The sequence below is a fragment of the Paraburkholderia sp. Ac-20342 genome, assembly GCF_017104985.1.
Lineage (GTDB): Bacteria > Pseudomonadota > Gammaproteobacteria > Burkholderiales > Burkholderiaceae > Paraburkholderia.
Map to the genome: position 1 here is coordinate 57,672 of NZ_JAAGPQ010000014.1, position 57,671 is coordinate 115,342.

The 57,671-nt window shown below is 60.7% G+C and carries 41 protein-coding genes and 4 pseudogenes (2 of these 45 cut by a window edge); 14 read left to right on the forward strand and 31 right to left on the reverse strand.

Annotated features, from left to right (window positions below):
• From G3N58_RS34090 to G3N58_RS08110, 4 genes and pseudogenes are all read right to left on the reverse strand, one after another.
• Window positions 1-59: pseudogene (locus G3N58_RS34090) on the reverse strand (hypothetical protein) (its annotated part extends 448 nt beyond the left edge of the window); the annotation flags it as partial.
• A complete protein-coding gene (locus G3N58_RS08100; protein ID WP_167037749.1) occupies window positions 52-744 on the reverse strand; it encodes a P-loop NTPase in 693 nt (230 codons plus the stop codon). The pseudogene G3N58_RS34090 and the gene G3N58_RS08100, both read right to left, overlap by 8 nt.
• Window positions 745-753: 9 nt before the next feature.
• Window positions 754-1,218, reverse strand: coding sequence for a hypothetical protein (locus G3N58_RS08105; RefSeq protein ID WP_167037746.1), 465 nt, complete (start codon window positions 1,216-1,218; stop codon window positions 754-756).
• Window positions 1,219-2,278: 1,060 nt separating this feature from the next.
• A complete protein-coding gene (locus G3N58_RS08110) occupies window positions 2,279-2,956 on the reverse strand; it encodes a type 1 glutamine amidotransferase domain-containing protein (protein ID WP_167281460.1) in 678 nt (225 codons plus the stop codon).
• Window positions 2,957-3,495: 539 nt separating this feature from the next.
• On the opposite strand from G3N58_RS08110, the gene G3N58_RS08115 reads away from it, so the two are divergent.
• From G3N58_RS08115 to G3N58_RS08130, 4 genes are all read left to right on the forward strand, one after another.
• Window positions 3,496-3,912: a DUF3331 domain-containing protein gene (locus G3N58_RS08115; RefSeq protein WP_167037740.1), complete on the forward strand. Its 417-nt coding sequence runs from the start codon at window positions 3,496-3,498 to the stop codon at window positions 3,910-3,912.
• A 126-nt stretch (window positions 3,913-4,038) separates the two neighbouring features.
• Window positions 4,039-4,401 (forward strand): response regulator, encoded by a 363-nt coding sequence (locus tag G3N58_RS08120; RefSeq protein WP_167037737.1) that lies wholly within the window; start codon window positions 4,039-4,041, stop codon window positions 4,399-4,401.
• 248 nt (window positions 4,402-4,649) lie between these two features.
• Window positions 4,650-5,360, forward strand: a complete 711-nt coding sequence (locus G3N58_RS08125; protein WP_167037733.1) for an SDR family oxidoreductase — start codon at window positions 4,650-4,652, stop codon at window positions 5,358-5,360.
• Window positions 5,361-5,438: 78 nt separating this feature from the next.
• Window positions 5,439-5,675: a 4-oxalocrotonate tautomerase family protein gene (locus G3N58_RS08130; protein WP_167037730.1), complete on the forward strand. Its 237-nt coding sequence runs from the start codon at window positions 5,439-5,441 to the stop codon at window positions 5,673-5,675.
• Window positions 5,676-5,727: 52 nt separating this feature from the next.
• On the opposite strand, the gene G3N58_RS08135 is transcribed toward G3N58_RS08130, so the two are convergent.
• Together G3N58_RS08135 and G3N58_RS08140 are read right to left on the reverse strand one after the other, a co-directional pair.
• The gene (locus G3N58_RS08135; protein WP_167037727.1) at window positions 5,728-7,965 is read right to left on the reverse strand and encodes a PAS domain S-box protein; all 2,238 of its coding nucleotides are present in this window, start codon (window positions 7,963-7,965) and stop codon (window positions 5,728-5,730) included.
• 101 nt (window positions 7,966-8,066) lie between these two features.
• Window positions 8,067-8,735 (reverse strand): response regulator, encoded by a 669-nt coding sequence (locus tag G3N58_RS08140; RefSeq protein ID WP_167038019.1) that lies wholly within the window; start codon window positions 8,733-8,735, stop codon window positions 8,067-8,069.
• A 636-nt stretch (window positions 8,736-9,371) separates the two neighbouring features.
• Between G3N58_RS08140 and G3N58_RS08145 the strand changes: the two genes are divergently transcribed.
• Complete coding sequence (locus G3N58_RS08145; RefSeq protein WP_167037724.1) at window positions 9,372-10,334, forward strand: enoyl-CoA hydratase/isomerase family protein; 963 nt, start codon at window positions 9,372-9,374, stop codon at window positions 10,332-10,334.
• Window positions 10,335-10,443: 109 nt separating this feature from the next.
• Here G3N58_RS08145 and G3N58_RS08150 read toward each other — a convergent pair whose 3' ends face one another.
• The 9 genes from G3N58_RS08150 to G3N58_RS08190 form a co-directional block, all read right to left on the reverse strand.
• On the reverse strand, window positions 10,444-10,890 hold the full coding sequence (locus G3N58_RS08150; RefSeq protein ID WP_167037717.1) for a VOC family protein: 447 nt from the start codon (window positions 10,888-10,890) through the stop codon (window positions 10,444-10,446).
• A 35-nt stretch (window positions 10,891-10,925) separates the two neighbouring features.
• Window positions 10,926-11,765: an oxidoreductase gene (locus G3N58_RS08155; protein WP_167037714.1), complete on the reverse strand. Its 840-nt coding sequence runs from the start codon at window positions 11,763-11,765 to the stop codon at window positions 10,926-10,928.
• Window positions 11,766-12,039: 274 nt separating this feature from the next.
• A complete protein-coding gene (locus tag G3N58_RS08160) occupies window positions 12,040-13,551 on the reverse strand; it encodes a CoA-acylating methylmalonate-semialdehyde dehydrogenase (protein WP_167037711.1) in 1,512 nt (503 codons plus the stop codon).
• A gap of 155 nt (window positions 13,552-13,706) precedes the next feature.
• Complete coding sequence (locus G3N58_RS08165; protein WP_346778247.1) at window positions 13,707-14,639, reverse strand: nitronate monooxygenase; 933 nt, start codon at window positions 14,637-14,639, stop codon at window positions 13,707-13,709.
• A gap of 4 nt (window positions 14,640-14,643) precedes the next feature.
• Entirely contained in the window at window positions 14,644-15,198 is a 555-nt protein-coding gene (locus G3N58_RS08170; RefSeq protein ID WP_167037708.1) for a cytochrome b/b6 domain-containing protein, read from the reverse strand.
• 353 nt (window positions 15,199-15,551) lie between these two features.
• Window positions 15,552-16,517, reverse strand: a complete 966-nt coding sequence (locus tag G3N58_RS08175) for a LysR family transcriptional regulator (RefSeq protein WP_167037705.1) — start codon at window positions 16,515-16,517, stop codon at window positions 15,552-15,554.
• A gap of 329 nt (window positions 16,518-16,846) precedes the next feature.
• Window positions 16,847-18,088, reverse strand: coding sequence for an HlyD family efflux transporter periplasmic adaptor subunit (locus G3N58_RS08180; RefSeq protein WP_205998902.1), 1,242 nt, complete (start codon window positions 18,086-18,088; stop codon window positions 16,847-16,849).
• Between the two features lie 34 nt (window positions 18,089-18,122).
• A complete protein-coding gene (locus G3N58_RS08185) occupies window positions 18,123-19,637 on the reverse strand; it encodes an efflux transporter outer membrane subunit (RefSeq protein ID WP_205998903.1) in 1,515 nt (504 codons plus the stop codon).
• A gap of 17 nt (window positions 19,638-19,654) precedes the next feature.
• Window positions 19,655-21,217 (reverse strand): DHA2 family efflux MFS transporter permease subunit, encoded by a 1,563-nt coding sequence (locus G3N58_RS08190; protein ID WP_205998904.1) that lies wholly within the window; start codon window positions 21,215-21,217, stop codon window positions 19,655-19,657.
• 490 nt (window positions 21,218-21,707) lie between these two features.
• On the opposite strand from G3N58_RS08190, the pseudogene G3N58_RS08195 reads away from it, so the two are divergent.
• Window positions 21,708-22,130: pseudogene (locus tag G3N58_RS08195) on the forward strand (organic hydroperoxide resistance protein); the annotation flags it as partial.
• Window positions 22,131-22,277: 147 nt separating this feature from the next.
• On the opposite strand, the gene G3N58_RS08200 reads toward G3N58_RS08195, so the two are convergent.
• The 4 genes and pseudogenes from G3N58_RS08200 to G3N58_RS08210 form a co-directional block, all read right to left on the reverse strand.
• On the reverse strand, window positions 22,278-23,390 hold the full coding sequence (locus G3N58_RS08200) for a nitronate monooxygenase (protein ID WP_167037692.1): 1,113 nt from the start codon (window positions 23,388-23,390) through the stop codon (window positions 22,278-22,280).
• Window positions 23,391-23,562: 172 nt separating this feature from the next.
• Window positions 23,563-24,324 (reverse strand): LysR substrate-binding domain-containing protein, encoded by a 762-nt coding sequence (locus G3N58_RS08205; RefSeq protein WP_240158721.1) that lies wholly within the window; start codon window positions 24,322-24,324, stop codon window positions 23,563-23,565.
• 48 nt (window positions 24,325-24,372) lie between these two features.
• A pseudogene (locus tag G3N58_RS34095) lies at window positions 24,373-24,549 on the reverse strand (LysR family transcriptional regulator); the annotation flags it as partial.
• Between the two features lie 220 nt (window positions 24,550-24,769).
• On the reverse strand, window positions 24,770-25,147 hold the full coding sequence (locus G3N58_RS08210) for a response regulator (protein WP_167037686.1): 378 nt from the start codon (window positions 25,145-25,147) through the stop codon (window positions 24,770-24,772).
• Window positions 25,148-25,622: 475 nt separating this feature from the next.
• Here G3N58_RS08210 and G3N58_RS08215 point away from each other — a divergent pair, with 475 nt between their 5' ends.
• Both G3N58_RS08215 and G3N58_RS08220 read left to right on the forward strand, forming a co-directional pair.
• A complete protein-coding gene (locus G3N58_RS08215; RefSeq protein ID WP_346778248.1) occupies window positions 25,623-26,234 on the forward strand; it encodes a response regulator in 612 nt (203 codons plus the stop codon).
• A gap of 104 nt (window positions 26,235-26,338) precedes the next feature.
• Complete coding sequence (locus G3N58_RS08220; RefSeq protein ID WP_345891000.1) at window positions 26,339-31,855, forward strand: AAA family ATPase; 5,517 nt, start codon at window positions 26,339-26,341, stop codon at window positions 31,853-31,855.
• A 98-nt stretch (window positions 31,856-31,953) separates the two neighbouring features.
• Here the strand turns inward: G3N58_RS08220 and G3N58_RS08225 are convergent, their stop codons facing one another.
• The gene (locus G3N58_RS08225; protein ID WP_167037679.1) at window positions 31,954-32,919 is read right to left on the reverse strand and encodes an AraC family transcriptional regulator; all 966 of its coding nucleotides are present in this window, start codon (window positions 32,917-32,919) and stop codon (window positions 31,954-31,956) included.
• Window positions 32,920-33,020: 101 nt separating this feature from the next.
• Between G3N58_RS08225 and G3N58_RS08230 the strand changes: the two genes are divergently transcribed.
• The gene (locus tag G3N58_RS08230; RefSeq protein WP_167037676.1) at window positions 33,021-33,998 is read left to right on the forward strand and encodes an oxidoreductase; all 978 of its coding nucleotides are present in this window, start codon (window positions 33,021-33,023) and stop codon (window positions 33,996-33,998) included.
• A gap of 30 nt (window positions 33,999-34,028) precedes the next feature.
• Here the strand turns inward: G3N58_RS08230 and G3N58_RS08235 are convergent, their stop codons facing one another.
• On the reverse strand, window positions 34,029-34,424 hold the full coding sequence (locus G3N58_RS08235; RefSeq protein ID WP_205998905.1) for a nuclear transport factor 2 family protein: 396 nt from the start codon (window positions 34,422-34,424) through the stop codon (window positions 34,029-34,031).
• Between the two features lie 56 nt (window positions 34,425-34,480).
• Complete coding sequence (wrbA, locus tag G3N58_RS08240) at window positions 34,481-35,095, reverse strand: NAD(P)H:quinone oxidoreductase (protein ID WP_167037672.1); 615 nt, start codon at window positions 35,093-35,095, stop codon at window positions 34,481-34,483.
• Between the two features lie 363 nt (window positions 35,096-35,458).
• On the opposite strand from wrbA, the gene G3N58_RS08245 reads away from it, so the two are divergent.
• Window positions 35,459-40,933, forward strand: coding sequence for an AAA family ATPase (locus G3N58_RS08245; protein WP_346778250.1), 5,475 nt, complete (start codon window positions 35,459-35,461; stop codon window positions 40,931-40,933).
• 451 nt (window positions 40,934-41,384) lie between these two features.
• Here G3N58_RS08245 and G3N58_RS08250 read toward each other — a convergent pair whose 3' ends face one another.
• Together G3N58_RS08250 and G3N58_RS08255 are read right to left on the reverse strand one after the other, a co-directional pair.
• Window positions 41,385-42,683, reverse strand: a complete 1,299-nt coding sequence (locus G3N58_RS08250) for a site-specific integrase (RefSeq protein ID WP_167037667.1) — start codon at window positions 42,681-42,683, stop codon at window positions 41,385-41,387.
• A 932-nt stretch (window positions 42,684-43,615) separates the two neighbouring features.
• A complete protein-coding gene (locus tag G3N58_RS08255; protein ID WP_167037664.1) occupies window positions 43,616-43,735 on the reverse strand; it encodes an integrase core domain-containing protein in 120 nt (39 codons plus the stop codon).
• Here G3N58_RS08255 and G3N58_RS08260 point away from each other — a divergent pair.
• A pseudogene (locus G3N58_RS08260) lies at window positions 43,724-44,093 on the forward strand (transposase); the annotation flags it as partial. The gene G3N58_RS08255 and the pseudogene G3N58_RS08260 overlap by 12 nt on opposite strands.
• Window positions 44,094-44,154: 61 nt before the next feature.
• Here the strand turns inward: G3N58_RS08260 and G3N58_RS08265 are convergent.
• The 3 genes from G3N58_RS08265 to G3N58_RS08275 all read right to left on the reverse strand — a co-directional run bounded on the left by G3N58_RS08265 (window position 44,155) and on the right by G3N58_RS08275 (window position 47,922).
• On the reverse strand, window positions 44,155-44,961 hold the full coding sequence (locus G3N58_RS08265; protein ID WP_346778249.1) for a porin: 807 nt from the start codon (window positions 44,959-44,961) through the stop codon (window positions 44,155-44,157).
• Between the two features lie 512 nt (window positions 44,962-45,473).
• Window positions 45,474-45,926 (reverse strand): Fur family transcriptional regulator, encoded by a 453-nt coding sequence (locus G3N58_RS08270; RefSeq protein WP_167037661.1) that lies wholly within the window; start codon window positions 45,924-45,926, stop codon window positions 45,474-45,476.
• 547 nt (window positions 45,927-46,473) lie between these two features.
• On the reverse strand, window positions 46,474-47,922 hold the full coding sequence (locus G3N58_RS08275; RefSeq protein WP_167037659.1) for a basic amino acid/polyamine antiporter: 1,449 nt from the start codon (window positions 47,920-47,922) through the stop codon (window positions 46,474-46,476).
• Window positions 47,923-48,603: 681 nt separating this feature from the next.
• Between G3N58_RS08275 and G3N58_RS08280 the strand changes: the two genes are divergently transcribed.
• Window positions 48,604-48,885, forward strand: a complete 282-nt coding sequence (locus G3N58_RS08280; RefSeq protein ID WP_345889822.1) for a hypothetical protein — start codon at window positions 48,604-48,606, stop codon at window positions 48,883-48,885.
• 290 nt (window positions 48,886-49,175) lie between these two features.
• Here the strand turns inward: G3N58_RS08280 and G3N58_RS08285 are convergent, their stop codons facing one another.
• Entirely contained in the window at window positions 49,176-50,243 is a 1,068-nt protein-coding gene (locus G3N58_RS08285; RefSeq protein WP_167037657.1) for an SDR family oxidoreductase, read from the reverse strand.
• 95 nt (window positions 50,244-50,338) lie between these two features.
• On the opposite strand from G3N58_RS08285, the gene G3N58_RS08290 reads away from it, so the two are divergent.
• Window positions 50,339-51,253 carry a LysR family transcriptional regulator gene (locus tag G3N58_RS08290; protein WP_167037654.1) on the forward strand — a complete coding sequence of 305 codons (915 nt, stop codon included), beginning with the start codon at window positions 50,339-50,341 and terminating at the stop codon, window positions 51,251-51,253.
• Between the two features lie 173 nt (window positions 51,254-51,426).
• On the opposite strand, the gene G3N58_RS08295 is transcribed toward G3N58_RS08290, so the two are convergent.
• The 3 genes from G3N58_RS08295 to G3N58_RS08305 form a co-directional block, all read right to left on the reverse strand.
• Window positions 51,427-51,780: a hypothetical protein gene (locus G3N58_RS08295; protein WP_167037651.1), complete on the reverse strand. Its 354-nt coding sequence runs from the start codon at window positions 51,778-51,780 to the stop codon at window positions 51,427-51,429.
• Between the two features lie 2,375 nt (window positions 51,781-54,155).
• Complete coding sequence (locus G3N58_RS08300) at window positions 54,156-55,130, reverse strand: ParB/RepB/Spo0J family partition protein (protein WP_167037646.1); 975 nt, start codon at window positions 55,128-55,130, stop codon at window positions 54,156-54,158.
• Window positions 55,127-56,338 (reverse strand): AAA family ATPase, encoded by a 1,212-nt coding sequence (locus G3N58_RS08305; RefSeq protein ID WP_167037642.1) that lies wholly within the window; start codon window positions 56,336-56,338, stop codon window positions 55,127-55,129. Before G3N58_RS08305 ends, G3N58_RS08300 begins: the two co-directional genes overlap by 4 nt.
• A gap of 1,040 nt (window positions 56,339-57,378) precedes the next feature.
• Between G3N58_RS08305 and G3N58_RS08310 the strand changes: the two genes are divergently transcribed.
• Window positions 57,379-57,671, forward strand: the 5' end (the start) of a protein-coding gene (locus G3N58_RS08310; protein ID WP_167038007.1) for a replication initiation protein. The gene runs 1,114 nt beyond the window's last position; 293 of the gene's 1,407 nt are visible here — the first part of the coding sequence; it begins with the start codon at window positions 57,379-57,381; its stop codon lies beyond the right edge, outside the window.

A 57,671-nucleotide genomic window follows, 5' to 3' on the forward strand; every position in this document is an offset into this window, starting at 1 on the left:
GTGACATCGAGAAACAGACGGGCGAGCGCATCCGGCGGCTTCGCCCGCCTGTTACGCATTCACCGTCACCTTCTCGAACATCGCATCGCATAGTGCCCGCCAGCGCAGCAGTTCCGCCCGCTCGCCAATATGCATCGTTTCCGCCGCCTCACTGATCGACAGGCGTTGACTGCGAAGCTCATCGGCGACCCGATCCGCCAGATCGGGAAAATCCAGCGAATGGCCCCGCGCTTCGATGATTTTACGGAGCTGGGATACCTGATAGAGCGAGAACTGCTCCGGCGCACCAAAATACCCATTGCGCACAACGTGCGTGATCGCGTCAGGAAATGTCCGCCTGAAGGCATTCAGCAGTTCGAGACTGTCGCGCTGCCGGTTGATCACCCACAGCACAACCAGTTCGCGCTGCAACTCACGCAACGTTCCGGCCAGCGTCGCGCCGAACTGTGCGACGCCCGTCTGACTGCGCGCGGCCGTATTGACCACGATGACCGCGTCGCGATTCTCGTCGCAGAAATTGACCAGGCCAATCCAGCCGTTTGCATCGTCCAGGCTATAGGCAATACAACGCATCCTGTCCTGAACAGCTTTCATCACATCCGGATTGGAGGTATCGGTTTCGACGAGCGCTGCATGGATTTCATGCCGTTGCAGATAGTCGGCCAAGGCAAGTGCGACAAAACTCTTTCCTACACCGCCCTTGCTGCCACCGACCAGATAGATAGGGTAAGTCGTCGTGTCCATCTGAATCCTCTATAGGTTCTCGGTATCGGGCTCGATCTCGAATGAGAACGCATCCCGCATCACCATGGTTCCCGGCCTGTTGCCGACTTTTTCCCCATCCTGCTTCGGATTCGCGCGGGTGTTGTCTGCGCGTGGCGCGTCGTCCTGACTGATCTTTATCGAGCGATGTATTGGCCCGGCATTGCTCCGTGCGACTTTGCTGGCTGACTGCCGGGATGGCCTGTTCTTTTTTGGAGGATATAACGCGTACCTGACAGAACCTACGCTGAACTCAACGCCCTTTCCCTTTGCATGTTCAACGATGTCTTCCAGCGTATAACCCTTCTTTCTGACGGCGCCGATCAACGCCCGCATCTCTTTCATTGCATCGGTAATAGCAACGCGCTGCTCGGCCTCCGGCTTGACTGGAAGTGACTCGAGAGAATGGATCAGTTCATCCCACTGTGCCCGCGTATAGCTCTTCGCAACCGGCATGACTCGCTCCAGATCACTCCCGTCATTTCATCCTGCTCACATGGGAAAGACCCGTCAATACCCCTTGCCTGAGCGAAGCCGCTTCACTGGAACGCTACGGAATCCAGCGGATCGAACCAGAACAAGAGGAATATTTTTAAGCTGTCGTGCATGAGCAACGCCCCCGGATGGACGTCCCTCAGACAGCCAACGAACAGACGCAGACGGTCACCGCGGCCACACCGACACGGGTCGTATCAGAAATCGCCATCCGGGCCAACCGGATGTACGTGATGCCCTCACGGAATATCTTTCGCATCCAGCAGACTAGCAAGTGGTCGCCCGCACCTCGCCAGAGCGACGGCACCGACTCCAGAAAAATAAAGGTCCGATGGAATAGCTCCCATCTCACGGACTCAGGACATGAAATTGACGAACAGCATCGGCCAGCCTCGCAGACTCGCGACAGTCAGCCGTCCGCCACTACTGAGCTATCGCACAGAATCGTTCCGTACCGCGTGCAGACCCGATCCATTTATCTCACAGACTATGTGGCGTTGCTCACGAACACCTGGACTCTACGGCGCAGACATATCCGGCTGACCTCACCGAAAGCGTTTACGCAAGGACATCAAAAACAATATAAAAACAAGGGATCGCAGGATAGGCTTGCGCCGGTTTCAGGCACCATCACGATACTCCAGTGCAAAGCTCGGCATATCCACAATCGATACTTAACACAAGCCATGAACCTGGTACGTGGCGCAGTTTCCTCTCCTCCATCGACATATGACGAGCGATCGATTTGGGCTTTACTTCCTCGTTTCCTCGTACGGGAAGGATCAAATCTCGTACAGATAGTCACTACACTGTCAAATGCAGCCAAATTTATATGATGTAGCGGATTCGCAAATGGGTCGGATATCCGGCACCATTCTTCGCTCGCTTATCTTTTCTACCAGACGGTCCGTCTCCACTGCATCCCGGGTCCTGCAGGAATGCTGCAGATTGCCATTCCAGCAGCAACTCTGCTTGTCATCGGACCATCATCCATTCACCAATCTCATGCACCGCCTCACCGCTACAACTGCAAGAGTTTCAGCAGAGCCTTTGCCGCGGAACCCGACGACGCAGGGTTCTGACCCGTAATCAACCGGCCGTCGGTCACGACGAAATCATTCCAGTCGCCGCTCTTCTCGTAGAGACCGCCGAGCCGCTTCAGTTCGTCCTCCACAAGGAACGGCACAACTTGAGTTAATTGCACAGCCTCTTCCTCCGAATTGGTGAAACCCGTCACGCGCTTTCCCTTGACGAGCGGCTGCCCCTGGAAAGTCGTCTTTTTCAGCACGGCGGGGGCATGACAGACGGCCGCCACCGGCTTGCCGGCGTTGTAAATGCGTTCGATCAACCGGATCGAATTGGCGTCGTTGACCAGGTCCCACATCGGACCATGTCCCCCCGGATAGAAAACCGTATCGTAGTCGTCCGCATTGATGTCGGCGAGCTTTACCGTACTGGCAAGCACCTTTTGCGCGGCAGGGTCTTTCTTGAAACGTTCCATTGACACGGTCTGGTTGCCCGGTTCATCGCTTTTCGGGTCGATCGGCGGCTGACCGCCCTTGGGCGACGCCAACGTGATGTCGACTCCTGCATCCTTGAACACGTAATACGGGGCCGCGAATTCCTCCAGCCAGAAGCCGGTTTTCTTTCCGGTATTGCCAAGCTGGTCATGCGAAGTCAAAACCATCAGGATCTTCATTGGCTATCTCCACGAGTGAGGTAAACGTCTCTTGCACGCTGCCGGCCCAAAAACGCGTTCGACATCCGCCAATCGTTCGAAGCCTATCGATTGCCTCATACGAGCCGGCCTCGATACCGGGCGAATCTCAACGGCGGGACGTTTCGTGACCATTCGCCGCAGCACGAACTGCCATGACTTTAGCGTACCCGTTCGAGGTAGCAAAGGAAAGTACTACCAAGGTATGAGATCGGATACCGAAGGTGTCGGCCAGCCCTATCGATCCGCGGCATGTCCCGCGGCAACGTCTACCCACGCGCCGATATCGCCGTACCGGGTTTCCCCTATACCAATACGAAGGTATGTTGCTTCACCCACACGCGATCACTAGGATCGACCTTGTCGAATCGACTGACACTTCAACACGGCTTCCTGCAAGTTTCCACCCTGCACCTAATCGACCTGAGGAGACTGAGATGGTCAACGATAGATCTGCCGGCGGAAGTAGCCTGGCACAGCCAACAGATATGAACGGGCTCGAGTACCCAGACGATAGCGATATGGCTACGTCACAGGAAGCCCAAAGTTCCCGGTGGCGACATGTCATCCTCATGCTGAATGTCGACTGGAATTCGCGAGGAAATGCGTTGTCCGTGACCACAAGCCGGCGATTTCCCGCGGCGCGCAACGAGATAAGCCACGCCACCATCCGGATTCTCGATCGCCCCTCTCCCACGTCCGCTGTCATATCGTGGCGCGATCCAACGGGAAGCAGCTATGGATATCAGATATGGAAAATGCGCCTCGCCCACGAAGAAGGGCTATGCGCAATCTCCGGCATTCCGATAAACAAGGGTGACGTCATATTTCGCCCCGTCGATCGAGGGCGGTATCCCGGGAATGCGTCGGCAATGATTCTCGCCACGTATATCGAGGAGCCGAACTGCTGGCTGAATGCGCTTTTGCGAGAAACGTGAACTCTTCGCCTGTTCTTCCAGCCGTGCCTATTTTCGTCGATATGGATGATGTGGCTCATCCGGCCGAATGCGAGACCGAGCAGCTTGAATACGGGTTAACCGTCTCGACGAACCCGAGGTTGGGCCATGACGTTAGTCACGTTGATCGATGATGACGAAGCTGTACTCGAATCGCTTCCGGATCTGGTGAAGGAGTTCGGCTACCCTGTTGTCGCATTCGCTTCGGCGGAGACATTTCTCCTTTCGGATGCAGTCGATCGAACCGCTTGCCTGATTCTCGATGTCACGATGCCCGGCATGGCCGGCCTCGAGCTTTGGCAAAAATTGAAGCGCCGCGACGAAGCGATACCCGTGATCTTCATTACCGCGTGCAGGGACGAGGCGCTTCGTGCCCATCTGCTCAGGCAGGGCGCATGCGATTGTCTCTTCAAGCCATTCAGCGACAACGCACTTCTCTCGGCAATCAAAATCGCACTGGGCGAGGCGTGACCCACGACGAAGAGTGAGCGCAACCGCGCGTTCCAGTCGCTCCATTTCTCATGGCCTCTGCAGCATCTCCGCGTCGCCACGCTGCCGGCGTACCCGTTCTCCGCGAACCCGATCTGTTACTGCCACGCAAAAGTGTTTGGTCACGCAGGGTATTCGAGCTTGATGGAGAGAGCAGTAAATTGCCTACTCATCGGGAGCGCCAATCCAGCAGGCGGACGACCCGAAATACATCATCAGGAGAGTTCATCATGAGCGAATCGCAGAAAGTCGTCGTCATTACCGGTGCATCGCAAGGCATCGGTGCCGAACTGGTCAAGGCCTTCCGTCAGCGCGGTCACCGAGTGGTCGCGACCGCGCGCACCATCAAGCCGTCCGATGATCCCGACGTCGTTACGGTCGCCGGCGACATTGCCGATCCGGCCACCGCGCGCCGCGTGATTTCCGAAGCCGTTGCGCGTTTTGGCCGTGTCGACACGCTCGTGAACAACGCGGGCGTCTTCATCGCCAAGCCGTTCACGAGCTATACCGCCGAAGACTACGCGGTTAAAACCGGCGTCAACCTTGCCGGTTTCTTCAACATCACGCAGCTTGCCGTCGCCGAAATGGAAAAGCACTTGAGCGGCCATGTGGTCAGCATCACCACGACGCTCGTCGAGCATGCAGTCAGCGGCGTACCATCGGTGTTGGCGTCGCTCACCAAGGGCGGCATTTCCGCCGCCACCAAATCGCTCGCGATCGAATACGCGAAACGCGGCATCCGCGCAAACGCCGTCTCGCCGGGCATTATCAAGTCGCCGATGCACGCGCCGGAAACGCACGCTGCACTTGACGCGCTGCATCCCATCGGCCACATGGGTGAAATGAGCGACATCGTCAATGCGGTGCTGTACCTCGATTCCGCGCCGTTCGTGACCGGTGAGATCCTGCACGTCGACGGTGGCCAGAGCGCGGGGCACTAAACATCACCATGCATTATTGAACATATGAGGCGCCGGCTGCCCGGCACCTCTACTTCACTCACAGCCAAGGAGAGCAGCATGCCCATCGTCACGATTCAGGTCACCCGCGAAGGCACGAAGCCTGGCGCCACGTCGGTCACGGCGGAAGAGAAAGCCCAGTTGATCGAGGGTGCGAGTCAGTTGCTGCTCGACGTGCTGAACAAGCCCTTTGAGGCAACGTTTGTGGTTATCGAAGAAGTGGATACCGATAACTGGGGCTGGGGTGGTCTGCCTGCTCTCGAATATCGCCGTCAGCGGGCGAAAAAACCGGGTTGATCCGCCTTCCGATCCCGCGTTGGTCCTGTGCGATGCCGGGAATAGCCGGCATTCAGAACTCACCGTAGGCGGGAATGGAAAATGCGAAGCTGGCTCCTGGCCCATCCTTCGGCAGGGTTGCCCAAAGGCGACCACGGTGGCTCTCGATGATGGAGCGGCTGATCGCAAGACCAATCCCCATGCCATCGTTCCGGGTTGTATAAAAAGTGTCGAAGAGCCGTTCCGCGTCCCGAGGGTCGAATCCGACACCTGAGTCCCGTACGGTCAGACGGACCGCTGCATCCGATTCGGATTCGGTCCTGATCAGCACGCATCGCGGCCGGTCATCCACGCTGCTCATCGCATCCGCGGCATTGCGCAACAGGTTCATGATCACTTGCTGTACCTGCACGCGGTCGCCGCCGATGCAAGGAAGCGAGCCCGCAAACTCGGTGCGCAAAATCACGCGCGCGCGGTCGAGATCGCTCTGCAACAGAGCAATCACTTCGCGGGCGGCATCGTTCAGGTCGACGGCCTCGATCGTCGCGCTGCGCTTGCTGAAAAGCGTACGCAACCGGCCGATAACATCGGCCGCGCGATTACCGTCACGAATGGTCCGCCGAGCTGTTTCGCGCGCACCCTCCATGTTCGGCGGCTCGGTGCCGAGCATGCGCAGGCAGGTGCTGGCGTTGGTGACGATACCCGACAACGGCTGATTGACCTCGTGTGCTATCGACGCAGTCAGCGCCCCCAGGCTCATGATCCGCGCGACGCGCACAAGCTCCGAGCGCGCCTTGTCGAACGCCTCCCCGGCGAGCCGGCGCTGGGTGATATCGAGCGCCGCGCCGATGTACTCCAGATTGTCCGGATGATCAGTAGACCGATGTGCAATCATATGCACGTACTTCACTGACTGGTCGGGCATCATGAGTCGATGCTGGCACTCGAGGTCGCGCTCGCCCCGCCTCGCCCGTTCGATGATGTCCAGCACCGCGCCTCGATCGTCCGGATGGATGCGCGAAGCCACGAACCCGGACCTCACGCGCCGCCCCGATTCGAGTTCGAACATCCGGTAAATCTGCTCTGACCAGACGATGTTCCCGGTCGCGACGCGCCATGAGAAGTTGCCCATCTTCGTCAAACGCTGGCCCTCGGCGAGAAATGCTTCGCTGCGCTGCAGCTCCTCCTCCGCTCGCTTACGGTCGTCGATATCGGTGTTGATGCCGTACCATTTGACGATGTTTCCGTTGCCGTCCCGCATTGGGCTGACCCGAAACAGAAACCATCTGTACTGCCCGTCGTGACGCCTCAGCCGCGCCTGCGCCTCGCCCTGCGAACCACGGGCCAGTACCGACTGCCATGTCCCGGAGAGATCATGGAGATCGTCCGGGTGAACCGCCGCCGTCCAGCCCCAATCCCGTGTTTCGGAGACCTCGCAGCCCACATAATCAAGGTAATACTGATTGAAGTACTCGGCGGAACCGTCGAGCCGAGCCGACCAGACTTGCGCCGGAATCGCGTTGATGATCTCGTTCAGATTGCGTTCGCTGACCCGAAGGACCTCCTCGGCCCGTTTCTTCTCGTCAATATCGATCAACAGATGAAACCAGCGAAGAATACCGCCTTGCCGGTCACGCAACGGAAAACCCCGGACGTTGTACCAGCGGTAAACACCGTCCGCTCGCCGGTGCCGGCTCTCGACGTTATACGCCACGCCTTTTACGTGCGCGTCGGTCTGCGCGGCAATCGTTGCCGCCAAGTCCTCCGGATGAACGACTTCATCGCTCTTCCAGTCTTTGAGTACTTCCAATGACTTTCCGAAATAATCGAGCGTAAGCTGGTTGAGCCCTTCGACTTCGCCAGTCGGTGTCGTCACCGCGACAGGAACGGAAATGCTGTCGACAATCAACTGGAAGTCGAGCGCGCGACGCTTCAGCGCTTGCCTGGCACACTGGAGTTCTTCGATATCGTTGGCGACGGCGCACCAACGGACAATCTCTCCGTCAGGATCGCGTATCGGATTGGCTCGAATGACAAACAGGCGGCACCGGCCATCGAAGCGGCGTACACGCACCATCATGTCGCCGGGCTTTCCGGTGACCAGAATCGCGGCCCAACGTTCGAGCCATGCCGACAGATCGTCGGCACTTACCGCGTCCTTCCAGTGCCAACCCTGTGGCTGATTCCAGTCATGGCCGGTATATTCCAGCCAGCTTCGATTCACGAAGTCGATACGGCCGTCGGGCAGCGCAGTCCAGACCATCGCGGATAGCGCGTCCAGCACCACGCCGAGGTCGATCGCCAATCCCATCGTTCTTCTGGTATTCGGGAGCATATGGCATGCCTTTGCAAAAGACTGTCTTCGCGATATCGTCACGCCCGGCACAATGTGAGGCAACGGTTCGGACAGGACTAGTGCCTACGCGCTCGCCGAGTCTTCAGGCATAGCTTCGTCGCCATATTGACCAGCTCCGGCAGTGAGTCCGCGTCCATCTTTTGCATCACTTTGCCGCGGTGGATCTTCACGGTGATCTCGCTAATGCCGAGTTCTCCGCCTATCTGTTTGTTCAGAAGACCGGAAACCACCAGCATCATCACTTCCCGCTCGCGGCGTGTGAGCGTCGAGTAGGCGGCCTGGAGCGCACGCAGTTCGATCTGGCTGTCGATTGCGGCCCGGCTGCGCTCAACGGCGTCTTCAATGGCTTGCAACAGCAAGCCGTCGTCGAATGGTTTGGTCAGGAACTCGACGGCTCCCGCCTTCATGGCCTGCACTGTCATCGGCACGTCTGCCTGGCCCGTGATGAAAATGATCGGCATGTCCGCCCGGTCCAATGCCATCTGCTTCTGCAGATCCAACCCGTTTACGCCGGGAAGAGACACGTCGAGTATCAGGCAGGTGGGCGCAACGACATACGGGTACGCCAGAAATTGCTCCGCGGAAGCGAAAATCTGCGCTCGCAAGCCCGCACTGCGCAGCAGCAATTCCAGAGAATCCCGAACGGAGATATCGTCGTCCACGACGAAAACAATCGGTGCGGCCTGCGAACCATTCGACGACACGGTATCCAGACCTCCTCTCATTCCGGTCACGTCACCTCTCCATGTACGCCGAGGCATCAATGCATCGTCATATGCGATGCACCAACATCAAGCCAAGGAACGGCATTCATCGTAATTCAAATCGCAAGGGGTTTCTATTGGACTGGGCAAGCATTCGACACGGCGATATCCGCCCTGATGACTCAAGGTAAAAAAACTGAATCCTTATCGCCGGTCATTCGATTCTCCTCATCCCGCCCCACGAAGCGGACTGGAATGTGAATTTCAAATTCGAAATAGTGCGCGATGCAACGTCCCATGCCGTCGGCCGCGAAGAAACGAGCACGCGATATTTGACTCGCTTGTCGACAATACAGACAGATAGTTAACCTGTTCAAATCCGGATCGGTAACGAATGCCAAGGCATTGCTGCGAGGAATGCACCGCGAGGAATCGCATCGAAGCGATCTGAATTCGACACCAAGGTATTATCGACGGCCCGCATAACATGCGGCACTCTTCTCCAAATAACAATTCATTGGAACCCGGAAAGTGGTTCGAACGTCCATCGGACAGTTTTCGACGTGCCATTTTTTCCGTAAATCATTCGACTCTCGTTCATACCATGATTCGCAGCGAATATTCACGGCAAGCTCAATTCCTATTGGAGAAGACATCATGAGATCAACGCATCCGCTAACGGTGCTTTTCGCCTGCCTTCTGACTTTCGCCGGCACACCCGACGCCACCGCGCAGCAACCCAACGCTGCCGCTGGCGAGGCAACCCAGACCAAACCCAGTGCCCCTCAAGAGTTCAGGATCACACGTGTCACTCCCGAATACTGGCGCGTGACGATCGATCATCCGCCGTTCAACATCTTCGGGCCGGAATCCATTCCGATGCTCACTAGCGTCGTCACCCAGATCGAGAACGATCCGAAGGTCAAAGTCGTCGTATTCGACAGTGCGGTACCCGGATTCTTCCTGACGCACTACGATTTCGTTCCGCCGCTCGAAGCCACTACCAGCATGCCCGCCGGCCCTACTGGCCTGCCCCCGCTGCCTGACGCGCTAGTGCGCCTGAGCAAGGCCAATGTGGTGACGATTGCCGAGATCCGCGGCCGGGCGACGGGTGTGGGCAGCGAGCTTGCGCTTGCGTCCGACATGCGCTTTGCCAGCAGCGAGAAGGCGGTACTGTCGCAATTCGAAATCGGCGCCGGCTTCACGCCCGGGGGTGGCCCGATGGCGCGGCTGCCCCGCCTGGTAGGCCGGGGCCGTGCGCTGGAAATCCTGCTGAGCGGCAATGACATCCCCGCGGACCTCGCGGAGCGTTATGGCTACGTCAATCGTGCGCTGCCTGATGCCGAGATCGACAAGTTTGTCGATGCACTCGCGCGCCGGATCGCATCGTTCGACAAACAGACCATTGCCGATATCAAGCAAACCGTCAATGCAACCTCTCTGCCTGCCGACAAGGAACTGAGCGCGGAGTGGAACTCGTTCATTACCTCGGTTCAACGCCCGGCTGCGCAGCACGATATCAAGGCCTTGATGAATTCTGGATTGCAGAAGAACCCCGAGGTCGAAAGACACCTTGCCAGATACACGGGCATCGTCAGTCAACAGACCGACAAACCCTAGCCGCCACGGCAATCGCACGGCGGCAGCCCCAGCAGCGATCGGAAACCGGTTGCTGCTGGGCCGTCGGACTCACTGCATGTGTCACTATCTCGCCAGGCATTCGCGTCGCTCAGCCTGCCGCAATATTCGCCGCAATACCCGGATCGAAATCGAACTCGAGCCGAATCCCGCTGGGCTCGTACACCATCGTGTGACGCTTCGGACCACGCCCAAGATTTTGCGGCGCGAATTCGACCACGACGCCCGGCCACCCGGCAACCCGCGCGAAAATTTCATCGAGTGCCACCGCACTGTGTACGCGCAGCGCGAGGTGATGCAGGCCGACATTCGTCTTGCGGTCAAACTCGACACGCTCCGCCTGCCGCGGGACTTCCCATAGCGTGAGCAGCACGTGCCCGTCAGAGACGAATACGGCCGGATAGTCGGGCCGTGCACCGACTTGCGTCCATCCAAGGCAATCAACGAAAAAGCCGACTGTGATGCTGAGGTTGCGAACCGTCAGGCCAATATGGTCGATGCCGACGGTCAATGGCTGAACCCGCTCCTGCTCGCTCATTCAGATATCTCCTGCCAATATCCTGCCGCGCCCGCTCAATCGAAATCGGTCGATTGTGTCAGCGCACGCCATTTGCCGAGTTCGCGCTCCAGAGTTTTCAGGTGAATGTCCATCACGCGCCGGGCATCGTTACCCAGCAGCAGATGCGTCGGCGGTTCAGGCGCATCCACGATATGCAGGATGGCCCGCGCTGCCTTGGCCGGATCACCCGCCTGACTACCGCTATATTCCTGCCGTCGCTGGCGCACCGGATCGAATATCGCATCGTAGTCCGCGATAGTGCGCCCGGTGCGAATCATCGAGCGCCCTGCCCAGTCGGTACGGAAAGAGCCCGGAGCGACCGCGGTCACGCGGATTCCGAGATCCCTGACTTCCTTCGCCAGGGAATCGCTAATGCCTTCAAGCGCAAATTTACTGCCGCTGTAATAGCTGATACCGGCCATTCCCGCATGACCCGCCATCGACGTGATGTTGATAATGTGACCACTGCGCCGGCTGCGCATGCCCGGCAACACGGCCTTGATCATCGCCACCGCACCGAATACGTTGACTTCGAACTGGCGAATCAGCTCGCTGAGCGGAGATTCTTCGAGCACACCCTCGTGACCGTAGCCGGCATTGTTGATCAGTACGTCTATCGGCCCCCACTCTTTTTCCACCATTCGCACAGTGGGTTTCACCGCATCGAAATTCCGGACGTCCAGAATCACGGCCCTGGTAGCCGCCGGATGCAGCGCTTCGAACGCGGCGCGATCTTCCTCGCGCCGCACGGTACCCACCACACGGTGCCCTGCCCGCACGGCCGCCTCGGAAAAAGCACGGCCGAAACCACTGCTGACGCCTGTAATCAGAAACAATGTGCCGGTGTTCTTCATGATCGGACTCCACGTCGCTCCGTCCATGCGCATGCATGGCAGCCAGGCATAACCTGTTTGCGCTTACTCTATGGCTACCGTGCAATCCGATAAACAGTACGTCTGGTACGAGTGCTTATACATGATGTAAGTATTCCGGCCGCCTGCGATTCGTGCGTAGCTCCCGTGCGGGGGGCCGGCCGAATGCCTCATGGTTCAGAACATCCGCAAGCCGAACAAACCGGCAACACTCTGACGTGCCAGCCATGCTGCGCCCCTGGCGCCGCCGCGAAGGTCACTTCGCCGTCGGCATCGCGAATTCCGCGCCCTTCTCGATGCTTTCCGGCCAGCGCTGCATGATCGACTTCTGCTTCGTATAGAAGCGCACACCTTCCTCGCCATACGCATGTGCATCGCCGAACAGACTGCGCTTCCAGCCACCGAAACCATGCCACGCCATCGGAACCGGAATCGGCACGTTGATGCCGACCATGCCGATCTCGATGCGGCGCCCGAATTCGCGGGCAATATGGCCGTCGCGCGTAAAGCATGACACGCCGTTACCGAGTTCATGTGCGTTGATCAGATCGACGGCTTCCGCGAAATCCTTGACACGTACACATGAGAGAACCGGGCCGAAGATTTCTTCCTTGTAGATACGCATCTCGGGGGTCACGTGATCGAACAGCGTGCCACCCGTGAAGAAGCCGTTTTCATGGCCCGGCACTTTCAGGCCGCGGCCATCGACCACGAGCTGAGCGCCCTCCTTCACGCCGAGCTCGATGTATCCCTCGATGCGCTCCAGCGCCTGGCGCGTCACCACCGGTCCCATTTGCGCATCGTGCTCCATGCCGTTCTTGACGATCAGGCTGCGCACACGCTGGACGACTCGCGCAATGATCCTGTCGGCCACGTCGCCAACCAGCACCGCGACAGAAACGGCCATGCAGCGCTCACCGGCCGACCCGTACGCAGCGCCGATCAGAGCATCGACCGCCTTGTCGAGATCGGCATCCGGCATCACGACCATGTGGTTCTTCGCGCCGCCGAGCGCCTGCACACGCTTGCCGCGCTTCGCACCGGTCTCGTAGATGTAGTTCGCGATCGGCGTGGACCCGACAAAGCTCACGGCCTTGACCGCCGGATGCGCGAGCAGCGCGTCGACGACCGTCTTGTCACCCTGCACCACGTTGAACACGCCGTCCGGCAGACCCGCTTCCTTCAGCAGCCCGGCCATGAACAACGACGCGGACGGATCACGTTCGCTCGGCTTCAGGATGAAGCAGTTGCCGGCTGCGATCGCGATCGGAAACATCCAGCACGGCACCATGCAGGGGAAGTTGAACGGCGTGATGCCCGCCACGACGCCGAGCGGCTGGCGTACGGTCCAATTGTCCATGCCGGTGGAGACCTGCTCGGTGTAGTTGCCCTTGAGCAACTGCGGAATGCCGCAGGCAAATTCGATCACGTCGATACCGCGGGCGACCTCGCCTTGCGCGTCCGAGAACACTTTGCCATGCTCGGCGGTGATGATCGCTGCGAGATCGTCAAGGTGCCGGTTCATCAGTTCGAGAAAGCGCAACAGCACACGCGCACGGCGGATCGGCGGCGTGTTGCTCCAGTTGGGGAATGCGGCCTTCGCACTCGCGACCGCGGCTTCGACATCGGCGGATTCGCCAAGCAGCAACGTACGCGCTTTGGTGCCCGTCGCCGGATTGAAGACAGGCTGCGTGCGCGAAGCGCTGCCACGCACACGTTCTCCCTGAATGAAATGGCCGACATCGGTGCTGTCCTCGAATGCTTTCATCTTCAGTTCTCCTTTACGACGATTGGCGATGAATCGAGTCTAAGAGACAGAAATGCCACGCGAAAGTCACGGAACGCTAAACACAATTGTTCACTTGTGGAAAGAATCCTGATTCAGGCATCGGACGTGCAATTCAACGGCGTCTCGCTCGACAATCATGCAAATCCGGCGACAAGCTCCGCTACCCGCTCGGCCGCGGGCACGATACGCGTGATCTTTCCCACACCCTGCCCTGCGTAGAGCGACAGTTTGCGCGCAAGGCGCGGCTGATCGATTGCACGCGCGCCACCGCCCATGAAGCGCAGCAGGTTCCACTTGTCCCGGTTCGGAATCACACGGTGCGGCGTGCCGTAGGTCCAGCCGTACGAATATCCGGTCCGGTATTCCGTGTCGTCCACCGTGGCTTCGACGATCCTCTGCTTATAGAGCGGATGCGCAATCGATTCCTCTGTCGCAACGAACGCCGTGCCGACGAGCACGCCCGATGCGCCGAGTGCCATCGCCACCCGTACGTCGTCTCGCGTCGTAATGCCGCCCGCCGCCAGCACGTGCCGCTCCTGCGCGATCTCGCGGATAGCGGGCAACAATGCCGTCAAGCCGATCGTGCCGCGGTTCATGTGTCCGCCACTTTCACTGCCTTGCGCCGTGATGATGTCCGCGCCGCATGCTATTGCCTTACGCGCGAGTTCGACCGTGCCCACCTGGACCATGACGACCATGCCGGCCTCTTTGGCGCGAGGAATGATATTGGCGGCACAGGCTTCGGCGTAGAACAGCGACAGGAGCTTCGGCCTCTGTTCGAGAAGAATCTGAAACTGGGCCTCGAATACGGCTGGCCCACCGAATTGCGGAACGAGATTCACGCCGAAGGGCCGGTCCGTCAGTTCCCGGGTTTGCTCAATCCATTTGCGCAGCGCCAGCGGCGGCAGCCTCAACCCACCGAGAATTCCCATGCCGCCGGCATTACACACCGCGCCGACGAGACCTGGCCCCGAAAGCGCGGCCATGCCGGCCAGAAAGACAGGATACCGCACGCCGCACAGGCGCTCGACCGTGTGCTCGCCAAACTGCGGTTCGATCGGGTTCACGGCGTCAAAGCTCCACGTGTTTGCCAAGCATCCGCTTTAGTGCGTCATTCTTCAAAACGAAATGATTTTTGAGCGCGCCAAACATATGCAGCGCCAATCCGAGAAGAAACGCGGTTGCGCCCAATCTGAACAGGAAGACCACGACATGCTGCACCTGCGGGCCAGGCTCGATAAGAGCAGGCATGACATACCCTCCCGGCAACGCAACAACCTCTCCGGCGGCCGACTTCTCGAGCCAGCCGGCGATAGGTAGCAGCACCATCGCCAACGCCAGGGCAACCGCCACAGAACGGCTGACCATCACTTCGACCGGATTCGGCGTGCCGACCGGCAGCGGATGAAAGGACGACAGACGCGCCCACAGTCGATAGATCGAGATCAGAAACAGCACGGTGGCGAGAAGGTTCTGCCACGGCTCCAGGTGCATTCGTTGCGCGTGATCTCCTGTCCGGGAAATAACGATCGCCATTCCGATGATCGAAAATAGCAGGATCGCGACGATCCAGTGCAGTGCGATCGTGACAGAAGAAAAGCGAAGACCATTGTCCCGCAATTGCATGCTCTGTCTCCCGGTTTGTTTCGGCCAATAGGGGGCACGACTTACGACCGATCAGATCGACTCCCCATGAGCGGACGCGCGGCTGCAAACAGACACGATCTGTTTTGATGAATCAGAGAGCCCCACGAGACAGCTCGCCCGCTGTCATGTCGAGTTGCAAATCAGAGTATTCGGTCAGCAGCGTAGCGCCTTTCCCTATTCGTGGCACCAGGGACACCTCGGATCGCCGACATGAATCATCATCATTGTTGACCCGGTCGACAAATAAGATTTGACTGGCTGGCCTCTTCTCCAGCCGCGACGGTCCCGCACCAAACCCAAACCCCGACCAGTTCCCGGCTATCGTTTCGCCTTTATCGTTTCGCCCTGCCTCGGCCTGGCTTGCCCACCGCGCGCCGATTCGTCAGCACCGTGGCCTGCTCCATCAGAAACTCCACAAATACCCGTACGCGCGACGGCAACAAGCGACCATGCGGATACATCAGACTGATGGGGCGCGACCTTCCCGCAAATGCCTGAAGAACTTCAACCAGCGTGCCGTCGGCCAGGTCCTTCTCGGCGACGAAGCGATAGGTCTGGAACAATCCCGCACCGGCTCTCGCCAGCGTGACGCCAGCCAGTACGTCTTCGGAGCACAGGTAGTGGCCTTTCGCGGAAAGCACCTCCCGCTCCTCTCCCCTCTCCATGAATAGCCAGGAAATCCGCCGGCCGCTGCTGGGCAGATCGAACTGGATGCACTCGTGCTGCTCCAGATCCTCCAGCGTCCGTGGCAGCCCCGCCCGCTGCAAGTAGGCGGGACTCGCGACGACCACCAGCCCCGCGTCTTCGAGATGGCGCGAAACCAGCGTCGAGTCGGGCTGCCCACGAAACCGGATCGCAACATCGAAGTTCTCCTCATGGAAGTCGATGTTGCGATTGCCTATGTGGATTTCGAATTTAAGGAGCGGAAACTTCTCCTGCAGCCTGGGCAGCAGCGGCAATAGCCGGTAGTGCCCATAGGTCGTGGGGGCGCTGATGCGGATGGTGCCGGACGGCTGCGCCTGCTCGCCCATGATCTTGCGTTCGGCCTCGACCAGTTGATTGAGAGCGGCACGGCTCTGCTCGAAGTATTCCCTGCCGCCCTCGGTCAGGCGGATGCTGCGCGTGGAGCGCACGAACAGGCGTACGCCGAGGCGCTTTTCCAGACGCGAGATCGAACGGCTCACGGCCGCGGGCGTCACCCCCGCCGCGTTGGCGGCGGCGGTAAAGCTACCTGCTTCGGCCGCGAGGCAAAACAGCTCGATGCTGCCGAGCAGAACGTCGTCGAATTGCCGCTGCATAGTCGTTCCCTTATGTGACTAGACAAATTTGGTCACCCCCATTGTTTGGGCAGCGTTGCAGAAATATAGCCGTTTTGCCGTAGCGACTCCCGAAGAAGAGATCGCTAGCTTCATTAGCGGCGAGGAAAAGGCAGAGGCGGGCTGACAGGAGAAAGCCGTTTCTTCTCGAAGAAGAAAGGCTCAAGCAGGGCACGATCTTCTCGAAGACGGCCAATTGGGCGGGCCACGTGGTTCACGTGACTCACGTAGTTCATGATGGCGGGCAGAGATCCGCACTCGCGACGCGGCGCTCAAACGCACCGCCCGTCACATCGACACCACCCAGTATTTCACCGATGCGGGGAGCGGGAAGCGATCGCGTTCTGACTGATGATTTTCGCAATCTCGTCATTGGCCTGCGCGCCGTACTGCTCGAAAACATCCGTGCTATAGGTCGTGTTATGCGCGGCGGCCAGTTCCTTGCCGGAATCGTCGTGCGTATCGGCATCGACGTCCATCGACAGGCCGATACGCAGCGGATGCGCGTCGAGTTCGCGCGGGTCGAGCTCGATGCGAACCGGCAGACGCTGCACGATCTTGATCCAGTTGCCCGTTGCGTTCTGCGCCGGCAGCGTGGCGAAGGCACTGCCCGTGCCCGCAGAAAAGCCTTCGATCCGCCCGTGATACTTGACGCTCGAACCGTAAACGTCGGCACTCAGCGTGACAGGCTGGCCGATACGCATGCGCCTGAGCTGGACCTCCTTGAAGTTCGCGTCCACCCACACGCCGTCGAGCGGCACTACCGCCATCAACGGCGTGCCCGGCGACACACGCTGGCCGACCTGAACGTGACGCTGCGCCACATAGCCCGTCACCGGCGCCGGCAGCGTATCGCGCGCGTAGGCGAGCCACGCGTCCCGCACTTTCGATGCGGCGGCCTGCACGTCGGGATGCTGTTCGAGCGTCGTGCGATCGGTCAGCGCGCGATTCGCTTCGGCCTGCTGACGCGCCGCGTCGAGCGCGGCCTGCGCGACATTCACGGTATCCCGGGCATGGGCGATGTCCTCGGCGGAAACAGCGCCCGTGTTCGCGACGGCCATGCGCCGACGCAGATCGTCGTTGGCACGCGCAAGGTCGGATTCGCGTTGCGCCACGTTCGCCGCATAGAAGTCGTTGTTCACGTACAGGCCGCTCACGCGGCGCACGGTCTGACCAAGCGCCGCTTCCGCATTCCCGAGCGCGATCCTGGCATCGGCTGGGTCCAGCGTGACCACCGGATCGCCCGCCTTCACGATCTGCGTGTCGTCGGCATTGACGGCGATGACCGTGCCCGAGACCTGCGGCGTCAATTGCACGAGATTGCCGCTGACATAGGCGTCGTCGGTGGATTCGTGATAGCGGCCATCCGTGTAGTAGTACGCAGCATAGGCGGCTCCCGCTATCACGACTGCCGCCGCGAGCAGGACAAGCAGTTTGCGGCGGCTCGGCGGCGTGGCGTTCCCGCTGTTGCGGGCGGCGGGCGCTTGCGCGCCGCCGGTGTCATCGCCGCCGTGATCGGCGGACTCGCTCCTGGGCGTGACGGTTTCGCTCATTTCTTTTCTCCCTACGGATTTCCGTACGTGTCGTTCAATGCCTGGCGATGGCGGCCTCGGTCGGCCCGGCGGTCATATCCTCGCTGCGCACGGCGTCGGCGGATGTGTCGATATAGCCGCCCCCCAATGCCGCGGCCAGTTCGATCTGCCGGTCGCGGCGGCTCATCTTCAGATCGGCGACGGACTGTTCGGCATTCAGTGCCGTAACGTCGGCATTGAGCACGGTCAACTGGTTGGTAAGACCGACCTTGTACTGGGTAATCGCGAGCTTGTCGGCGTCCTCGGCAGATTGCCGCGTGGCCTCGGCCTCGACCAGTTGCGCGTCGCTCGAACGGATTTGCGCAAGCTGCGTGGCGACGTCCGAAAGCGCATGAATCAGCGTCTGGTTATAGGCTGCCACCGCGTAGTCGAACTCGGCGTAACGGCCTCGCAACTTCGCGCGCAGTGCTCCCGCGTCGAAGATCGGCAGATGGATCGCCGGCCCCACCGAAATCGTCCGGCTCTGGGCATTGAGAAATTCGCCGAAGCCGAACGCGTCGAAGCCGATCGCCGCGCTCAGATTGATGTCCGGATAGAACTCGGCCTTCGTCTCTTTCACCTCGTGCGTGATCGCATCGACGCGCCAGCGTGCCGCGACGATGTCCGGGCGCCGGCTCAACAGATCGGCGGGCAGGTTGTCCGGCAGGCGCACTGCGTCGCCGGCGTCGAGAGCCGGCCGCGCAATTGCCTGCCCGCGGTCCGGCCCTCGGCCCATCAGCGCGGCCAGTTGATAACGTGTCGTCAGAATGTTGCCGTCGAGCACGGCGAGACTGCCGCGGCTCGAAGTCAGATTCGCCTGCGCGGTCTTGCGCTCCACTTCCGTATCGAGGCCCGTCGCAATACGGGCTGCCGTGATGCGGTCGATCTGCTCACGATGCTCGACTTCCCTTTGCGCGATATCGCGCAATGCATAGAGGCGAGCGAGATCGTTGTAGGTACGTGCGATCGCGGTGCTCAGCGTGAGCTTGACCATTTCGTCGTCGGCCTCGCTTGCTCGCTGTTGCGACACGGCGGCTTTGAATGCCTCGCGGTTCTTACCCCATAGATCGAGGTCGTACGAAGCGCTCAGCAAACCCTTGTTTTCGGTTTGCCATCCGCCTCGATACGGCGGCGGAATCACCGTGCTGCCGCTGAATTCCTGACGGGTCAGCGAGTAGTCCGCGTCGACGCGCGGCAACGTGCCCGCCTTCGCGCTCTGGCTATAAGCCTGCGCCTCGACGACCCGCGCGCGGGCCTCGTCGATCGACGGGTTGCCTTGCAGTGCTTCGGCAATCAGCGCTTTCAACTGGGCATCGCCGAACTGGTCTGCCCAATCGGCAGCCGGCCAGCGACCCTGTTCGGCCGGCAGACTGCTCGCCGTCTCGAACTGTTCCGGCCGGGCAATCTGCTTGTCGCTATGGATGCCCGCATAGTTGACACACGCCGACAGCATCGCCGCTAAAAGTACCGATACGCCCAGCTTCGACACCCTTGTGCCGATAGCGACGTGCCGGATTGAGAAATGGCTCATGTCACGCTCCTCGGGGTTCAGTGACCACCGGCAGCGGCGGCACCCGCCCCCGCGCCTCTCGCCGGTTTCGTTACCCAGATCAACGGGATGATGAGGATAAAGATCACGGCCGAGATCCAGAAGATGTCGTTCAGGCCAAGCATCGTGGCTTGCGCGTTGAGCGAAGCTTCGTAAAAGGCCAGCGCTTTGGGCGTGCTGGCATTAAGCGTCGTCTCCAGATGAGCGATGGCTTCGCCGAAGATCGGGTTGTCCACGCTCGTTTGCTCCGTGAGCCGCGCATGATGGAGAATCGTCCGGTCGTTCCAGCCGTTGCTCAGCAGCGAGGTGCCCACCGCGCCGGCGAAAATGCGCACGAAATTGGACAGGCCCGCCGCCGCCGGAATCTTCTCGGCCGGCAGCCCCGACAGGATGATGGCCGTGAGCGGCGTGAAGAACAGCGCGGTCGGGATGCCCTGCAGCAGCGTCGGCAGCACCAGCGTGTAGGGGTCGACGCCGGTCGTATAGCGCGAACGCATGAAGAACACGCCCGCGAATCCGATGAAGGCCATCGTTGCAAGCACCCGCATGTCGGAGCGCGGCATGATCTTGCCCAGTACGGGCGCCATGATCACGGCGAAGATGCCCAGCGGAGCCGTTACGAGTCCCGCGTCCACGGCGCGATAGCCGAGCGACCCCTGAATCCATTGCGGCAGGATTACCAAATTCGAGAAGAAGATCGCATAGGCCACCGAAATGGCGATGGTCCCACCGAGGAAATTGCGTTCGGCAAAGAGCCGCAAATCGACGATCGGCTTCTCCTCGGTAAGCTCCCAGATGATGAAGAACAGAAAGCTGACCAACGCGACGATCGAGAGAATCCAGATCACCGGCGAGTTGAACCAGTCGAGATCCTTACCCTTGTCGAGCATGATCTGCAGCGACGCGACCCACGCGATCAGCGAGATGAGCCCGACTTTGTCGATCGGCAGCTTGCGCGTCGGTGTCTCGCGATCCTTATAGATCGACCAGATCACTGCGGCGGCGAAAAGACCCACCGGGACGTTGATATAGAAAATCCACGACCAGCTATAGCTGTCGGTGATCCAGCCACCAAGAGCCGGTCCCGCGATCGGTCCGACCGTGGCGGTCATAGCCCACAACGATAAGGCACTCGAACTCTTTTCCTTCGGAAACGACGCCAGCAGCAACGCCTGCGACAACGGCACCAGGGGCCCCGCCACCGCGCCCTGCACCACCCGTGCAACCAGCAGCGTCAACAGGTTCGGCGCCAGCCCGCACGCCGCCGACGCCAGTACGAACAGCAGGATGGCCCCGACGAACAGCTTGACCTGACCGATGCGTTGCGTGAGCCAGCCGGTCAGCGGAATCGACACGACATTGGCCGCCGCAAACAGTGTGATGACCCATGTTCCCTCGTCGACCGACACGCCGAGGTTGCCTGACAGCGTAGGAATCGCGACATTCGCGATCGACGAATCGAGTACGTTCATGAACGTGGCGAGCGCCACGGCGAATGTACCGAGTGCGAACCTTGCGCCGGTCAGGCGCACCGGCGCGCCCGGGGTGGTCGGGGAATTCATGCTGTGTTCTCCAGTCGTGATTCGAAGCACCTGTCCGTCGACGCGAATCGCCGTTTCCCGATTAACACGACAATCACTACGCATTCCTCAGTGAATGGCGGAGAGCCGCATCGCATTCACGGTTCCTGCATTGAGATCATCCGCTCGCTGACTGTCTTGCAAAGGGAATGGACATTGACCCCTTTCCTGAAACGGATCACTGCATCAGCGCTTATCGATCCGCTCCGGACAGAACGTAGATTACTTGAAATACACCGGTCGAATTATTGACGGCAAGTATCAATACTTGTTCATCTCAGGCTGATTCCAGTGCGTGCCGATCGTGTGTAACCTGTGCTCGCAAAGCCAGCCTGATCTTGCTGCCCGAAATACGTGAGGACTCGCTCGCACCTGCAATGCGCGAGCCGGTCCACGCAGTCGCTTCGAAGTCGGCACCGTTCGCGACCCGGGCCGCACAACCGTTGGACAACCTTGACACCAGGAGCTTGCGATGCCGCTCGATACCGTGCTCTATACCGCCCATGCCACTGCCACGGGAGGCCGCGACGGACGCGCGGTGGTTCCCGAAGGCGGCTTGAACCTCAAACTGAGCATGCCGAAAGAACTCGGCGGCAAGGGGGGAGAAGGAACGAATCCGGAACAGCTGTTCGCCGCGGGCTACAGCGCGTGCTTTATCGGCGCGATACGATTCGTGGGTCAACGCGACAGGATTGCCATTCCCGCCGACGTCTCGATCAGCGCCAGCGTCGGCGTGGGTCTGATTCCGAACGGCTTCGGCATCGAGGTCGAGCTGAAGGTGTCGTTGCCTGGCATGGCGCGAGAACAGGCGCGTCGGCTGATCGAGAAAGCGCACGCCGTTTGCCCGTATTCGAACGCCACCCGCAACAACATCGATGTGACACTCACGCTCGTCGACGCGCCGGTCTTGCGGGAACAGGCTGGCTACCCGCAAATGCGGGAGCCAGCATTTTTCATGGGCCGAAGCATGAATCGCGGCAGAAGTTGCCACATGAGTCGCCACATAAGCCACTGCGCGCCGCCGCGATGCCCGCCTCGCTCACTAGCCGCCAAACCGTTGCAGTTGCGCGATGGTTTCCTTCATCTCGCGCTCCAGTTGCGCGAACAGTTCGGCGGCCGGCAGCGAGCGCGCCAGCGCGGCCGCCTGCCCGGCCCATTGCGCGCCAAAGCCGAATTCGCCCTGCGCCTTTGCGGCGGCGTGCAACGCCTTACCGGCATCATAGGCGATCGGGTAATCGGGAGCACGCGGCGCGCCCGGGTCACTGCCCAGTTCCGTGAAGCGATTCACCATGCTTCTCGCAACACGTCCGGAAATCGCCCTGGTCAAGGTCGTGCGGCGTGCGGCATCGCTGAGCAGCGTACGCCGATAGCCGTCGTCGATCGAGGTTTCGGGGCAGGCCACGAAGGCCGTACCGAGCAGGGCCGCCTGCGCGCCCAGCGCAAGCACGGCGGCAATCCCCGCTCCATCGATAATGCCGCCCGAAGCGATGACCGGCAGCGGAACGTTCCTGACCAGAAGCCGGGTCAGCGCGACCGTGCCCAGTTGATCGTCCAAGGCGTCGGGATCGAAGACGCCCCGATGCCCGCCCGCCTCGATACCTTGCGCGACGATCGCATCGACACCCGATGCGGCGACCTGTGCGCCTTCGTTCAGATTCGTTGCCGCGCCGAGCAGCCTGATGCCCGCCCCCTTCAATTCGCCGATGACGTCCGAAGACGGCAAGCCAAAGTGGAAACTGACCACGGCCGGTTTCTCTTCGAGAAAGACCTCAAGCATTGCGGCGTCTTCGACAAAGCTCGTGTAAATCTCCGCGAGCGATGCGGGTGCCGTCGCGCCGTACTTCTCGAACTGCGGCGCAAGCCAGTTCAGCCATACGCGCTCGCGCTCGGGGTCGGCCTGTGCCGGCTGATGGCAGAATACGTTGACGTTGAACGGTTTGTCGGTCAGCTCACGCGTCTGCCTGATCGCCTTGCGCGCGCCCTCGGCATTCATCGCACCGACGCCCAGCGAGCCGAGCCCGCCCGCGTTCGACACGGCCGCGGCGAGCGCGGGCGTGCTTACGCCGGCCATCGGCGCCTGCACGATCGGCTTGCTGATTCCCAGCAAAGGCAGTAATGCCCGATTTAATACCCGATTGTCAGTATCGCTGCTCATTTGTCTTCCTGTTCAAAACGATTGCGTACGGATGAAGCATCGCGCCGGAGCCTGATCACCATGTTCATTTTCGCGCAGGCAGCCGTCAACCCGATCGCGAGAACAATACTCTTTACATCATGGAAACTATATCGTTGCAACGTCGAATGAGCGAATGCAGCGCAGCACGCCGTCATGCCGCGGCCAGTATCGGCTGCTCGCGCGGATTGGGTCGTGCGATCGGCGCAATCGGCGCAACCAGCCCTTCGCTGCTCACGGCGCTTTCCACACGGAAAAACTCGATGCAGAAGTTCACGAAGGTCCGCAGGCGCGCGGAAAGCATGTCGCGATGCGCGTAAAACAGGCAGATGTCCACTTCGCTATCCAGCACCGAACAGTGCGGCAGGACCGGCACGAGGCATCCCGACTTGAGGTCGTCCTGAACCATCATCTCGGGCAGCACGGCGATTCCCGCGCCGGCAAGCGCGGCTGCGCGCAGATACTGCTCGTCGCCGGTCATCGAAGAGCTCGCCGGGATCTTGATGCGCTTGCCGTCTTCGAGCAACCGGATCGCGTGGCCGCCGAGTCGGGACGACGCCACGTTGAGCAGCAGAAAGCGTTTCTCGAGGCCGCACGCGCGCTCGGGTGCGCCGTATTTGTCGAGATACCCGGGCGAGGCCACGAGCATCCCCGGAGAAATCGACAGGGTTCTCCGGATAACGGTCGGCTGCTCGATAAGGTGCGACGGGAAGATAGCCATGTCGATACGACCGGCGGAGAGATTGACCGCGCTATTTTGCACGGCAACGGTCAGACTCACGTTAGGCGACATATCGCGGTAGCTCGTTACGAGCCGCGACAGCGTCGAACTCGCGAGCCCCGGATGCACGACGAGGTTCAGCCTGCCAGAATCCGCTTCCCGCGCGTTCGTGATACGCCGATTGGCCTCATCCATTTCCTCCAGCATGCGGCAGCACGTTTCGTAGTAAGGCCGCGCCTCCTCCGTGAGGATCACCGAGCGCGTCGTACGATGGAAAAGTCGTAGATGTACGTCCCTTTCAAGCCTCAGGATGATCCTCGACACGGCCCCGGTCGTCACACCGAGCGACTGAGCCGCCTTGCTGAAGCTTTGTTTTTCCGCGACCAGAACGAACGCTCTGAATTTGTTGAACTGATCCATCACCGTCCTCCTATCTCGAGGCTTGCTTCGCTCGCACTACGCTCAGGCGTTCAGCGTGCCCGCATGCCGTCCGCCGCGTTTCGGCTCGATGCCTGAGCATCCCTCCGGCCTTCGCCAACTGGTTGCCGTTCGTTGTCAGCATGGTAGGCGGCTTGCCGTCCACGCGGTATGACACCTTAGCCTGATGCGGGGGGATACTTTCGGATACCGTAAGGCCGCCTCAAGGCACATCGAGAATGGTCGCCAGCAGATTGGACAAGGCGCCTGGATCAACGGGCTTGCTGTAGACAGCGACGACCCCTGCGCTATTGAGCATCGCCTCGACGCTGCAGGTCGGGAACGCCGTAATGAAAATGGTGGGGATGACATAACCGAGGGCAATGAGCCGCTCGTGCAACTCCGTTCCGCTCAGGCCCGGCATCCTGACGTCCGTAATCAGGCAGGCGATCTCGCCGAGCCGGTTCGACTGGAGCAGTTCGATTGCCGAAGCGAACTCGTGCACGCTGCGCCCTCTTGCGCGCAGAAAGCTCCGCAGCGCTTTTCTGACGTCCCTGTCGTCGTCCACGATGGCAATAGTCGGATTCGTTTGCGTGCCCATGCGATCGCTGCCTGCAAAGTAGGTGGCCCGGTCTGACTTCTTAGACTCGCCGGCGCAATTCAAAACCTAACTCGCACCGCGACGAATGGAAAGGCTACGAAAGTATCCCCCGGTGTGCGTCAGGTATGCGTCCAGGTTCGGCATGTGGCGCGCCGATGAACTCGAACCGGCAAGCCCTGCCGCCCAAGCTCCCTATTTGCACGCATCGTTCCGGCACGCGCGAATGGGGAGCGTATTACAATGCGTTCACAATGCATTCGCAGCTTGCTCGGCGACCGTCACCGATCATGTCGCTCCGCCCTATTTTCATAAGGACAGCCGCGGCGCTTCGTGCCGACCCGTTCGCCGGGTCATGCCGACGTGTCAGCCGCGGTCGATGTCGCTCAGAGCCTGACGTCTTCGAAGAGGCATGTTCAACATGTATTCGCACGAATCCGCCACTGCCATATCAAGCGCGCCGGACCCGATCGTCTACGTGATCGACGACGACGAATCCATCCGCCGTGCGCTCAGCAATCTGTTCCGATCGGTCGGGCTTTCCGCCAGGACATTCGCTACGTGTCGGGACTTTCTCGCGTGCTCGCCCCCGAGTGTGCCGAGCTGCATGATTCTCGATGTCAGGCTGCGCGGAGAAAACGGCCTGGAGTTCCAGGCCGCGATGAACGACAGAGGGATGCACATGCCCGTCGTGGTCATCACCGCTCACGGCGATATCGAAATGACCGTGAGGGCGATGAAGGCTGGCGCAACGGACTTCCTCTCCAAGCCGTACCGCGATCAGGACCTGCTCGATGCCGTGTCGCACGCGCTCGCGAAGGATCGGGACAGGATCTCGGCCGAGCAGGCACTCGGTCCGCTGCGCGCAGCTTATGACAGTCTTACGCCGCGCGAACGTGAAGTGGTGGAGCTCGTTCTCACGGGTTTGCTGAACAAGCAGATCGCGTCGATAATCCGCGTCAGCGAAGTCACCGTCAAAAAGCATCGGCGCCAGGCGATGCAGAAGTTGTCCGCGCGTTCGGCGGTGGACCTGGTCTGCAAGGTCCGCTTGCTGGGCATCGAGCCGCGGGGATCGGCGATCGGGCCGTAGCATGCCGGCCGTCGAGCGCCCCGCCTTATCTTGTCGCGTTGCACGAATCAGCCCGAGCCCGCCCGCCAGGCTGAGCCGGCAGGTCTACGGTGGATGACAGCCACGTGAGTTCCGCATCGGATGGGTCGCGCATCGCCTGGGAAGATGGCGGGCGGGTATTCAGCCGCGAATGGCACATGGACGACGACGGTGCGTGCCGACCCGTGCTCGTCGTGCGGCCCGCTGCCGGGTCGCCGGCACCCGGCTTGCAGGATCGCTTCGCGCATGAATACGCACTCCGGGATGTGCTCGATCCCGCTGCCGCAGCGCGCCCGTTGCGGCTCGTACAGGAACGCGGCCAGCCTTGCCTGATCCTCGAGGATGGTGGCCACGAGCCGCTGGAATGCGCGAGTCTGCCGTTGCCCCTGGCGGATTTCCTGCGCACGGCGATCGGCATTGCCGCCGCGCTGGCGAAACTGCACGCGAGCGGGCTGATTCACAAAGACATCAAGCCGGCTCATATCCTGGTCGATCCCACGAGCGGCGCAACGAAGTTCACCGGGCTCGGCATTGCCGCGTGGCTGCCGCGACAGAAGCTGCCGCTGGAGCCACCCGAGTTCGTCACCGGCACACTCGCCTACCTGGCGCCCGAGCAGACCGGGCGAATGAACCGTCCCGTCGATGCACGCAGCGATCTTTACGCCGTCGGCGTCACGCTTTATCTGCTCGCCACGGGCGCACTGCCGTTCGTGGCATCCGATGCGATGGAATGGATTCACCGCCATATCGCACGCCAACCCGTAGCGCCCAGCGAACGGGCGCCGCACGTTCCCGAGCCGGTCTCGCGCATCGTCATGAAGCTGCTCGCCAAGACGCCCGAAGAGCGCTACCAGACGGCGAACGGCGTTGAACGCGACCTGCGCCGCTGTCTACATCAATGGGAAACGCAAGGCTGCATCGACGATTTCCCGCCCGGCCAACAGGACGTGCCCGACCGCCTGGCGATCCCCGACAAGCTGTATGGAAGAGCACGCGAGATCGAGGCGCTCGTCGGCGCATTCGAGCAGGGTGCCAGAGCCGGTAAGCCGGCGCTGGTGCTCGTGATAGGCCACGCGGGCGTCGGCAAATCGTCGGTCGTCAACGAGTTGAGCAAGACGCTGGTTCCGCAGCGCGCGCTTTTCGCCACGGGAAAATTCGATCAATACAAGCGCGACATACCGTATGCGACGCTCGCGCAGGCGTTCCAGAAGCTCGTACGGCCGCTGCTGAGCCAGCGCGAAGCCGAACTGGGCGACTGGCGCAACGCGATGCTGCAAGCACTCGGACCGGACGCGCGCCTGATGGTCGACCTGGTACCGGAACTCGCGCTCGTCATCGGCGAACCGCCAGCCGTGCCCGAACTGCCGCCGCGGCAGGCGCAGGGCCGCTTCCAGAGCGTGTTCGAGCGCTTTATCGGCGTATTCGCGCGGCCCGAGCATCCTCTCGTGCTCTTTCTCGACGATCTGCAATGGCTCGACGCGGCGACACTCGATGTGCTCGAACATCTGCTGCTCCGCTCGAACCTTCGGCATCTTCTGCTGGTCGGCGCCTACCGGGACAATGAAGTCGATGCCGGCCATCCGCTCGCGCACAAGCTCGAAGCAATGAAAAACGCCGGCGCCGCGCTCGACGAGATCAGGCTCGCGCCGCTCACCCGCGGCCATCTTGCCCGGCTGCTGGCCGATACCATGCGTTGCGAGCCCGCTCACGCCGCGCCTCTGGCGCAGCTCGTGCACACGAAAACGGGCGGCAATCCGTTTTTCGTCAGCCAGTTTTTATACGCGCTGTCAGAGGAGAAACTGCTCAGCTTCGATCATCGCGCCGCGCGCTGGTCATGGGACATCGAGCGCATCTGCGCCACGGGCTACACCGACAACGTGGCGGACCTGATGACCGGCAAGCTCGCCCGCCTGCCGGCGCGGACCCGGCACGCGCTGCGGCAGTTGGCCTGTGTCGGCAATCGCTGCCACGTTTCGATGCTGACCGTCGTGCTCGGCCGTGCCGAAAACAAGCTTCACAGCCTGCTATGGCCGGCGGTATGCCGTGAACTGATCGAGCTGCGCGCGGGCGTCTACCGGTTCACGCACGACCGCATCCAGGAAGCCGCTTATTCGCTGATTCCCGCCGCATTGCGCGCCCGAACGCATCTGCGGATAGGACGGCGCCTCGCGGCGCATACGACCGCTGGACAGCAGGCCGAGGTGATTTTCGACATCGTTGGCCAGTTCAACCGCGGCGCCGTGCTAATCGACTCGCAAGAAGAGCGCACGCAGCTTGCCGCGCTCAATCTGGCCGCGGGCCAGCGCGCGCGAGCGTCGACAGCTTATGCATCCGCCCTCGCCTATCTGAGCGCCGGCGCGTCGCTGCTCACCGACACAGGCTGGGAGCCACGGTGCCCGCTGCGCTTCCCGCTCGAACTCCAGCGCGCCGAGTGCGAGTTCCTCACCGGCGCCACGGCGCATGCGCAAGCGCGCCTCGACGCGCTCGCCACACACGCGGCCACGAACGTCGAACGCGCAGCCGTAACGCGCCTGAGCATCGACCTGCATCATGCGCTGGGAGACCAGGATGAACGCGCCATCGCCGTCGGGCTCGACTATCTGCGCGGACTCGGCATCGACTGGCCGCGCTACCCGTCGGACGAGGCCGCGCAACGCGAATATGAACGGGTCCGGTCGTGTATCGGCGCACGCACGAACGAGGCACTCGTCGCGCTGCCACTGATGCGTGATCCCGACGCGCTCGCGACGCTCGACGTTCTGATCGGACTCGGTCCGCCGGCCTTCCAGTCGCCCCGCTCGCTGAACCTGTTCGTGCTGATTGCCTGCCGTGCGATCGCACTGAGTCTCGAGTCCGGCCACGGCGACGCCTCGTGCTACGCGTACGTGCTGCTCGGCATCGCCGCGGGCGCGCGCTTCGGCGATTACCGGACCGCCTTGCGCTTCGGCACGATCGGCTGCGACCTTGTCGAACAGCGCGGCCTGCAACGCTTCGAGGTAGGCACCCGCGTGCTCTGCGCAAACAACCTTATGCCGTGGACGCAGCACGTCACAACGGGCCGCGAGCTGGCGCGCCTCGGGGCCGAGGCGGCGAACCGGAACTACGACGCTCTTTACGGCGCTCACTCGCACCATCTGCTGATTACCAACCTGCTCGCCGCGGGCGATCCACTCACCGACGTGCGACACGAAGCGGAGCGTGGTCTCGCGCGGGTGCAAAAAACGCAGTATGGCCTCGTGGTCGACATCATCGCCACCCAGCTTCAGCTGGTGCGCACGCTACTCGGCGTAACGCCGAAGTTCGGTGTGCTCGACGACGGGCAATTCGACGAACGCGATCTCGAACGCCAATGGTCGAAGCATTCGGGGTGGGCAACGCCCGAATGCTTCTACTGGATTCGCAAGATGCAGGCACGTTTCTTCGGCCGCGATCATCAAGGCGCCCTCGAAGCATCCCGGCAGGCGCAACGGCTGCTCTGGGGTTTGCCGCTCAGCTTCGAGCTCGCCGAATATCATCTTTACGCGGCACTGTCCCGGGCCGCCGCCTGCGATTGCGCCACGGCCGACGAGCGGCGGCAACACGTATTGGCTCTTTCCGGACACCACAGTCAACTCGCGAAATGGTCGGAGCACTGTCCGCAGAATTTCGCGAGCCGCATGGCGCTCGTCGGCGCGGAAATCGCCCGCCTGGATGGGCACGAACACGATGCCGAACGGCTCTACGATCAGGCGATCCGCACGGCGCGCGAGAACGGCTTCGTGCATCTCGAAGCGCTCGCCTGCGAACTGGCCGCGAGCTTTTATGCGACGTGCGGTCTCGAAGCGTTTGCACTGGTGTTCATACGCCACGCACGCGATGGCTATCTGCGCTGGGGCGCCGACGGCAAGGTGCGCCAGCTCGAACAGATATATCCGCAGTTGAGAAGCAATGAAGCGGCGCCCGCCGCACCGAGAACGATCGAGACGGCCATCGAGCAGCTCGATCTCGCCACCGTGACCGGCATATCCCAGGCCGTGTCGGGCGAGTTCGAACTGGCGAAGCTGCTCGACAAACTGATGCGCATGGCGCTCGAACACGCCGGCGCCGAGCGCTGCCTGCTCACGCTCGCGCGCGACGGCGAACAACGCGTCGCGGCACTCGCGATCACCGCCGGCGATACCGTCGACGTACGGCTGTGCGACGAGCCGGCCAGCGCGGCCATGCTGCCGGAAAGCGTGCTCCAGTACGTGCTGCGCACGCGCGAGAGCGTGATCCTCGACGACGCCCTCGGCGAGCCGCCGTTTGCGGCCGATCCCTATGTGGCCGGACAACGGGTCCGCTCCGTGCTGTGTCTGCCGCTCATCAACCAGACCAAGCTGACGGGCGCGCTGTACCTGGAGAACAATCTGGCCGCACGCGTGTTCGTGCCGGGACGCATCGCGATCTTGAAGCTGCTGGCCTCGCAGGCCGCGATCACGCTGGAAAACGCGCGTCTGTACCAGGTGCTGGCGGAACGCGAAGCGCGCATCCGGCGTCTCGTCGACGCCAATATCGTCGGCATCCTGATCTGGGACACCGAAGGGCATATTCTCGAAACCAACGACGCGTTCCTGCGCATCGTCGGATACGACCGCGACGACCTCGTCTCCGGACGCGTGCGGTGGCCGGAACTGACCTCGTCCGAATGGTTCGAGATCGAGCAGCAGAGAACCCAGGAACTCACCCTGACCGGCGCGTTGCAGCCCTTCGAGAAAGAGCTGTCGTGCCGGGGCGGCAGCCGCGCGTCGGTGCTGATCGGTGTCGCGGCGTTCGAATCGAACTGCAACGAACGCGTCGGTTTCGTGCTCGACCTGACCGAGCACAAACGCGCGGAAGCCCAGGCACGCGAGCACGAGCGGCGCTATCTGGAAGCCCATGTGGAACTCGCGCACGCGAACCGCGCCGCGACGATGGGGCAACTCACGGCCTCGATCGCCCACGACGTCCAGCAGCCGATTACCGCAGCGCTGACCGAGGCGGCCGCGGCGCTGAACTGGCTCGACGCGCGGCCGCCCAACCTAGACGAGATCAGGGAATCGCTCGATGGCATCGTCAGCGCGGGAATGCGAGCCGGCGCCATCGTCGAGCGGATTCGCGCGCTCATCAGAAAAGCGCCGCTACGCAAGGGCTGCGTGAATATCAACGAGACGATTCGCGAGATGATCGACCTGACACGCGGCGAGGCGGCCAAAAGCGGCGTGGCGGTTTCGGCGACGCTGGCCGACGGCCTGCCGCCCGTCCACGGCGACCGCGTGCAGTTGCAGCAGGTCATGCTCAATCTGATCGTTAACGCCATCGAAGCAATGAGTGCGGCGAACTGGACGCCGCGCGAGCTGGGCATCAGCACGGCCCGGCTCTGGTCGAATCGCGTGCTGGTGACGGTACGGGATTCGGGGCCGGGCATCGCCGCCGTGGAGATCGAACACGTCTTCGATGCGTTCTACACGACGAAGGCGCAGGGTCTCGGCATGGGGCTGTCGATCTGCCGATCGATCGTCGAGGCGCACGAGGGCGTGCTTTCGGTCAGCACGGGTACGCCCCATGGCGCCGTGTTCAGATTCGTGCTGCCGAGCGTCGAGCCGTAAAGCGCGCCACCGCGTAACACAAGGCTTCAACGCCTCGCGCCGAAGCCGCGCATGACTGGCCGGCCATGGCCGGGGCCCGGCCTCTTCCGAAGCCGGTTTTACAACTCGGTCGCCGCCTCGCTTTCCGCCATGTCCGGCCAGGACAGCAGGCTCTCTTCGTCGATTGCCCTGCGGCAGCGTCCCGGCGCAATACCGGTCGTGCGCTTGAACGCATGGCTGAACGCGCTTTCCGACGTATAGCCGATCGCCTCGGCGGCCTGCGCGACCGATGCGCCGGCACGCAGCGCCCGCTCGGCCAGATGCATGCGCCAATGGGTCAGATAGGCGAGAGGCGGCACGCCCATTGCCTCGCGAAAGTGCACAGCGAACGAGGTGCGCGACATGCCGGCCTGCTGCGCAAGCTCGTCGAGACGCCATGCCCGCCCGGGATCGGCGTGCATGCAGGCGATGGCGGGAGCGAGGCGCCGGTCGCCCAGCGCTCGCAGCCAGCCGCCGTCGCTGTCCGGCGACTGCATGACATACGCCCTGAGCGTCTGCACGAAAAGAAGCTGTGCCAGCTCCGTCAGCACGCCAGACCAGCCGGGACGCGCTGGCGGCGTCATTTCGAGCACCATCTGTTCGAGCAGCCACGCGAGGCTTGCCGCCTCGCGCCGGGCGCCGCTCACATGAATGACGGGCGGCAGGCCGCCGCGCAGCAGTCGCTGGTGCCGCGCGTCGATCCGCACCATGCCGCCCAGCATCATGAAATCCGCACCGTGCCCGATCCGGTAGTCGCCGTTGTCGTCCCGCGCGAGCGGCGTCGCGCGCGCATGCTCTACGAGGCGAGGTTCGCTCGCCAGAATCAGCGAAGCGGAACCGTTCGTCACCAGCACGTCGCCGCGCTCGAACCGCGCAGGGGCGGCCATTCCCTCCATGAAGAACCAGCAGGCGCCGCCGGCGGCGGCGCACAGCTTCACGGCGTCGAGCTGGTCAAAACGGCGCACCCAGCTTCCGCCCGCGACGAACCGCCCGGCAAGCGTGCAGCGCGCCCGCACGAGATCGAGCAGGTCCGAAAGAAGATCCATTGCCATATTCGAACTCCCTCACATAAAACACGCGCTTTCAAGCATTCCGCGTACGAACGGCGCAGGCTAAAGTGGGCCCGTCAAACAAACGGAGTCACGCCATGTCCACTACCTTGCAGGCGCCCATCGGCTCCGGGTTCGGCCCCGCTTCCACCGCCGCCGACGTGATGGTGGGCGTCGATCTGAGCGGCAGGCACGTGGTCGTCACGGGCGGCTATTCCGGCATCGGCATCGAAACGGTCCGCGCGCTGCGCCCGGCCGGCGCAACGATCCATGTGCCGGCTCGCGACATGAGCAAAGCCCGCGCGGCACTGCGCGACATGCCGGGCGTGATTCTGGAACAGATGGACCTGCTGGACCCGGCGTCGATCGACAGGTTTGCCGAACGCGTGCTCGCGACAACTGACACGCTGCACCTCCTCGTCAACAACGCCGGGATCATGGCACCGCCGCTCCTGCGCGATGCACGCGGCTACGAATCTCAATTCGCGGCCAACCATCTTGGTCATTTTCAGCTGACCTGCCGGCTGTGGCCGGCCTTGCGCCGCGCGCAAGGCGCCCGCGTAATTGCGCTGAGTTCCTACGGCCACCGGCGCGCGGGCATCGACTTTCGCGATCCTAACTTCATCGCGCGCACCTACGACCCGTGGGTTGCCTACGGGCAATCCAAGACCGCCAATGCGCTGTTCGCCGTCGCACTCGACTCGATCGGACAACGCGAGAACGTGCGAGCGTTCTCCGTGCATCCCGGCGGTATCGCGACGCCGCTCATCCGCCACATGCCGCAGGCGCTGATCGATGCGAGCGAAATCATCGACAAGGCAGGCAAGCCGATCATCGATCCGCAGAACAACAAGAAAACGCCGGAACAAGGTGCCGCCACCACGCTATGGTGCGCGACGAGCGCGCGGCTCGCCGGCATGGGGGGCGTTTACTGCGCCGACTGCGAGATCGCGCCCGCCCTGCCCGCCGACGATTCGGCTGAACTGCGTGGCGTACGGCCGCGCGCGATGGACCCGGTCGCGGCCGGGCGGCTCTGGCAACTCAGCGAGCACTTGACCGGCGTGCATATCGACTGAGCGGACTGGCAAACGGCAGGTCGCGCGCCCCTACTCGTCGATGTGCGTATACAGCTTGTTGACGATCAGCCAGCGCCCGTCCACCTTCAGCAGCGACAGGAAATCGTAGTAGTTGTTTCCCGACATCTTCACGCGCACCTTGGCCGACGCCATATTGCCGACGACCTCGACGCCGAGCACGGACATCCCGTAGGGTTCGTTCAGCGAAGCCGGACTCTGTCGCGATCTCACGCCTTGCAGGTATACATTGAGCGTCTTCTGCACGATCTCCCCGCGAACTTCGGCAAAGAGCAACGAGGCCGGATGAAAGGTGGACTGCAAAGCCGCTACGTCGCCGCTGTAAATCGCGTCCAGATACACCTGAAGTTTCCTCAGGATATCGAAGTGCGAATTATCGACGGCTCGTGCATTCGGGTGGGCTTGCATTTCGCTGCTCCTGAAAACGTCACGCTTGCTGCCGGTGACCGCGCCGGCGCACGCGGTTACTGATTGCGGCCGCGCAGCAGCGCGGTCGTAATCCCGGCGATATGACGGCCCTGAAAGCGTGCCCCGTCCAGTTCGTTATCGCTCGGTTGACGCTTGCCATCCGCGCCGGCCAGTGTCGTCGCGCCGTAGGGCGCGCCACCCGTGATCTCGTTCATGTTCGTCAGGCCGCTGTACGAGTACGGCAAGCCGACCGTGATCATGCCGTGGTGCATCATCGACGTCAGGATCGAGAACAGCGTGGTTTCGGCCCCGCCGTGCTGGCTCGCCGTCGACACGAACGCGCCGCCGACCTTGCCGATCAGTTTGCCTTGCGCCCACAGGCCGCCCGTCTGATCGAGGAAGTTGGCCAGTTGCGACGAGACGCGGCCAAAGCGTGTCGGGCTGCCGATGATGATCGCATCGTAGTCCACAAGTTCTTCGGGACGCGCGACAGGCGCGGCCTGCTCGAGCTTGGCACCCGCCCTCTGCGCGACCTCCAGCGGCATGAGTTCCGGCACGCGCCTGACGGCGACTTCCGCGCCGGCGCCCTGCGCACCTTCGGCAATGGCGTTGGCCAGATGTTCGGTATGGCCGTAGGTCGAGTAGTAGAGGACGAGTACTTTGGCTTTCATTCTGGACTCCCTGGTTATGCTCGCCTGACCGGAAGCGGTCGCGAGCCGGCATTCGGATACCGCCGATTGCGGATAGTACTCATCGGCGCCGACGGACAGAATGTAGACGGCATTGCGCGTCGAATAAACAGCGCCGCTGGAAAGATTGCGTATCCACGATGTAAAGAGTCGCGGTCGAACGGATTCGCTCGACGAGTGCGGCGTGGAGACCGTCCTCCCGATATAGTAGACTGCACCGATCCCTGCGGGCCAGGCAGTCTGCGGGTTCCCGGCGAGATCGAACTACCCGGCTCCACTTCGGACGCGTATCAAGTGAACTTCGGATCGAATTCGCCACGCTTCGCCTGGAAGAACAGCGAATGCGTGTTCTATCGGGAATCGCGCGCAGGCGACAATGGAGAGCGCCGCGCGGTGCTCGTCGTAAGACCTGCCACGGACTTCGCAACTGAGCGACTGGCAGAACGGTTCGCACACGAATACGCGCTCAAGGACGTGCTCGACCCCATCGCAGCGGCCCGCCCATTGCTGCTCACATGCGAACGGAGGACGCCCTGCCTCGTACTCGAGGATTGCGGCAACGAGCCACTGGAATTGATACCGGCACCCTTGTCGTTGCTGCGTTTCCTTCGGCTGGCCCATGGTATCGCCGGCGCGCTCGGCAGACTTCATGCGCGCGGCTTGATCCATCGGGATATCAAGCCCGCCCATATCCTGGTCGATCGCCATGTCGGCGAAGCGAAGTTCACGGGCTTCGGCATTGCCACCCAGGGGCCACGCCAGCGTCAGTCGCTGGAGCCGCCGGAATTCATCGCCGGCACGCCTGCGTACATGGCACCCGAGCAGACAGGACGGATGAATCGCTCGATCGATTCGCGCTGCGACCTCTATGCGCTCGGCGTCACGTTCTACCTGCTGGTGACGGGAATGCTGCCCTTCGCCGCTACCGATCCGATCGAGTGGCTCCACTGCCATATCGCACGACAGCCGCTGGCGCCGAGCGAACGGGCGCCGCACATTCCCGAGGCGGTCTCGCGCATCATCATGAAGCTGCTGGCCAAAATGCCCGAGGACCGCTACCAGACAGCCGCCGGCGTCGAACACGACCTGTGCCGCTGCCTCGATCAATGGGACACGCAAGGCCGTATCGACGACTTCCTGCCCGGTGCGGGCGACGTGCCGGACCATCTGCTGATCCCCGAAAAACTATACGGGCGGTCGCGTGAAATCACGCGCCTCGTCGGCACATTCAATCACGTCATCCGGAACGGCTCCCCCGCCCTGATTCTCGTCACCGGGTATTCGGGCATCGGCAAGTCGTCGATCGTCAACGAACTGCACAAGGCGCGGGTGCCGCCTCGCGGGCTCTTCGCCGCGGGCAAGTTCGAGCGGGGCAAAAGCGACATACCGTATTCGACGCTCGTACAGGCTTTCCAGAGCCTCGTGCGGCCGCTGCTGGGCAAGCACGAGGCCGAGCTGAGCGCCTGGCGGGACGCGCTGCTGAAGGCGCTGGGACCGAACACCCAGTTGATGGTCGAACTGGTGCCTGAACTCGAATTCATCGTGGGTGCACAACCGCCGGCGCCGGAGCTGCCTCTCGAGGAAGCACGCAGCCGCTTGCATCTCGTGTTCCAGCGTTTCATCGGCGTCTTCGCGCGGCCGGAACATCCGCTCGCGCTGTTCCTCGATGATCTGCAGTGGCTCGATGCCGCTACGCTGGACGTGCTCGAATATCTGCTGGTCAGCTCCGATCTGCGACACCTGCTGCTGGTCGGCGCATACCGGGACAACGAGGTCGATGCCGATCATCCACTCGCGCTCAAGCTCGCCATGATCCGCAAAACCGGCACACGGGTCGACGAAATCGCGCTCGCCCCACTCACGTGCGAGCACGTGACGCAACTGGTGGCGGATACGATTCGCCGCGATCCCGAATCGGCCGCGCCGCTCGCCCAGCTCGTGCATGCGAAGACGGGTGGCAATCCGTTTTTCGTCAACCAGTTTCTCCATGCGCTTGCCGAGGAAAACCTGCTGACCTTCGATCACCGCGCCGCGTGCTGGTCGTGGGACATCGGACAGATTCACGCCACCGGTTACACCGACAACGTAGCAGATCTGATGGCCGGCAAACTCGCACGATTGCCGGCGCCCGCGCAGCATGCGCTGCAACAGCTCGCCGGCCTCGGCGGCGACTGCACGATCGCGATGCTGTCGGCCGTGCTGGATGCGACCGAGTGCGAAGTCCACGATTTGTTGTGGCCGGCGCTGCGCAACGAACTGGTCGAACTCGGCGGCGGTGTCTACCGGTTCACTCACGACCGTGTCCAGGAAGCCGCCTATGCGCTGATTGCCACCCCGTCGATCGCGCACACGCATCTGCGGATCGGGCGCTGCCTTCTCGCGCATACGCCTCCCGCGCAACTGGAAGAGAACATTTTCGACATCGTCGGCCAACTCAATCGCGGCGCCGGCCTGATCGATTCGCGGGATGAACGCGAGCAGCTCGCCGAACTCAATCTGCTTGCGGGACGCCGCGCCAGGGCGTCGGCGGCCTATGCCGCCGCGCGTGCCTATACCGGCGCCGGCGCAGCGCTGTTGACCGGGGACAGTTGGGCGCGCCGTCATGCGTTGTGCTTTTCGCTCGACAGCCTGCGCGCCGAATGCGACTTCCTGACCGGTGCCACGGCCGACGCGCGGATGCGGCTCGATGAACTTGCCGGACACGCGCTCACGCACGTCGAGCGGGCCGCCGTCGCCTCGCTCGGCATCGACCTGTACTTTTCGCTCGGCGACCGAAACGACCGCGCCATTGCGATCGGGCTCGACTATCTGCGCGGCGCGGGTATCGGCGTGTCGCCGCATCCGACCGACGACGAAGCGCAAGAGGAGTACGAACGGATCGTGTCGCGCCTTCGCGAGCGCAGCGATGAAGATCTCTTCGCGCTTCCGCTGATGACCGATCCCGACTCGCTCGCGACGCTGCACGTCCTGATCAAGCTCGGCCCGCCCATCTTTCAGACGGGCCAACGCATCAACCTGTTCGTGCTGCTGTTCTGCCGCGCGATCGCGCTAAGCCTCGAATATGGCCATGCCGATGCGTCGTGCCCCGCCTATACCCAACTCGGCGTCGCCGCGGGCGCGAGATTCAACGACTACCGGACCGCATTCCGGCTGGGCCGGCTCGCCTGCGGACTCGTCGACCGGCGCGCACTGACACGCTTCGAGGCCCGAACGCACACGACCTTCGCCGCCGGCCTGGCACACTGGGCGCAGCATGTCCGCGCCGGACGCGATCCGCTGCGCCGCGCGGCGCAGGTCGCGGAGCGGCACGGCAATCTCCTCTACGGCGCGTACTCGCGCGTCCAGATGACCACCAACCTGCTCGCCGCAGGCGACGCCTTGCCCGAGGTGCTTCGCGAGGCGGAGCATAGTCTCGTCTTCGCGCGCAAGACGCAGTACGGCGGGCTGGTCGACATCATCGAAGCGCAGCGCCAACTGGTCCGGACACTGTGCGGCCTGACGCCGGGATTCGGCACCTTCGACGACAGCCAGTTCGACGAACGCGGGATCGAACAGCGATTCGCCACGCACCCGGGCTGGCCCAGTCCAAGATGCTTCTACTGGGTGCGCAAGATGCAGGCGCGCTTCTTCGCCGGCGATCACGAGGCAGCCGTCGAGGCAGCCGCGCAGGCGCAACGCTTCCTGTGGGGCGTGCCGTTGAGCTTCGAACTGGCTGAATATTACTTTTACGCGGCCCTCTCCCACGCACTCGCGTTCGACTTTGCACCGCTCGGCGAACGGCAGCGGCACCGGGCCACCCTCGCCGGACACCAGCGGCAACTCGAAGCCTGGTCGGCCGATTGTCCCGAGAACTTCGCCTGCCGCTCGGCACTGGCCGGAGCCGAACTCGCCCGCATCGACGGAGACGAACCCGGCGCCCGGCAACGCTTCGAGCGGGCCATCCGGTCGGCTCGCGAGAACGGCTTCATCCATATCGAGGCGCTCGCTTGCGAGCTGGCCGCGCGCTTTCATGCGACGCGCGGCCTCGAAACGTTTGCGCAGATGCTCCGGCGCAGCGCACGCGACGCTTATCTGAACTGGGGTGCCGACGGCAAGGTGCGGCAGCTCGAAGAGACGTATCCGCACCTTCGTACGCGCGAGCCCGTGCTCGCCGCGACGAGGGCGATCGAGACATCGGTCGAGCGCCTCGATCTTTCGATCGTGACCGGAATATCTCAAGCCATGTCCGGCGAATTCGAACTGGCGCAATTGCTCGACAAGCTGCTGCGCATCGCGCTCGGGCACGCGGGCGCGCAGCGCTGCGTGCTGACGCTCGCGCGCGGCGACGAGCAGCGCATCGCCGCGCATGCAAGCGTAGCCGGCGACGCCGTCGTCGTGACGCTCTGCGATGAACCCGCCACGACGGCGAGGCTGCCGGAGAGCGTGCTCCAGTACGTCGTACGCACGCGCGAGAGCATCCTGCTCGACGATGCGTGCACCGGAGCAGCGCCGTTTGCCGCCGATGCCTATATCGGCGCGCATCGGGTCCGCTCGGTTCTCTGCCTGCCGCTCGTCAACCAGACCAAGCTGGTCGGCACGCTATACCTCGAGAACAATCTGGCGGCTCGCGTCTTCGTGCCGGGCCGGATCGCAGTGCTGAAGCTGCTGGCCTCGCAAGCCGCGACCACGCTGGAGAATGCGCGCCTGTATCAGGAACTGGCCGAACGCGAGGCGCACATCCGCCGCCTGATCGATGCCAATATCGTCGGCATCGCGATCTGGCATACGGCGGGCCGGATTTTCGAGGCCAACGACGCCTTTCTACGTATCATCGGATATTGCCGCGACGATCTCGTAGCGGGACGCATCCGCTGGACCGAGCTGACGCCGCCCGAGTGGCATGAGATCGACAGGCAAAAAATTCAGACGCTGATGACGGCCGGCAAGCTGGCGCCATTCGAGAAAGAATATTTCAGAAAGGACGGCAGCCGCGTGTCGGTGCTGATCGGCATGGCGCTGCTCGAAGCAGGCGGCGACGAAAGCATCGGCTTCGTACTTGACCTGACCGAGCGCAAGCGAGCTGAAGCCGAAGCGAGCGAGAACGAGCGGCGCTACCTCGAAGCACAAATGGAACTGGCACATGCCAACCGCGTGGCGACGATGGGCCAGCTCACCGCCTCGATCGCTCACGAAGTCCAGCAGCCCATCACAGCGGCCGTCACGCATGCGGCGGCGGCCCTGCATTGGCTGAAGGCCACCCCACCCGACCTGGGGGAAATCAGGGAATCGCTCGATGACATCGTCAGCGCCGGCAGGCGAGCCGGCGGCATCATCGAGGGAATCAGGGAGCTGGTCAAGAAGGCCCCGCTCCGTCAAGAGCAGGTGGATATCAACGAGGCCGTTCGCGCCGTGATCGATCTGGTGCAAGGCGAAGCATCGAAAAACGGCGTTTCGGTCACGACTTCACTCGATGCGGACTTACCGTTCATGCTGGGCGACCGCGTACAGCTTCAGCAACTCATGCTCAACCTGATCATGAATGCAATCGAGGCGATGTGCACGACAAGCGGCAAGCCACGCGAATTGCAGATCAGCACGACGGGACATGCGCCGAACTGCGTATCGGTTGTCGTGCGCGATACCGGCCCCGGGCTGCCGACGAAGGAAACCGAGCGCGTTTTCGATGCGTTCTACACGACGAAGACGCGGGGTCTCGGCATGGGTTTGTCGATCTGCCGTTCGATCGTCGAAGCACATCGGGGAAAGCTTCACGCGAGCGCCAACGTTCCCCACGGCGCGGTCTTCGAGTTCGTGCTTCCTGGTAGCAATAAGGCCAGTTGATGAATAGCTGGCGCACTGAGCGCCGGGCTGTTGAAGACAGCGGCATGCCTCAACCAGCCCCACGAAACAAAGGAAGTCAACGGACCAGGACAGTAAACCAGGGAATAGAGGCGAGACTGAGAAGCCGACCCAGCAAGGGTTTCAGCTCCCCCAACAGAACGCGCTGGAGCTTGATAGTCCAGTGCCGGGATCGTCCGGAAGAATCCACTGTTTTGCGTATACAAATACGTATATTTTCGATATGAAATAAAAATATTTATTTAATTTTCAAATACTTAAACTTTATATTCGAGTCCTCTCCTGAACCAGAAAATATTTTACCAAATAGATAGGAATCCAACGTACCCAGGATAATTTTCCACCCATGCCGAAATTTTGTTTATTCGCCCAGCGTCAAACATGGCGATCCGAATGCAAACAAGTACATTCTTGAGCACATAGAAGTTCGAACTTAAGAGATGTACTCACGAGTCTTGACTGGCTGTGTCGACGCGAGAACGCTCATCTTTGGATTGATGGCAATCCAGTCGTCCAGCATATCCGCCCACGCCTGGAGCATCTCCCTCCTCTGCTCTGCATACTCGGCCTTGTTGTAGACCGCGCGCACGCCACGCTGTTCGTGAGCGAGGCATTTCTCGATCCAGTCGGTGTTGAACCCTGTTTCGTGCAACAGTGTGCTGGCCGTCCGACGCAGATCATGCACCGTGAACGGATCAAAATCCACCCCGTCGTCGCGTATCAGCTTGACCGTGCTGTCGATGACACGGTTCAGGGTCGCCGCACTTATCGGGGAAGCCGTCTCATAGCGGCCCGGATGCACGTACGAACTCGCTCCGAAGCACGTCTTGAATGCGACCAGAATGTCCAGAGCCTGTTGGCTAAGATAGATAATGTGAGAGCGGCCGGCCTTCATCCGTTCCTTCGGAATTGTCCAGACTGCGGCGTCGAAATCTATCTCACTCCACATCGCCAGAATGAACTCGGACTTGCGCACCGGCGTGAGCAGCATGAATCTGATAGCAAGACGCAGCGTAGGCATCGTCGGCGTCCGTTCCAATGCACTGAAAAACACATGGATTTCTGCGGGCGACAGTGCACGATCACGCGGCTTGAAGGTGGCGATGGCAGACGGGCGGATGGCCTCCGCAGGATTGTCCACCTTTAGTCCTCGCGCCTGCACGAAACGATAGACCTGCAGAACGATGTCGCGCGCCTGCACGGCAGGGGCCGCGGCGCCCCTCTCCTTGATCTTCTCGCAGCGCGCCATCAGTCGTGCGGGCGTGATCTCTTCCAACTTCAGCCGGCCGAATTCCGACGCGAGATTCCGCTCGTATACCGATTTGCGCATCGCTCGTGTTGAGTCGGCAAGAGCAGTCTCCACAAAGTATTTCTCCGCCCACTTACCGAACGTTAGCGCCTCGGTCGCCTCGACCCGTTTCTCGACTTTCGCACGTGACGGACTTTCTCCGCGTTGGATGGCTCCGTAGGCTTGGTCGCGTAGAAGCCGGGCTTCCGGGAGGCTAATAGCCATTCCGAATCCGAGTTCGTCTAGCTTGCGTGGCTTCCGTGCGGAAAGTGATGGATCGTACCGACCGATAACCAGGGTTTCCCGGCGACCGTTCACCCGGTAGTCGTACCGGAAGCTCACCGCGCCTGACGGCGTCACTGCCGCATATAGCCCACGCTGATCGGCAACCTTGTAGATCTTCTGGGCCGGCTTCAGCGCTCGCAACTGCATGTCTGTGAGCATAGGGACTCCTCGAACGTATACCGTCAACCGATACCGTCAGACTGACTTGACGGTATCGGACAAGGCCGTCCGAGGAAGAAATGTCGGTACCGTCACCGATACCGACATTTCCTCCGGGCACTGTCCGGATCCCATCGGATCGCCGCGGACAATAACCCTCTGTTTTTTAACGGAAAAACAGGAAAAACCGGACCTCCCGGAACGACCTGGGAGCAGTCTAAATCATTCCCACTCCAAAATATTCCAGTAACGTCCATTAGACGCCTGCGCTCGGAGTATCAACGGCGTTAACGAGACGGCGCGCCGCATTCACGATTCGCCGGAAACTCGATAATCTCCTCGGAACGCACAGTTGAGGTTCGTGCGGATAAGGTCAAGCGCGACTGACTTTGCCGTCGATATGAGACGTAGCTTCACGAGTCTCGCGTCCGCCGTCGAGCTTGCACGTCGACGATACACTGCCGTCCGTGAGTGAAAAACCCGTCTGAAACGTCATTCTCGCGAATGATGATAGAAGTTCCGCGACACGCGCCTGATCGGCCCACTTGTGCCATCCACAAGCAATTGCCGACCGACCGCTTCCACTAGGGCATGAGACACTCGCCGGCGAGACCTTGTTGGCTGCACACTCCCTACAATTCTGTTTGGCGTGGTAGTGAGATTGACCCGCTTCGACGGACGGATTTGCGGTTTCGATCGATGTGTGGTTGGCCTCCATTGATCGATGAGTCGCAGGTTGTCCACGGGCGGGCGGCGGGTCGCCTGTCACGACCATGACGCCGCCCGACGATGGGCAACCTGCATGTCGGAGCGCCCAGTTTTTTTATGTGCGACTCTTCGAATTCGAGCGGCGAATAGTAGCCGATGCTGCTATGTAAGCGACGCACGTTGTACCAGCCCTCGAGGAACCAGAAGAGACGACGTCGAGCCTGTTAATGGGTCGGAAAGTGTTCTCGCGACAGCAACTCCGCTTCGAGCGTGCCGAAGAATGATTCGCACATGGCGTTGTCGTAGGCGTCACCGGCCGTGCCCATCGACGGCTGCTCGCTCACCCTCTTTGGCCGGTCCTGACCAGCATGCCGGGAGTCGGCGTCAGGACCGCCGCCAGACTTCTCACCGAGGTCGCACACAAAGCATTTGCTTCGGCAGGTTACCTGGCGCTCAGGCTCATCCATCCGTGGCGAGCATCCGTCCAGGCGCGGCAACAAGGTGCTCAAACGCGCCTTGTTTCTATCTGCCTTCGCGGCCTTGAGAGACCCCGTCTCACGGGCTTATTACGCACGCAAGGTCCAGCAGGGAAAGCGACATAACCAGGCCCTCATCGCACTGGCACGGCGACGCTGCGACGTCCTGTTCGCCATGCTGCGCGACGGCTCCATTTACCAACCCAAGTCAGCCCCTAACGCTTGACGAAGGACATAGGGGCACCCCTCAGCGGGGTTTGCGCCGCTCGCTCCTCGTGGCCGGCACTTCAATGCGCGCCTGGCGCGCAATGATCTCGGGCAGCGGTAAGGGTTGTGCTTTCGGCACAATCGGCAATGGCTGCAAGCCCGTTTTGTTGGTCAGCCATCGCGTCCACGCACCAGCGCGCACGGGCGAATATACGCGCCGCCAGATACCATGTGCCGTTCGTCCACGACGCGACAGCGCCCTCGTTCGACGCGTTCGGCGACACGCCGGCCTGGCCGTTGAACGCATAGAGGAAGGTTGCGCCGAAACCCATGATGCGCGGCGTGGTCCACGTTGCCGCGTTGTTTGTGCGCACGAGCACCTGACTCGAACCCGGGCCGAGGTCGGCGTTGTAGCCGACACCCTTCGGCGTTTGCACCGCACCGCCCACGAGCCACGTGACGACCGAATTCGTCGTCACTTCGCCGAACGGGTCGACGAAGGGCGGCAGATTCGCGGTCGGCTGCAGGCCGAGGCGCACCACGCCCCAGCTTGCCGAATTGAGGCCAACCCACGCGGCGCGATCGAACAGCGTATTGCTGGTGCCGAACGTGCCGTTGTTCGCCATGAAGCCGTTTTCAAGATTGAATTCCGCCTTCAGGCCGCCACCGAGGTCTTCCCGGCCGAACAAGCCGAATTGCGACGTGTGAACGCCGCCGCTCTGCGTCTGCCAGCGCGAATTGCCGCTCACACTCTGGAAATTGAGGCCCATGTCGACGGCGCCATAGAGCGAAATGCCGGTCTGCTGGATAGCGGATGGCATCGACGGCCACTCGGACAGCACTCGCTGAAAATACGAGTCGGCCCAAGCCGTGTGAGAAAACAGCACCGCTGCTGCAGCACAAAACGGTCTTCTTATATTTCATGTGACTCCTCGTTGTCGGCATCGTTATGGGTAGAGTCTTGCCGCCGATCCGGCGCCGCACCAGTCAGCGATAGCACATTGCGAATGTCGGACTACAGGGAGTATTGCTCGACAAAAATGGCCCGGCAGGCGACACCGATCGGCAACGTCTGATCGTTGAAGTCATGGCCGGATTTGTCGATCATGCAACCGCCGTGGCCCTCGTGCCCGTTGCCGGGCGCGACGTTGCAACCGGGCACCGGCCTGGGCGTTCACGAACAGCCCTCGTCGTTCATCATGCGCCAGCGGCAACGGCACGATATTACCCGAGTCGATGACCGTGACGACGGCCGTGCGGGTGCGCTCGATTGCACACACGGACCGCCGTTGCCGAGGCTAGGACCGATTCGTCTATCGAATGTTTCGAATTGCTTATTTTCTGCTCGGGTGTGCGGCGCACGCGACCAGTCGGAACGAGTGGCGTCGGATGTGCTCTGCTATCTTCTGCCCACCATGCGCATCTGCACCTTGCCCGTTCTACAGTCGGGACACAGGCCGAATAGTACGAGGTGCCGTCCCGATACGTCGAAGTCGAGTTGATCCGCGACCGCCTGTTGACGCGCGTCGATCTCTTCGTCGAAGAACTCGCGGATGCCGCCGCATTCGGTACACACGATGTGATCGTGCGGCTTGCCGTCATTGAACTCGTAAACCAGGCAGCCTTCGCCGAGTGCAACGCTGCTCAACAACCCGCTGTCCACGAGCAGACCTAGCGCGCGATAAAGCGTCCCCAGGCTCATATTCGGCGTATCGCCATTCAGGCGCTTGTAGACCTGATCCGCGCTGAAATGCTCATGGGCGTGCTGATGAAAAAACTCCAGCACGAGGACACGCGGAAGCGTGGGCCGCAAGCCGGCCTGCTCGAGAATTCGATGAATGTTCATGGACATGATGGCAACGCGGCGCAGGCGATCGCGCCGTTGGAGAGGACTGTCGTCGCCGGTCGATGCGAAGAAAGGGGCGGGACGGTTATCGCCCGGCTCTCGCAGGACGAATGGAAAGAGGAGAGACTATGAGAGCTGCATCCTTAGGAGAACCTTAAGGTCGTTGTTGAGTTGCGGCGAATTTCGTTTTTATGCCATGGCTTCGCGCCAGGTGTTGCCATGAGAAATTCATTGGCTGCATGCGACGTGAAGAAGTTTTAGCTCCCGCCTGCAATGTGATGCGCGATCGCCAGATCGACCGGCCTATACCCGCTTTTGTTGACAGTTGTCCATGATGTTCGCGAGTTATCGCAATTCATGAAGCGGCAGCATTGCCGCGCTTGAGATGGAGTGCTGCAATATTCGCGATAATTTTAGGTATTCATTTTCCTGTCATACGCGATTCGACGACGAATTCGCGCGCCGGTTTGGAAACGCTCCGTTGCTATGGTTTGCCACGCAGTACCCCGAATTGCGTGAACATTTGCAGATCACGACAGCGAAGCCCGAAGTCTTAAATGACAATGCCCCCAGACACAAGACCAACCAACGCGCCAACAGCGCCACACACCGCGACAGCAAAGATAACCCACTCAGCCTTGGAAAACACACGCTGGCCACGCTCGCGTTTCGCCAGCACGTAAAGCACCGAACCCGGCGCATAGAGCAACGCCGACAGCATCAGAAATTTGGCGCCCCCCGCGAACAGCAGAAAGGCCGTATACAACGTCGCGAACGCCGCAATGAAATATTCCCTGCGTAACACGCGGCTCAAAGCACGGTCGCCATGTTGCTCGCTATGCTCGCGATCGTGACGCGCAGCCTTGATGCCATACGCGGCCACGAGAAAATACGGAATCAGCGCCATCGAACTCGTGAGATTGAGCATCAACGCGAATGCATCGGTCGACCAGTATGTGCTGATCACGAACATCTGCACGACGCTGCTGGTCAGCCAGATAGCGGCGACCGGCAGCTTGCGCTCGTTCTGCCGCGAGAAGATGCGCGGCATCGTCTCCATGCGCGCGGCGGCAAACAGCACCTCGGCACAGATCAGCGACCATGCGAGGTAAGCGCCGAGAATCGAAACGATCAGCCCCACACTGACAAACACCACACCGAATGGACCGAGCAGCGCACCGAGCACCGCGGCCATCGAGGGCTGGCGCATCAGCGCGATGTCGGCACGCGGCAATGTCGCGTAGGGCAGCAGCGTCACGAGAACCAGCAGGCACAATACCGCCGCGAAGCCCGAGACCGTGGCGGTGCCGACGTCGGCGCGCTTTCTCGCATAGCGCGAGTACACGCTCGCGCCCTCTATGCCGACAAAGACGAACACGGTAACGAGCATCGTGGCCCGCACCTGCGAGAAGAGTCCTGCTCCCAACTCGCCATGACCTTCCCAGAGATTCGCGCGGAACATATCGGCGCGGCACAAGACGATCAGAATGCCGATGAACAGCACGATCGGAATCACCTTCGCGACGGTGACGATCGTATTGATCATCGTCGCCTGCTGCACGCCGCGCAGCATCACGAGGTGAAACAGCCATATGCCCAGCGACGACACGATGATCGCAATCGCCGTATTGCCGTTGCCGAATGCGGGAACGAATGCACCGAGTGTCGACTTGATCAACACCCAGTAGGACACATTGCCGAAGCATCCCGCCATCCAGTAGCCGAATGCGGACAGAAAGCCCGCGTAGTCGCCGAAGCCCGCCCTTGCGTACGCGAACACGCCGGCATCGAGTTCGGGACGCCGCTCGGCCAGCGCCTGAAAAACGCGCGCCAGTGCATACATGCCGATGCCCGCCACGCACCACGCGATGATCGCGCCAGCCGGCCCGGTCGCCCGCGCAAAGTTGCGCGGCAGCGAGAAAATCCCCGCCCCCACCATGGAGCCGACGACCATCGCGGTCAATGCGGGCAACGACAGTTTCGTCTCAACCTGGGTTGTCATCGTCCACCATTCGGAGAAGCCGATTTCTTCCGGAAAAGGACTGACGTGGAATCAGCACGCACACGGTATATGCTTCTCGTTGTGCAATGCATCCATGTCACCCACTCCGCATGCGATGCAAACCATTCTCCCGATCAGGCAACCTGTGTCCTAGTCGGGAATGTCCTCGTCGTAGTGGTTAAAAGTTCGCTTCAAAGAGGCTTCGACATGCAGGTTTCGCCGAGCGAACCTGAGTAGCCCAAACCATCATCGCAGCCATAATAAATTATCTTTACCGATATGGCATCACTCAACTTTTAGTGAATTGTTCTTTCATGCGCAGCGAGTGGTCCATTTCATTACGTCAGGTACGCATGAATTTGACAACTAATTCATATTTACCATGCTCAATAACGATTAATTCCTCAATCTTTGGAGACACACCAGTTGCATGCATCGAACAGAGTGTTAAAGTGGCCCCTGCGTGCCACGTACATGTCCTTTGCTGCCGGCGAAACGAATAACGCCGCCATGATATGTCATCGGTAAATTTGAAACGCCACGGCACCGACTATGAGTCATAGCGCATGAGGCACGGTCAAAGAAACATATTTCAGGTAGGTATGTAATGTAATTAGTCGTCTTAACTGGTGGAGTTAAATGATGTCACGTACTATTCTTGGAATCACCTCTGCATTGCTCGTGTTCGGCGCGATCGCTTCAGGATCGGTATTTGCGCAGCAACCGGCCCAGCCCGATGCTGCCGCCCCGGCCGCCGCAGCGGCCAGTGCAACGCATAGCGACCCGATCGTTCAGAAACGGACGGAAGTGCGTCAGGCTAATCAGAAACAGCGCGCGGCGAATGCGCAGGCCCGCGCGAAAATGAGAGAACAGCGGCGTCAGGCCAGCGCCGAGCGCAATCAGTCTGTTCAGGAATCGCGCCAGCGCGCGACCGCCGCCATGTCGGCGTCGACGCCTCAATAACAGGAAGCGCCACTCAAAACAACGGCCGAATGGAAAGCCGTCATCGTGACTTCACGGTGACGGCTTTTTACTTTGCGCATCAATCAGGAACGGGCGACCTGAACAGAACTTTTCCGCCCTGGTTTCAGCTGGAAAATTCCGGTTTCAATACGTTCCGCGTTGTCGGCACGAAATGAATCGACGATCCGCGGTAAGTAAGCTGATGATGCGCGACAACGATCCGGCTTACGTGTGATTCAAGGATGTGTTGCCCGAATGCGCGCGCGAGGTTGAGGCGGGCAACCAAGCTCTCAACCCGGAATGAGACGCTCCGCCTTCAGGCGTCCGAAAAGATCGAAGAACGCATCTGGCGTGCCTTGATAATCCAGGAACCCTGCCTTGCGGCTCTTTGTCATGTCCGTCACGACTTCCATCGGACGTCCGAGATCGGCGTCCGTGTGCCACCATGAAGCCAGCCGGTCGATGTTCTGCTCTTTCAGTCCGTGCCAGTTCGCAATGTCGCGCCACTGGCGCGCCGCGTCCTGCATCCGGCCTTCGAGTGGCCGCACGGTACCGTCGAACGGTGCGGCTTCGATGCCGAAGTAATCGGCCAGTTGTCCCCACATCGTCTTCCAGCGAAACACATCGCCATTGACGACGTTGAAGTCCTCATTGCGCGCGGCCGTGCTCGTGGCGGCCCATTCAAGATGGCGGGCCAGAAGACGCGCATCGGTCATGTCCGTCAGCCCGTTCCACTGCGCCGCGGAGCCGGGAAAGACGAACGGTTGTCCGCTATGCCGGCACAGTGTTGCGTAGACGGCCAGCGTCTGCCCCATGTTCATGGCATTGCCCGGTGCAAACCCGATGATCGTGTGCGGGCGATGCACGCTCCAGGTGAAGCCGTCGCGGGCTGCTGCTTCGAAAAGCCGGTCTTCCTGCTCGTAGTAGAAATTTTCGACCGGCTGACGGCCCTGCACTTCGCGAAATGGCGTATCGGGGACAGCGCCGGATGCGTAGGCTTCGAACGGACCCAGATAGTGTTTGAGGCCCGTCACCAGTGCAGCGTGTTCGAGCTTCGTGGAGTGCGCGAGAGAACCGAGGACATGGCGAACCATCGCGCCGTTGACGCGAATGTTCTCCTTCTCGGTCGCCTGACGTGACCAGGCGGTGAAAAAGACATGGCTGACGTCGAGGCCCGCCGTCGCAGCGGCAACCGAATCGGCTGCGGTCAGGTCCGCGACGACAGGCACGCAGCCGGGCACGGCGGCACTGCGCCCGCGCGACAGTCCATAGACAGTCCAGCTGGTCGACAACAGGCGTTCCGCCAAGGCCCGCCCTACTACGCCGCTTGCGCCGACGATCAATGCTTTCTTGCTCATCTGTTTCTCCGGATTGGTGACCGGATGAGGGTACTTCAGACATGAATTCCTATCTCAGATAATATTTCATCATTTTCGAGAATTAATTTCATCAATTGACCACTTTCCCGAACGAACGTCTGAAAGGCATCGTGCCTTTTGTTTGTGCCGCCGATGCCGGCAGTTTCACCGCCGCCGCCCAGCAACTGAACCTGACGAGCTCGGCTGTGAGCAAAAGCATCGCTCGGCTCGAACAGCGGCTCGGTGTCGTGCTGTTCGAGCGGACAACGCGCAGCCTGTCACTCACCGATGCGGGACACGCGTTCTACGCCACATGCACGAACATCCTGGGCGAGCTTGCGGAGACGGAAGCCGTGCTCGCCGCGCAAAAGCGCGAGCCGGTCGGCACCGTGCGCATTGCCTTGCCGGCATCGTTCGGGCGGCTGTGTGTCGTGCCGGTATTGCTGCGGTTTGCCGCGCAGTATCCGGAGGTGCGGCCGCATCTGCTGTTCGCGGACCGTTTCGTCGACCTGGCCGACGAAGGCGTCGATCTGGCCGTGCGCATCGGTGGCCCGCAGGATCTGCCGTCATCGCTCGCACACCACGCCATGGGCCATGAAAGACTGATCTTCTGTGCGGCACCGGCCTATCTTGAACGGAACCGCGCGCCGCTGACGATCGACGATCTGGAAAGGCACGACTGCATCGTCTATGGACGGCCGGACGGCACGCAATCGGCATGGTCGTACGTTCAGGCGGACGGGCACATTGGCCAGCGCGTCGTTCGCTCCCGCATCGTGGCGGGAGACGCGGAGGCGCAACTCGCATTCGTACGGGCGGGACTCGGCATTGCGCAGCTCGCCACCTGGCTGGTGCGGGACGATCTGAAGGCTGGACGCGTGGTCGAAATCCTCGCGGACGCCGCCACCGACGGCTTACCGCTCAGCCTGATATGGCCGGTTGCGCGGCGACGCACACCGAAAATCGATGTGCTGGCGCAAACGCTCGAAGCTCATTTGCAGATTCGATGAGCGGGGGCTTCGAGTGTCCGCTGGACGGAGAGTGATTCTGTTTGTTGGCGATATGACGCGTCACTGCCCTGCTGCCCCGCTGCCGTGTTCGGCATCGCGCTCTCCATCCTGCGCGACGCGCACGTGGCACGGCGGCGATCACGAGTAGCGCGAGAGAATATGCGGCGGATACGCTAACGAGTACGCGCACGAAGCGTGCAGCCGAGTCTGGACGCGTGACGCAAATCGGCCTCGATGGATGTGACGCATTCGTCATCAGCGAGGCGACGGTCAGGATAGCGCTTCGTGTCGAGAAAGAGATCGTGACAAACCGGTGTCGTGCCGTACTGCGCTTTCCATTCGCGCCATTGGGCATAAAACGCATCGGACGCGTTGGGAATCATCTGCTCGCTTACGATTTCAATGCCACTGGCGCCGATTTTTGCCGCTTCGGCAATGTAGCCCTCGAGGTCGAGCTTGCGCAGGAAGCACTCATGCCGATCGCTGTAAAGGCGGATTCCGCGTTGGATGCGGGTGGATTTTGACATGCTGTCACCGTCATTGTGGTGAGAGCGTGAGACGGATTATTCGGGTGTCGGTCCGCAAATAAAATTGATAGTTTTTGCGCGCGTACTACTGAATTTCGTGATCCCGGTTATGGGTGCGGAACGGTGGGAGTTCGTTGGATGGAGCGTTGACGTTCGCTACAAATTACGTATTGAATGCTACGGCTCGTCGATACTTTCTTAGATATTTCCGATATACATCCCATCCGGCGAGAACAACTCTCGTTTCGCTTGGCAAACGCCCTTTTTTCGTGAAACATAATTCATAATTTCTAAAAACAGCTTATAAAACAGTGAGTTGCTTGGTTTTCCCGCCGTTTTATATTGTTTCACGATGCGGCTACACGCTAAATTGGCTCGGGAATCACAAACTTGTGCATATATTGTCGAAATTGGTATTGCTTTGCGCAATTTAACTGCTTGTGGCTGGTCAATTGATATGGCCCCTAATTATATTACCTCCCTTCCCTGTTGTTCGCTCGCCTGACACGTGGGTTTCGGTAAGGATGCTGTCGCGTGGTGTCCGTGGATAAAGCGATATGTTCCCACGCCTATACCGATCGGCTTGAGAATGATGAGATGGCGATTCGCTAGGAAAACCGCCGGATCGCTGCGCTGTTATCTTTACCGTAACCCTCTTACGGCTGCTGATCGCCGACAGGCATTGACCCTAGCTCTGCGGAGTTCAGAACGGGAAGTAAATCGCGATAGCATGCCGGGTAGTGCTGCGGGACTACGCTGTTGCAGTCATGAAGCTAGCGTCTGTTTGCACCAAGTCTCGTGTAGGCAGGACTTGGCCTAAGAACATCTACGATCCCCATATGGCCTTCGTAGAGGAAGAAGAGTCGGCTTCGCTGCATCAGGATCAAGACGTAAATCCTGTTCCTGTCGGACCTGTAAAAGGCTATCTATCAGGCTGTTGCCATTGATGCTAGCCCGCCATTGTTCTTGGCAGCTTTGAAATTTCCCCTCATGGGTTGAGCCGGCTTCCCCTGACAAGGGAGGATTTTTGGCACCTCGATAGCGCATTTGCCGACCCTACGGTAAGCCAGCGAACTCTTCTGTGAATATCGATTCAGGACGTTCTCTACTGATTGGACGTTCCAGCCTCCATGCTGGCTTGATCGTCGCTCTCCAGACCAGTAGGCCAAACTCCACGTGATCCGCGGATCGTTCACACCGGCGCCGTAATCGTTAGAGACAACTGAATCTGCGCCTCATTATTAGTCGAACCAGACAGGCCCTCTGCGACGGGTCCATTTCCCAGAGCACAACCCAATATAAGGAAGATGGCCAATGTTTATACGCGCCAAAGCCATGTAGTGAAATCGGTCCTCAAGGTGCACACGGCAATGGAGCGAGGCCGATGACAGAAGGTCAGCAGACCGTTTTTGCTGCACGCCGTCAATGACACGGCAAACGGAGGACGCGAGAAAAACTCCATGCGACTTTTTGTGCGAGCCTGATCGTTGTGATGGCCGTCGAGAACGAGCCTCTCAAGGGAAACAGGGCGTAAGTAGAGATCGGACCACGCAGCAAATATTTCGGCAGACTGCAGTAGCGGGTATCTGAGCTGGAATACCCAGACCCCGCATTCTGCTTCTCCCCGTAGAAATGTCAGCGCATACGGCGGCACCAATGAGCCGACGCAATACCTTCAAGTAACTCCTTACGCACGGAGTTCACTCTCGCGTCAACAAGTGGGGTTTATTCGACGAACGGCTACCAACTTATCTGTTCGACGCGCCCACCCTCGGGCCACGTTATGTTTAGGAGATATCGCCCGATACCGAGCAGCCGGATGAGAAAGAACACGAGCGGACGAGATAAGCAACAAAGTGACCGTTCCACACGCCGCTTCTAAATACGCGCTCACCATCTCATCTTCGATGGGACAGCCAATGGCCTCGTCCAACTGCATCAACGGATCGAGAAAGGCGCCGAGGCTCGGATCATCGCCGGCAAACACGAGATCACCCAGATGCCAAGCGAGGGAACGGTGAATCTCGCTTTGAGTGTCGATCGAATACTTCCCTCCCGTCCCAGCAAGCGAAGTGGTGATAAAAAATCGAGATCAAATATCTTTCTGAACGGCCGTTCCAACCGAGCGATCCCTGAGCGGCCAACGCCCGTTGAGAACCGGCTGCCCACCCCAAAGCGAGACAAAGAGAGTCGCAATCAAACAGACCAGCAGATCGCCTTTTCCCCTCGCGCAACCCTGACAACACAGGCGTCACTCGGCCAGCCACCCAAAGTGTCTAGACTCTAGACACTCTCCATCCCGCCAGAACAACCCGCCCGCCACCAACAAAAAAGCCCGCACGAGGCGGGCTTCTCTCTTACAAACCAACGATTAGTCAATTCGTCTTGGGCTGCGCATGAAACATCTGCCCGATAAGCTGACGTATCTGAATCTCCTGCGCCTCGGTAATCACTCCGGTCTTGATCTTGATCGTAAAGTTGCTGATGTCCTTCGTGATACTTCCTGCGTGCTCCCGTCCCGAGAAAAACTTTTCGATGCTGCGTCCGCTCGCTCCGCCTGACGTCGTCTGTCTCGTGGCCAGCGCCACAATGGCCGAGGCGATCTTGCCCTGATCCATTTCGCCTCTCACCAGCAGCGGCCAAATTTCACGCGCGGCCTTGATGCCATCCTCGCCGTGTTTTTTGATCGCCGCGGCAATCGCCTGTGCCGCAGTTCCACCAAGAAGCCGCGGCTGGATATCCAGATCCTTTTTGATAAAGTCCGGAAGATTGTCGAACGCAAGAAATTGGTAAAGCCCTGCACGAGACAAACCCATCGCCTCCGCCAGTCGCTTCCGGTTCGGAAACTCCGTCTCCGATCTGCGGATAGCAACCCCGATCTCGTAATCGGCCAGATCGTCCCGGCTGATATTTTCGACCATCGCCAGAACGGCCATATCCGAGTCGGAGCAGTCCGCCACCACCGCCTTGATCGTATCGAGTCCGAGCATCTTGTGTGCTCGCCAACGCCGCTCACCAGCAACAATCTGATAATCGTCGGCGACACGACGCACAACGATCGGCTGCATGAGTCCAACCTCACGGATGGACTCGGCGAGTTCCGCAAGCTTGGCTTCGTTGAACACCCGCCGAGGCTGCCAGGGATTGGGCAAAATTCCCGCCACCGCCAACTGCGATGCAACACCGGTTGCCTCCAGCTCCTGTACCCGAAGCTGCGCAACGGCTAGCGCGCCCGCGAGGCCGGGCGCTGTCTGCGTGCGATTGCTGCGCTTCACCTCGTCCTCATTGATGGCCGAGGTCTTGCGAATGCCGGACGTCTTGGCCAGCAACTGTTCTCGCATATTACTCATTGCGCGTTCCTCCATTTTTCCGAATAGATTTCGTCGATCCATCGGCAATAGTCAACCAGCGGCTGCCGTACACGCTGCAGCGACTTGGCTGCGCTGTGGGTGCTGCTGATGTCAAAGACCGTCGAGAACGCCAGCGCGCCCGTACTCATCACCGAGCTCGCCGGCACTTCAATCGAGTGCAGCCAGTTTTCGTATGCGCTCTGTGCCCACGCACGCACGATGGGCGCCGACGAGTTTCGCCCGTAATCGACCCTCGAAAGCACCAGCGAGACGAAGTCGTATTTCTTGTCCTTCTCGTACTTGATGAAGCTCTTCGACACGTCCGAGAAGAGTCTCCAGAACGACAGCGAACTGATGAAGTCGAGGTTCTCCGGCACCATCGGCATCACCATTGCATCCGCCGCCATGAGTGCATTCAGATTGAGGTATGACAGCGACGGCGATGTGTCCATCAGAATGTAGTCGTACTTCTTCCGTAGCGGTTCGAGGCCCTGGCGAAGGACTGTCCAAAACCGGAAACCCGGCCTCACCTTTTGCATTGCCGGCAAATGAAACTCAGCACCGATCAGCTCCGTGTGCGCCGGAATGACATCGATGCCATCCCAGTAAGTCGACTGCACCCGGCCTTCGAGACCCCCTTCGATATCCTGGTCATAGACGTACGGCAGCACCGTATCTTCCGGTGTCACATCTTTTTCCGCATACAGTCCGCACAGTTCCGACAGTGACGCCTGCGGATCGAGGTCGACCACAAGTACCTTGCGGCCGCGCAACGATAGGCCTTGAGCGAGGCACATGGTCGTTGTCGTCTTCGCGGACCCACCTTTGAGCTGAGCGGTAATGATGATCTTTCCGTCCGGCTCCTTCACGCGGGTGACGAGCGGAGTCTGGTAGATATCAGAAATTTTCTGCACCCAGATGCGCGCTTCTTCGAGGGTGAACGTGCGGGTGCGACCGGTGCCGGCAGCGGTGCCCGAGGGCAATTCACCGTCGCCCTTGGTCGCAAGATATTGAACCTGCGAGTGAGAGATATTGCACATCTCGGCAATCTCACCCGTCTTGAAAACAGGAGCCGTCTTTCGCGGACGCGGAGCCAGAATCGTGTCACGCAGCTCATTGGTAAAAATCGTGACCTTTTCCGCAAACTGGCTGATCTGCTCAAAGTGAACGGTTCGGTCTACGGCAGGAAGTTGGCTCGTTCTGACCATTCTGAGGTTTTCCCATAAAATTCTAGAAACCTCAGAATACAGGAAATGCTTGAAAATAGCTTTTTAAATTACTGTTTTTATGCAGATTTTTCGCACTTCGACACACTTCAGAGCCCAATTTCGGAGGCGATCGCGCTCTTGCTCGCTAAACACGACTATTTGAGCGACCTCGGCGAGGCACAAATGACCTCACCTTTATCCGAAAAATCCCCGGAGCAAGTCTCAGCGTGCCTAAAAAATTGGCGTCTGGTGAGGTCATTTGTGCATTTTCTCATTTTCGCGTCTCACTGACGAACCCTTTACAGCACAACTGACCTCACCTTTCCTCGAAATTGCCGGGCGAAACGCGACCATACGGGATCAGAATCGCTTCGAAAGCCCCTACGCACAATCAACCTCACCTACATGGCCCTGAACTCAACGGCTAAGGAGCCGATCCATAACCAAACCAGGGTATTTCAATCTCACCCAGCAGCACAACAAACCTCACCATCACCCAAAATCGAGATTGCGCTTTCCAGACGCGCACAATCAACCTCACCTTGCTGCATTGCGTTATTTCTCTTTTCAGCTTTGCAAATCGCAGTTGGTGGGTTGTTTTTAAAACAAGAACGAACCAACAAACCAACAGGAAGTTTCAATGTCCAGTTAATTCAACTACTTAACTTCAGAAAGGTGAGGTGGGTTGTGCCAAAGGTGAGGTGGAATGTGCGTAAAGGTGCGGCCTGTTGTGCAGGAAGGTGAGGCTCTTTCCCCATCAAGGTGAGGCCCGGTGTGCATGACAGACGCTTGCCACTGCAAAGGTGAGGTGGGTTGTGCAAAGCCATCGGAATCGGCCAGAAGTGCTGTCATACAAGGCCTGGCTCCACAATGAGCCGCTCCGTCGGTGAGGTTGGTTGTGTCTCGGGTGAGATTCTGTGTGCTCATCCGCAGCACGAACTTCCTTGCCGCGAGGCCACGCCCTGATGGTGAGGTTCTGTGTGTTGACAGCTCACCACCACGTGCTAGAGTCCCGGAAGCGAAAAAAGTGGATGAAGAACATGACGGCGGACAATCCGGAAGGGGGCAAGTCGAAGGCCACCTCACGCCAGATGGCACTCGCGCTGTTCGAAGACATGTTCGACCAGGGGTTGCGCATCAACGAAGCCAATCGGGAGATCGGCTATCAGCGCAACGACTTCTTCACCGAAATCGTCAATATGGGGCTACCCGCGCGGCGCTTTCTCGACGCTGCGTATTTCATCGTCGCGCAGGAGCCCGAGGAGCGCGATCAGTACGACATCGAGCTTAACTATTTCAAGTGGCTGATGCGTTACGACAGCCGCAATCTCAA

What these genes read in the sequence shown, in the direction of transcription:
- wrbA (WP_167037672.1), bottom strand. Translation starts at nt 35,095, where the DNA reads ATGAAAGCCAAAGTACTCGTCCTCTACTACTCGACCTACGGCCATACC.
- G3N58_RS08200 (WP_167037692.1), bottom strand. Translation starts at nt 23,390, where the DNA reads ATGAGCAGCGATACTGACAATCGGGTATTAAATCGGGCATTACTGCCT.
- G3N58_RS08135 (WP_167037727.1), bottom strand. Translation starts at nt 7,965, where the DNA reads ATGGGATTGGCGATCGACCTCGGCGTGGTGCTGGACGCGCTATCCGCG.
- G3N58_RS08110 (WP_167281460.1), bottom strand. Translation starts at nt 2,956, where the DNA reads ATGAAGATCCTGATGGTTTTGACTTCGCATGACCAGCTTGGCAATACC.
- G3N58_RS08295 (WP_167037651.1), bottom strand. Translation starts at nt 51,780, where the DNA reads ATGTCAAAATCCACCCGCATCCAACGCGGAATCCGCCTTTACAGCGAT.
- G3N58_RS08250 (WP_167037667.1), bottom strand. Translation starts at nt 42,683, where the DNA reads ATGCTCACAGACATGCAGTTGCGAGCGCTGAAGCCGGCCCAGAAGATC.
- G3N58_RS08170 (WP_167037708.1), bottom strand. Translation starts at nt 15,198, where the DNA reads ATGCAATTGCGGGACAATGGTCTTCGCTTTTCTTCTGTCACGATCGCA.
- G3N58_RS08300 (WP_167037646.1), bottom strand. Translation starts at nt 55,130, where the DNA reads ATGAGTAATATGCGAGAACAGTTGCTGGCCAAGACGTCCGGCATTCGC.
- G3N58_RS08275 (WP_167037659.1), bottom strand. Translation starts at nt 47,922, where the DNA reads ATGACAACCCAGGTTGAGACGAAACTGTCGTTGCCCGCATTGACCGCG.
- G3N58_RS08175 (WP_167037705.1), bottom strand. Translation starts at nt 16,517, where the DNA reads ATGCAGCGGCAATTCGACGACGTTCTGCTCGGCAGCATCGAGCTGTTT.
- G3N58_RS08160 (WP_167037711.1), bottom strand. Translation starts at nt 13,551, where the DNA reads ATGAAAGCATTCGAGGACAGCACCGATGTCGGCCATTTCATTCAGGGA.
- G3N58_RS08180 (WP_205998902.1), bottom strand. Translation starts at nt 18,088, where the DNA reads ATGAGCGAAACCGTCACGCCCAGGAGCGAGTCCGCCGATCACGGCGGC.
- G3N58_RS08225 (WP_167037679.1), bottom strand. Translation starts at nt 32,919, where the DNA reads ATGGATCTTCTTTCGGACCTGCTCGATCTCGTGCGGGCGCGCTGCACG.
- G3N58_RS08205 (WP_240158721.1), bottom strand. Translation starts at nt 24,324, where the DNA reads ATGGATGAGGCCAATCGGCGTATCACGAACGCGCGGGAAGCGGATTCT.
- G3N58_RS08210 (WP_167037686.1), bottom strand. Translation starts at nt 25,147, where the DNA reads ATGGGCACGCAAACGAATCCGACTATTGCCATCGTGGACGACGACAGG.
- G3N58_RS08185 (WP_205998903.1), bottom strand. Translation starts at nt 19,637, where the DNA reads ATGAGCCATTTCTCAATCCGGCACGTCGCTATCGGCACAAGGGTGTCG.
- G3N58_RS08145 (WP_167037724.1), top strand. Translation starts at nt 9,372, where the DNA reads ATGAGATCAACGCATCCGCTAACGGTGCTTTTCGCCTGCCTTCTGACT.
- G3N58_RS08115 (WP_167037740.1), top strand. Translation starts at nt 3,496, where the DNA reads ATGGCTACGTCACAGGAAGCCCAAAGTTCCCGGTGGCGACATGTCATC.
- G3N58_RS08285 (WP_167037657.1), bottom strand. Translation starts at nt 50,243, where the DNA reads ATGAGCAAGAAAGCATTGATCGTCGGCGCAAGCGGCGTAGTAGGGCGG.
- G3N58_RS08190 (WP_205998904.1), bottom strand. Translation starts at nt 21,217, where the DNA reads ATGAATTCCCCGACCACCCCGGGCGCGCCGGTGCGCCTGACCGGCGCA.
- G3N58_RS08105 (WP_167037746.1), bottom strand. Translation starts at nt 1,218, where the DNA reads ATGCCGGTTGCGAAGAGCTATACGCGGGCACAGTGGGATGAACTGATC.
- G3N58_RS08140 (WP_167038019.1), bottom strand. Translation starts at nt 8,735, where the DNA reads ATGAGAGGAGGTCTGGATACCGTGTCGTCGAATGGTTCGCAGGCCGCA.
- G3N58_RS08270 (WP_167037661.1), bottom strand. Translation starts at nt 45,926, where the DNA reads ATGTCCATGAACATTCATCGAATTCTCGAGCAGGCCGGCTTGCGGCCC.
- G3N58_RS08125 (WP_167037733.1), top strand. Translation starts at nt 4,650, where the DNA reads ATGAGCGAATCGCAGAAAGTCGTCGTCATTACCGGTGCATCGCAAGGC.
- G3N58_RS08120 (WP_167037737.1), top strand. Translation starts at nt 4,039, where the DNA reads ATGACGTTAGTCACGTTGATCGATGATGACGAAGCTGTACTCGAATCG.
- G3N58_RS08155 (WP_167037714.1), bottom strand. Translation starts at nt 11,765, where the DNA reads ATGAAGAACACCGGCACATTGTTTCTGATTACAGGCGTCAGCAGTGGT.
- G3N58_RS08100 (WP_167037749.1), bottom strand. Translation starts at nt 744, where the DNA reads ATGGACACGACGACTTACCCTATCTATCTGGTCGGTGGCAGCAAGGGC.
- G3N58_RS08305 (WP_167037642.1), bottom strand. Translation starts at nt 56,338, where the DNA reads ATGGTCAGAACGAGCCAACTTCCTGCCGTAGACCGAACCGTTCACTTT.
- G3N58_RS08150 (WP_167037717.1), bottom strand. Translation starts at nt 10,890, where the DNA reads ATGAGCGAGCAGGAGCGGGTTCAGCCATTGACCGTCGGCATCGACCAT.
- G3N58_RS08130 (WP_167037730.1), top strand. Translation starts at nt 5,439, where the DNA reads ATGCCCATCGTCACGATTCAGGTCACCCGCGAAGGCACGAAGCCTGGC.
- G3N58_RS08230 (WP_167037676.1), top strand. Translation starts at nt 33,021, where the DNA reads ATGTCCACTACCTTGCAGGCGCCCATCGGCTCCGGGTTCGGCCCCGCT.
- G3N58_RS08235 (WP_205998905.1), bottom strand. Translation starts at nt 34,424, where the DNA reads ATGCAAGCCCACCCGAATGCACGAGCCGTCGATAATTCGCACTTCGAT.